Genomic DNA, 56,073 nt, shown 5'->3' on the forward strand with positions numbered 1-56,073 from the left:
GCCATCTCAGGACTGCCAGACCTTCTGCGCGGCGGTCTGCCAATCGGCGAGGATCGAGTCCAGTTCGTTCGGCTTCTGGATGAAGCGGATCAGTGCGGCGTCGGCGGTCGGCTGCAGCGCGTCGGAGGAGTCGCGGTTGAAGAACTGCGTCAGCTCCTTGGCGTCCGCGAGCATCTTCCGTCCTTTTTGGATCAACGGGGTACCGCTGTCCTTCGCCGCCGGGTTCGCGGGCAGCACGGTGCCCGACGAGTTCTTGATGTACAGCTCCTGCGACTCGGCCGTCGCGACGTACTTGAACCACTCCTTGACCTCGGCGACGTGCGGCGTGCGCGCGCTGGCGAAGAAGCCGTCGGTCGGCCCCTCCTCCGCGGTGGGCACGCTCGGGTCGAGGATCGGGAACTGGAAGAAGTCGAGGTCGTCGAGCGCGTCCTTCGGGGCGGCGTCGGCGAAGAAGGTGCCGGTGAGCACCATGCCGGTGCGGCCCTGCAGCAGCACCGTGGTGGCGTCCTGGAACGCGAGCGCGGTGCCGTTGGGGTCGAAGTACGGCAGGGCCTGGCGCCACGGGTCGAAGATCCGCTTGACCTTCGGGTCGTCGAAGCGCTGCTGCCCGGCGAGCAGCCGGCGGTGGAACGGCGCGCCGTTGATCCGGATGTTCAGGTAGTCGAACCAGGCCGAGGCAGTCCACGGCGTGGTGCCGCCCGCGCCGAGGCCGATGGGCGCGATTCCCTTGCTCTTCAACGTTTCGCACAGCGTGAGGAACTCGCTCCAGCTCTTCGGCGGCTGCACGCCCCACTTCGCGAAGTTCGACTTGCGGTAGAAGAAGCCCCACCAGTAATAGGTGGTCGGCACGAATACCTGGTGGCCGGCGCCGTCGCCGGACAGCGTGCGGAACGCGGGACTGTAGTTGCCCATGGTCTGCCAGACGTCGCCGACGTCGAGCAGCAGTCCCTTGCGCGCGTAGCCGGACAGCAGCGAGCCGGGGTACCAGGTGAAGGTGTCGGGCGGGTTCGCCGCGGTCAGGTAGCTGGGCAGCTGCGTGCGGAACGTCTCGGACGCGACGGTGTTGACCGTCGCCGTCGCCCCGCCCTTGTCGCTGAACGCCTTGGCCAGCGCCTCGATCGCGACCTTCGCCTGCGGCGAGGACAGGTTGGACTGGACGGTGACCGCGCCCGCGGCCTGCTTGACCGGCCCGGTGGAGACGGAGGTGGCACACGCGGCGAGGAAGCTGCTCGACCCGAGCACGCCCAGGCCGGCGAGGCCGGTGTTGCGCAGGAAATGACGGCGGGACAGGCCTGCTGCACTCGTCATCGCGGAGACCCCTTTGTCTGATGAACCCTGCCTGGTGGACCGTCACCACCCGTCCGAGGGGGTGACCGCTGGCACAGACTGGCAACCGGGGCGGGCCGGTGTCAAGATGTATTCATAATTTATGACGTAATGGCGATCGAGGTAGGATGTCCGGACGCCGACCCACCAGGGCTCATCGAGGGGACCAGCATTGAGCGAACACCGGCCCCGGGGCCTGCACGGGCAGACCGTGGAGACACTGGCCGCGCGGATCCTCTCCGACGAGTGGGGCGAGGGCACCGTGCTCGACCTGCCCGCGCTGCGCGAGGAGCTGGACATCAGCCTCACCGCGTTGCGTGAGGCGCTGAAAGTGCTGGCCGCCAAGGGAATGATCGACGCGCGGCAGAAGCGCGGCACCTTCGTGCAGCCGCGCGAGCAGTGGAACGTGCTCGACGCCGACGTGATGCGCTGGCAGACCGCCGCCGGCGAGGACCCGGACCTGCTGGACGAGCTGACCGAGGTCCGCACCGTCGTCGAGCCGGCCGCCGCGCGCATCGCCGCTTCGCGCGCCGACGAGGACGACGTGGCCGCGCTCCGGACAGCGCTCGACGGGATGGCCGCCGCGGGCGACGACATCGAGGCCAGCGTGCGGGCGGACCTCGCGTTCCACCGCGTGCTGATGTCGGCCACGCACAACAACTTCCTGCTCCAGGTGGAGCGGGTGATCGCCATCGGGCTGGCCGAGCGCGACAAGCTGGTGCACGGCGCGCGCCCGTCCGACAACCCCGTGCCCAGTCACCGCAAGGTCTTCGACGCCATCGTGGCGCGCGACCCGGCCGCCGCGGAGACCGCGATGTTCGCACTGGTCACCAAGTCCCGCGACGACCTGGACCGGGCCAAGCGCGTACGCCGCTAGCGCCCCAATGTGGCGTTCGGTGCGCGGAATCAGGGCTGGGCGCGGAGCGCCTCCGTTGAGGGTGGTGGCGGGGCAGGGCTGGAGCAACCAACGCCACATTGGGGCGCATCGAGCCGGGGGGCCAGCAGGCAGAGCGCCGGGCTCAGCCCTGGCCGGACTCGGCCAGCGCCGTCTGCAGCATGCGGGCCGCGGCGGCGCGGGGGGCCGGGTCGATGGCGATCAGCGCGTTGACCACGGCGCCGTCGACCAGCGCGACCAGTTTCTCCAGCTCCGCCTCGGTGACGGGGGTGCCGGAGCGGGCGAAGATCGCCATCAGCAGCTCGTTGAGCTGGGCGGAAAGCGTGCGCATCAACGGCCGCAGGTACGGCCGCCGCCCGGTGGCGACCAGCCGCTCGTACCGCAGCAGCACGGCTTCGGCGTCGGCCTCCGGATCGCCGCTCGACGGGCCGAGCAGCAGGTCCAGCACCAGTTCCACGGTCGCCTGGACCCCGCGGTTGCGGGTGGCCAGCTCCTCGAGCTGACGCTGCCCGTTCGCCAGCTCGACCGTCGAGTGGTGCTCGACCGCGGCCGTCACGAGGTCCTCGAGCGAGTCGAAGTAGTAGGTGGTCGACGCCAGTGGCAGGCCTGCGCGCTCGGCGACGGCGCGGTGGCGCACAGCGTCGAAGCCGCCTTCGGCGAGCAGCTCCGCCGCGGCCTCGACGAGCGTGGCCCGTCGCCGCTCGCCCTTGGGGGTGGTCGCTGCTGCCGTCATGGCGGTGAATTGTGCCAGCCCGCCGGTTACGGCCTGGTCAGAACCGGTCGGTCGAGTACCGCGAGAGGCCTTCGACGGCAGGTCAAGGGCGACTTCCAGTCAGAAGCGCGGAGCCAGGGCGGCGGCGAACCGGGCCAGGTCCGCGGCGTACGGCGCCGGCTGCCCAGTCGTACCGGGCACGCCGGCCAGCACAAGAGTCCCCCCGGAGCCGGTGGTCTGACGCACGGTGACCGCGGCCGCGGGCTGCGGGGGAACGTTCACCGGCGCGCCGCGCGCGAACACCGCCGCGGAGATCATGCCGTCCGGCAAGGGGAACCCGGCCGCGCGCGTCCCCGTCGTACAGACGCTGCCCGGGGAAGCCTGACCGGCGGTGAAGTGGCCTGGGAGCTCGCCAGCGAGGGCTGTGGCGAGCTCCCAGTCCACCTTTTCGCACCCGGAGGCGCCTTCGACCCGAGGGCCGGTCTTCACGGTCCCGCTGTCTCCCTGCTGAGACGGCCGGGCCGAGAAGTTCGGTGCTTCCCCATTACCTGTACCCAGAGGACGTGCGGCCGATGCGCCAGGTTGCGCGGGAGCCACGGCCGAGTTCATGACGGCGCCGCGGTCACCGGATCCGGACACCAGCCCGTACGCGCCGAAACCCACGGCGACCAGCACAAACGCACCTGCTCCGGCGGTGATGCGGTTGCGCTTGCGCAGGGTCTGGCGCTTCGACTCGCGGACCACGTCGTCCTTGGTGAAGGTCGGCGGCGGCGCGGTTTCGGGCGCGCCGGAGAACAACGACTCGATCTCGCGCTCATCCATTGGCCTCCACCTCCCGGTCCAGTACCTGCCGCAGATTCGCCAGCCCGCGGGCGGTCTGGCTCTTCACGTTTCCTTCGCTGCACCCCAGCGCCTTCGCCGCGGCCGTGACGTCGAGTCCTTCGAAAAACCGCAGCACCAGCACCGCGCGCTGCTTCGGTGGGACCTCTCGCAACGCCGCGTGCAGGTCTTCCTTGGTCGCGACGCGCTCGGCCAGCCCCGGCCCGTCCGGCGTGGGCTCGGGCAGCACCTCGGTCTGCCACTCCCGCCGCCACGGCCGCCGTGACTCGTCGATGACCGCGCGCACGAGCGTCTTGCGCACGTACGCGTCGGTCGCCGCGCGGTCCCTGATCTTCTTCCACCTCCGGTGCAGCGCGACGAAGGCCGTCTGGGCCAGGTCGTCCGCCTTGTGCCAGTCGCCACAGAGCATGTACGCGGTCCGGCGCACGGCGTCCCGCCTCGCGGCGAAGTACTCCGCGAACTCCTGTTCGTCGCGCTGGTCCACGCGGTTTCGCGCTCCGCTCTTCTCTGTCCGCCGCTTAAGACGGAACCGGGGGCGTCCAAGGTTGCACGAGTCCCCGGATTCCCTCCACCCCCCGCCGCATTGATCGCGCGGGCGGACGTGTGATGTGATCGGACCGTGACCTGGACTCCGCAGCCGCTCGACTTCCGTTCCGACACCGTCACCCGCCCGGACGAGGTCATGCGCCGGGCCATGGCCGAGGCCGAGGTCGATGACAACGTGATCGGCCACGACCCCACGATCGCGAAGCTGGAGGAGCGCGCCGCCCAGGCCCTCGGCATGCCGGCCGCGCTGTGGACGCCCAGCGGGACGATGGCCAACCTGATCGCGCTGAGCGTGCACCTCGAGCGCGGAGACCGTTTCCTCGCCACCCGCGGTGCCCACGTGCTCACCAACGAGCTGGGCTCGGCCGCCTGGCTGGCCGGCGGCATGCCGGACATCCTGGAGCACGACGCCGGCCCGGGCCGCTGCACGCCGGACGCGCTTTCGGCCGCGATCAGCCCCCAGGGCCCGTACTACACGCTCCGGACCAAGCTGCTGTGCCTGGAGAACACGCACAACGCGGCCGGCGGCGCGGTCACCCCGCCCGACGAGCACGCGCAGCTGATGTCCGTCGCGAAGCAGGCCGGGCTCACCGTCCACCTCGACGGCGCGCGGATCTGGCACGCGGCCGTCGCGCTGGAAGTGCCGCCCGCCGCGCTGACCGTGGGCGTCGACAGCGTTTCGGCCTGCTTCAGCAAGGGCCTCGGCGCGCCGGTCGGCTCGGTCGTCGCGGGCAGCGTCGAGTTCGTGGAGCGCGCACAGCGGATGCGGCAGATGCTCGGCGGCGGCGTCCGCCAGGGCGGGGTGCTCGCCGCGGCCTGCCTGGTCGCGCTGGGCCGCGTCGACGAGCTGGCCGAGAGCCACGAGCTGGCGCGGCGGCTGGCCTCGGGGCTGTCCGAGCACGGCTGGGGCGTCGAGACGCCGGACACCAACATCGTGCTCGCCGACGTCCCGGACCTGCGCACGGCTCTGGAATGGCTCGACTCGCTCGGCATCCGGACCGGGCCGATGGCGGGCAAGGTGCGGTTCGTGACGCACCGGGACCTGACCGCCGCCGACGTCGAAGAAGCCTTGCGCCGCATCAAAACCGGCGTCTGAAAACAGGGGGAACGGCATGACGAACTGGATCGTGTTCGACTACGGCGAGGTGCTCTCCACGCGCACCACGGCCGTGCCGAAGCTGGCGGCGACGATGGGTGTCGCCGTGGAGCCATTCGAGGCCGCGTACTGGGCCGAGCGCGAAGCGTACGACCGCGGCTTGGCCGACCTTGAGTACTGGACGGCCGTCGGCGCACGCGTCGGCGCGAAGGTGGACGAAGCGCTGTCGGACGAGCTGACCGGCATCGACGTGGCGGGCTGGTCGAACTTCGCGCCGTCTTCGCTGGAGCTGCTGGAATCACTCTCGGAAGCGGGCGCGAACCTGGCACTGCTCTCGAACGCGCCCGTGGCGTTCGGCCGCTGGGTGCGCGCGCAGGACTGGGCCCGGATGTTCCGCGAGACGCTGTTCTCCGGCGACGTCCACTGCGCGAAGCCGGACCCGGAGATTTTCCGCCTGCTGCTGGAAAAGCTCGGCGCCGAGCCGGCGGACTGCCTGTTCTTCGACGACCGTCAGTCCAATGTGGATGGCGCGCGGGCGGTCGGGATCCAGGCGCACCTGTGGGACGGCGCCGAAGCCGCCCGTGCTGCTTTGGACTGACCCCGTCAACGCAGTGAAGGCCTCCCTGCCCGCTTCGCACGCGGGTAAGGAGGCCTTCGTCGCAGATGTGCGGTCGGTTACCGACCGACCTGCTTGGGGCTCTTCTTGCCGCTGATGGCGCCGTACGCCGCCGTGCCCAGGAAAACCGCGCCGGCGATGATGGCGATCCACAGGACAGCCTTGAACAAGAAGCCGATCACCGCGCCGAGCACCATGAAGGCCACCCAGGCGACGATGAGCCCTCCAACGATCTTCCAGAACATGGCTCCTCCGATGCCGTTTCCGCGCCGCTCTCGGCCCGGTGAAGTCCAGCGTGCCACCTGCGCCGCGAAAACTCTCTCGTACTGGCCAACGTTCAGGGGGATATCGGGGTTCCCCCTGACCGGCATCACGGCAACCAGTCACCCAGGCGGCGCACGCACTCGTCGATGTCCTCAGCTGCCCCGGCGAAGGAAAACCGCACGTAGCGGCCACCGTCCACCGGGTCGAAGTCGATCCCGGGCGCGATCGCGACCCCGGTGTCGGCGAGCAGGCGCTGGCACCAGCTGAGGCTGTCGGAGGTGTACTCGGAGACGTCCGCGTACGCGTAGAAGGCGCCTTCGGCGGGCGCCAGCTTGTCGATGCCGATGCTCTTCAGCCCGGTGAAAAGCCGATCCCGGTTACGTCGGTAGTGCTCGACGTGCGCGTCGGCCTCCGCGTACGACTCCGGCGTGAACGCCGCGACGGCCGCGTGCTGCGCCAGCGCGGGCGGGCAGATGGTGAAGTTGCCGGTGAGCACGTCGACCGCGCGGTGCAACCGTCGAGGCACAAGCATCCAGCCGAGCCGCCAGCCGGTCATCGCGAAGTACTTCGAGAACGAGCCGAGCACCAGCGCCTCACGGCCGAATTGCCAGGCGCAGTCGAGGCCGCCGCCGAACGAGATGCCGTGGTAGATCTCGTCACTGATCAGCTGGACCCCGTGCGAGGAGCACCAGCCGCTGATGGCCGCCAGCTCGCCCGGCGCCAGCACGGTGCCGGTGGGGTTGCTGGGGCTGGCGACGATCAGCCCGTCCAGCGGCCCGAGCCGGTCCAGCAGCGCCACGGTGGGCTGGAAGTTCGTCTCCGGCCCGGTCTCGAACTCGACCACCTCGCAGCCGAGCACCTTCAGCAGGTTCCGGTACGCGGGGTAGCCGGGCCGGGCCATGGCGACCCGCGCGCCGGTGTCGAACGCGCTGAGGAACGAGAGCAGGAACCCGCCGGACGACCCGGTGGTCAGCACGACTTCCTGCGCGCTGACGTCCAGGTCGTAAGTTCGCCGGTAGTGCCCCGCGACGGCCTCCCGCAGCTCGGGGATGCCGAGCTGCTCGGTGTAGCCGAGGTGGTCGCGGCCCAGCGCTTCGGCCGCCGCCTGCCGGACCGCCGCCGGCGCCGGCGCGGACGGCTGCCCCGCGGCGAGCGAGACGAGATCACCGTGGGTGCGCTGCCGGGCCTGCGCCGCGGAAAGCACGTCCATCACGTGAAAGGGCGGCACACCGGACCGTAGTGCGGGCCCGGCCAAGCCAGCGATGTCGACCATGCGCACGAGGCTAACAAGACTCGTGAGTGGCTACGACGGTTCTAACCGTCACAGCCACTCACGAGCTGGTCAGGCGTTCTCGTCGAACGGGATGCCGCTCGGCTTGGCCTTGCCGAGGTTGCCGTTGAACTGGTCGTCCTTGATGCCGAAGGTGGCGCTGCCGAAGTCGGCCGCCACGAGCTTGTCGCGCAGCCCGGCCGGGTAGCCGTCCCAGCCGACCAGCGTCGGGTACTGCCAGGCGCCCTTGTGATTCTCCGGCGGGTCGTCGTGGGAATTGGCGGCACGGAAGCAATGCGTGGACGCACCGTCCTTGTGGTAGACGACCTTCGGGTGCGAGCCCTCGAAGAACATCTCCGACGCGGGGTGCACGGCGAACCCGCCGTGCTGCGACGTGGAGACGTACTGGACCTGATTGTCCTTGACCCACACCACAACGTGCTCCCAGTCGTTGCGGTGCCCGGCGCTGCCGGGGCCGAGCGCGGCCTGGTCCTTCTCGAAATAGAGCGTGTACATCGAGGCGCACCAGTCGTTGTTGCACTTGGTGCGCGAGTACGAGTTGGTGTTGTCCAGGTCCGACTCGTCGCGGCAGTTGCCGTTGACGTCACCGCCGAGCGCGAGCCCGGGCGCGATAGCGCCGTCCGGCCCGATGGCGGGCGTCGGATAGCAGCCGTCCTTGTCGTAGTCGAAGGCCGGTTGGAAATTCTTCTCGAGATCAGTGGCGTTGCCGGGCAGCGCCGGCGGCGGGTCGGCCAGCGCGGCCGCCGGAAACGCCACCGCCATCGCCAGCGCGGCCCCGATCACCAGGGCCGGCTTGCGGAATCGGGTCGTCTTCGCCACGCGTTCGTCCTCCTTGAGTCCGTCCAGGCACCGGTTTCCGATGGATGGAAAGTTTCCAACGGTGCCGGAGCGGGAAACAAGGGACAAAAGGGAACACCCCCAGCCCGTTCTGCCATCCCTGGCTTGGGGGTGTTCCTGCTGCTGCGTCAGTAACCGCGGTACGCGCCGCCGTGCGCCATCGCCTGGATGCCGGGCACGTTCCCGACCCCGCCATAGCGGTGGATCGAGTACTGCACCCCGGCGATGATGTTGTCGACCGGGTTGTAGATGTTGTCGTGCCCCGGCAGCTTGTTCGAGTTGAACGTCGAGTCGATGCACTGCATCAGACCCTTGGACGGGTGGCCGGCCGCCGCATTGGAATTGCCGGTGAGGAACACGTGGTCGGCTTCCCGAGCGGTCCAGGTGCCGAGCTCGGTCGTCACGCACCACACGTCCGCGCGGCCGGCGGGCTCCTTACGCAGGAAGGCGCCGGTGACCACCGGGTTGTTCGCCCGGACCGCGGCCTCCCGGCTCCACGTCTCGTGCTCGGCGGTGCGATCGGTGAACGACACCCGCGGCCGGGAGCCGGACAGGTAGACCGCGAGTGTGATCGCCTCGAGCACCTCGCCGGGCGCCTGGTAGACGACCGCCTTCGGCCGTGTGTACCCGGGCCGCGAGTACCAGGTGCCTTCCGCGTCGACGACGGCTTCGAGCCAGGCCGCACGCTGCTCCGTCGACATGGCCAGCACTTGGCGGACCGCGTCGGATTTCGGGTCGCCCGCACGACGGAGCAGATCCTGCGCGTAGTCGTGGTCGAGCCGGAACTGGTGCCGCGGCCCGCATCCACCGCGATCGTCGACGTAGACCGCGTGCGGAATGTCCTCGAGCAGCTCGCGGATCTTCGCCACCATGTCCGGTTTGGACTGTGCGATCGACATGGTCGGCCGGTGCTTGCGGGCCTCGACGTGACCGTCACCCGCGATCCAGCCGAGAATCGCGGCCTCGCGCACGGTGAGCTCGAGCGTCGACTCGGTGTCGGCAGGAGCCGAGAGCAGGACCCGGTCGCGGCTCCCGATTTCGTCGGTCGTCACGAACCTGGCTTCGGTGGCGTACGCACTCTGCTGCGCCGCGGGAACCACGTCGTGCTTCTTCCGACGGTGTAGGGCGACGCCGTTTGCAGGCTGGCTGCTCGCGCGCGGCTCCCAGCCGCACTCCGGGCAGACGACCGGACCGTCCTTCGCGACCGTCACCCGCGGCAGGTCGAGCCAGCGGTGGTTCGGCGTGGTGGTCGCCTGCCAGCGCGAATTGACCAGCCGCACCAACGGCGCGTTGTCGTGGTGCACGACGCGGGTGACCCGGGTCCACTCGCTTCGCCGGGTCTGCGCGTTGTAGCCGATCGTCTCGTCGCCGACCTCGACGTCGTGGTGCTTCAGCAACCCCCGCCGGGTGAGGATCATCGTGTCGAGCGGCACGCAGTCCCAGTTGTTGATCGCGTTCGGATTACCGCCGGACTCGTGCTGGATGATCGCCCAGATGTTGGGGATGTCGGCGTCGGTGACGTTCACCCCGGCGGCCTGCAGCTCCTTGATCGCTTCCTCGATCCACTGCTGCACGTTGCCCGGGGGCGGGGAGGACGGCGGGCCGCCGCTGGGGCCGAGGCCGCCTCCGCCGGCACCTCCGCCACCGCCTCCGGCGCCGCCGCCACCGCTGTGGTGGTGGGAGGCGCCGTTGCTGTGGATGCCGCCGGTGCTCTGCGGGACGGTGCCGTCGCCGGCCGGGAGGGGAACGTCCTTGTAGCCGCCGCTGATCTGGGTCTGCATCAGCGCCTGCGACTTCTTGACCAGACCGTCGGCCTGGTCGAGCAGCGGGCTGATCGTCGCCGCCGCGTCGGCCGCGGTCTTCGTGTTGGCCGTGTTCGCCTGGTCGATCAGCGACTGGGCGGTCGGACTCGGCGCGGGGCCCTTCTTGTCCGACTTCGCGTACGCGGCTTCGGCGTTCTGCGCGGCCTGGACCTTCGGGGTCGTGTCGTCGATGACCTTCTGGATCGCCTTCTGCGCGTCATCCCGCGCACCGGTCACCTTGGTCTTGAGCGTGCCGAGGTCCGTCGACAGGTTGCTGAGGTCGTCGCCGACCTCCTTCAGGTGCGACTGCACCTTGTCGCCGGCCGTGGTGATCTGCCGGACGTACGCGACGAAAGCGTCCGCGGCGTCGCCCTTCCACACCCCGCTGGCGAGCGAATCGGTCGACGACTTCAGCGCGGCGCTGTGATCGCCGGCCTGCCCCGCCGAATCCTTGAACTGCTGCGCCGCCTTTTCGATCGCGTCCGGTTTGATGCCGTCGACCTTGGCCGCTTCATCCGTTACCTTCGACCAGTTCGGCGGAAAGTCGATCAGCGCCACCCTGCTGCCCCCTCAACCACGATTTCCCCTGCCCTCACTGGTTTTCGGTCACGTGCAGCGTCAGGTCGGTCTTGCCCACCTGGTCGGTCTCCTCGACCAGGCCGGCCGCCTTGCGCAGCATGAAGCCGGTCGCCTCCATCAGCTTCCCGGCGGCGTCGAACTCCGTGTGCACGCCCTGCTTGAAGTTGCCGACCGCGCCGTGCACGTCCTTCGAGCCGCCCATGGTGCCGAACGGACTCTCGGGCTCGTCGTCGACGCCGGTGAGGTGACGCTTGGACTTTTCGAACTCGTCCTTCAGCTTTTCCACCTGCCGGGCCGCAATGGCCATCGATTCAGCGTCGTAGACAGGCACCGTCGGTCATCCCCTTCTGAAGTCCTCTTCCGGCTGATCAGACGTCGGCATGATCAGGCCGGTTCCCCCGATTACTTTAAGACCTCGGCCGCGCCCGGGGTACGGATCCCGCACAACTTCCACCCCCGAGCGCCTTCCCGCATGGCCGCCGGGGAAATGACGCCGGACGCGAAGCCGTCGGATTCGGGTCAAGTCCGACAAGTCGGGCGCCGGCGATTGATTACCGTCGCCGCCGCGACGACCCGGAAATCACCCACATGGGTTCGATCATCGGTTCGCTCGCGATTCCGATCCGCTTTCCCCGCCGAATGCGAATCGCGAGCCGTCACAGCTCTGCCTGCAACTCCCGTACCCGTTCCACCAGTAATGCGTTGTCCGCAGGTGCCACAGTCGCCCACGGGCGCCCGTCGGGATCGGACGCGAGTTGAAAGAGGTACCGCCCCGCATCGGTGTCGTAGAAAGCCGCCACCCCAGCCGAACGGCGGACGGTGCCGTCGCGGAGGGTGCGTTCCGCGCAGAACTGGCCGCGGGCCTCTTGGCCCATCAGCATGCCGGCCAGCTCCTGGGCCTCCCACAGCGCCAGACCACGATCCTCCAACGCCGTGACCAGCGACTTCGGATCGCCCTGGGCCTTCGCGTCGGCGGCGACCAGCAGGTCGTGCGGGATGGAGATGGACTGGCCGACGCCCGGGGCCAGGTCGCCCGCCACCGGGACGGCGGCCTCGGCCAGGGCGCCCTCGCGCGCGGGGATCAGCCAGACCTGGTCGGAGTCCACGACGGCCAGCACGGCCTGGCTGCCCAGGCTCACCGCGCGCCCGTGGATCTCCCGCTCGGCCCACACCCACGCGTCCACCGCGTACTGCGGGCGCGCCAGCAGGTGCAGCTGGTCGATCAGCTCGCCCGACGCGCGACGGCCGCGAGCCAGGCGCCGCGAGGCCAGCGAAGACCACGCCGAGTCGACCAGCTCGGCGCGCTCGGAGTGCGTCCGCCCCGGTGACGGCACGCCCAGCGCGGCCGGGCGCCGGGGCAGCTCCAGCGACTCCCACAACACATCGAACTCGAGCGCGGAAAGCACCAGGCTCACGGTCGGCGCCCATCCCCCGCGTCGTCGCCGATGACGTCTCGCGAGACCATCCGCCGGTCGTTGAACAGGTCCTTGTCGTCGACGCCGAAGCGGCGCACGTGTTCCTCGTCCTCTTCGCCTTCGCCCTGCGTCGCGGCCGGGGCGAGGAACTTCGTGTCGTCGCGCGGCGGCTCGGGAGAGATCTGCTCGGCCTTGCGCAGCGCGATCGCCTCCTCCTCCGGCAGGTCGTCGACGGGCAGCGGCCGCACGGGGCTCTTGCCCGAGCCCGCGCCGAACCCACGGCCCTGCCGCTCCTGCTCGCCGCTCAGCGCGCCACCCGCCGCGCCCGCGCCCAGCGCCGCGGCGCCCGCACCCAGCTCGCCGGCCGACATCCCGCCCCTGGGCGCGGCGGCCGGACTGCCGCTCGGCGACGGCGCCACCGTCGACTCCGGCGCGCTGCCGACGAACCGGCCCCGGCCCAGCGTTTGGTCGCCGCCGCCGATCCCGCCCGTCGTGCCACGGCCGAACACCCCGTCGGCCATCGTGCCGGACCCGGGCGCGGCCGAACCGCTCATCGGCGGACGGCCGGCCGAACCCGAACCCGAACCGGGACCGGCGCCGGAACCCGAGCCCAGCCCCGGACCGGAGCCCGGGCCGGGAATCCCGGACCCGCCCGAAACCGGCGGCACAAAACCACCGGAAGACCGTTGCCCACCGCTGGGCTCCTGCGCGGTCCCGCGCCCCGGCGCCTCGACCCAGCCGGACGGCGGCGGAACGGCCGCCTGCCCACCGGAAGGAGCCGAAGACGTCGTCGTGCCATTGCCCGAACCCGAACCCGCACCAGGCCGCGCGGGCGGCGCCTGCACCGCGATCCCGTACGCGGGCGTGGGCGGGTCGACGTGCGCGTTGCTGACCGGCTGCACCACCGGCGGCTGGACGTAGTGTGACTGCACGGACGCCGAAGCCGGCTTGACGCTGCCGTCCGGCGTCACGTCGATCACCGAACCAGCCAGGTCCGTCACGCTCTTCTGGCCGCCCGGAGGGGCCACGGTCAACGTCTGCGGAGCGTTCAGCGTCTCGGTCGAGAGCAGGTTCTCGCCGCTCTGCTGCGCGTAGTCGTTCAACGCCTCGAGCGCCTGGCTGCGCGCGTTCTGCGCCGCGTCCACCTGAGACGCGTGGTCGGTCTCGAAGCCGATCAGGCTGGCCAGCGAATCGCCGACGGTGTAGCCGCCCGCGCCCTTCAGCACGGTGTCGGCGTCCGGCAGCTTGTACTTGGTGCGGTTGAAGGCCTCGCCTTGCGCGAACAGCATTTCCGCGGTGTGCGACACCTTCGTCATGGCGTCCTGGGAGAAGCCGGCCTGCTGCGTGAACACCTGCCCGGCCTGGCCGCCCGCCTCGCTCTGCCATTCGACGCCGAGCTGCGTCAGCTGCGTGCGCAACGTGTTGTCGGTGTCGGCGAGCGCGGACGCGACGGCCTTCAGCGCGTCGACCGCGGTGCCGATGCTGCCGATCCCGTCGCCGGTGCCGAACCGCTCGATCTCGGTGGCGATGGCGGTGTCGGTCCAGCCGTCGAAACGGTGGTCGCGGATCCTGCCCGCGAGGTCGGAGATCTCCACGCGCCCTCCCTAGCTCCGTGACTTCAGGTTCTGCAGCGCCAGGCCGGCGGCGTGGGCCGACATGTCGCACAGCTGCTGCTGGTTGTACGCGCCGGCGGTGATGGCAAACGCTTGCGCGGCCACGGTCTGCCCCTTCGCGACGCCGACGAGCGTCTCGCAGTCCGAAGGCGTGCCCGCCGCGCGGTAGTCGGTGATCGCCGGGTAGCCGCCGACTGTCGCCGGCGCCGTGGTCATGCTGTTCTTCCGCCGCGCCCCGGTCAGCCACTCCTGCACGTCCGCGCCGACGATCCGCAGGTGATAGGCGGAGAACGGCGCGGCCTGGCCGACGTCGAACACGCAGGTCGGCCCGTCCTGCGGGTCGGCGGCCTTGCGCGGGGCGCCGGTGACCTTCAGCTCGTCGAGCTGGACCTGGGACAGCAGGTCGCACGGGTCGACCCCGTTCACGGACAGGTCGGCCGGCCGCTGCGGCAGGTCGGAGGCCTTGGCCGCCTGCGACATCGCGCTCTTGGCCGTCTCCACCGGGTACGCCGTGCCGGGGGCGCCCGAGGAGCAGCCGGCCGCGCCGAAGAGCAGGGCCACCGCGACCAGCCGCTTACTGGACGCCGTGGGCACCGCGGTCCCCGAACGCCGCGGCCTTGTCCGCGTCACTGGCCTGGTAGGTCTTGGCGGCGTCGCGCAGCTGGGCGACGAGCTGGTGCAGGTTGGCGACGTACTCGCGCACCTGCGCGACGTACGAGTGATCGCCCTCGGCGACGACGGTGTTCCACGCCGCGATGGCGTTCACGCTCACGGTGTCGGCCGAAGGCGTGTCGATCCGCAGCTCGCCGAGGCGCGTGAGCAGCTTGTCCTCCAACGCGCCGACCTGCTCTTCGACCACGCGCGCGACGTCCAGCAGCTTCCCGGGCGCGACGACGATGTCCGCGACCCCCGGCGCCGCCGGGACGGACGACGCGAGGTCGGACAGCGGATTGCTTCCTGGCATGCGCTACCCCTCACCTACGGACGGTGACCGGACGGACCCGTTACGAGGCTACCAACGACGAGGTACCGCCGAGGCGAAGTCCGCCGGAAAGTTCAGGCGCCGACGGTCGCGTCGAGCTCGCCGCTCGCGGCCTTCAGCGCGATGTCGTTGCGGTGGTGCGAGCCCGCGAGGCGCACCCGGTCCACCGTCTCGTACGCGTGCTTGCGCGCCGACTTCAACGACTTGCCGGTGCCGACCACGGACAGCACGCGCCCGCCGGAGGAGACCACCGCGCCGTCTTCACGACGCCGCGTTCCGGCGTGCAGCACGCCTTCGATCTCGCCGCCGCTGATCACGTCGCCGGTGCGGGGCTTGCCGGGGTAGCCGTCGGCCGCGATCACGACGGTGACCGCCGCGCCGCCCGACCACTCCAGCGGCGGGTGTTCGGCGAGCTTGCCGGTGGCCGTCGCGTGCAGCAGCCCCGCGAGCGGAGTGCGCAGCAGGGCCAGCACGACCTGCGTCTCGGGGTCGCCGAACCGGCAGTTGAACTCGATCACCTGCGGGCCCTGCGAGGTCAGCGCCAGACCCGCGTACAGCAGGCCGGAGAAGGTGGCGCCCCGCGCGTCGAGCTCGTCGACCACGGGCTGCACGACCTTCTCGACGACGTCGGCCACGAGGTCTTCCGGGGCCCACGGCAGCGGCGCGTACGCCCCCATGCCGCCGGTGTTCGGCCCCTTGTCGTCGTCGCCGAGGCGCTTGAAGTCCTGCGCCGGCAGCAGCGGCACGACCGTGCGGCCGTCGACGAAGCAGAACAGCGAGGCCTCCGGTCCGTCCAAAAAGGACTCCAGGAGCACCGGGTGGCCGCCGTCGAGCAGCATCAGCGCGTGCTTGCGCGCCACCTCGATGTCCTCGGTGACGACCACGCCCTTGCCCGCGGCCAGTCCGTCGTCCTTCACCACCCAGGTGGGGCCGAAGCGGTTGAGCGCGGCGTCGAGGCGCGCGGGGGTGTCGACGACTTCGCTGCGCGCGGTGGGCACGTCAGCGGCGGCCATCACGTCCTTGGCGAACGCCTTCGAGCCCTCGATCCGGGCAGCCGTCGCCGACGGGCCGAAGCAGGCGATGCCGGCCTTGCGCACCGCGTCCGCGACGCCCGCGACCAGCGGCACCTCGGGGCCCACGACGACGAGGTCGGCCTGCCATTCCTTGGCCAGGGCGGTGACTGCTTCGGGATCGGCCGCCTCGACACCCATCTGCTCGGCGACCGCGGCGGTACCGGCATTGCCGGGCGCGCAGGCGAGCGCGGTGACGGCGGGATCGCCGGACACCGCGAGGACGAGTGCATGCTCACGGGCGCCGGACCCGATTACCAGTACGCGCACGCCGAACAGGGTAACCGGGGCCCGCCGGGCGGAACATTTCGCCGTCCGTGTGGCCCTGCCCGGAAGCGGATTCCATGCGCCGTTTACCCGGTTGTCGGTCCTTTGCCCCCTCTTCCGCCTCGCGCCGGACGCTTGCGGCTGTGAGGGTGACGCGGTATGTCGTGGCACGCCCGTCGTCAAGGCGGGATGCCGGTGAAGAGAGGTTCTCCATGAAGCGCAAACGTGTCGGTGTGCTCGTACTGTCCGGACTGGCCCTGCTCGGCGTCGCGGGCCTGGCGATCGGCCCCGCCGCGGCGAGCGAGCCGGCCGCGGCGGGTGCGGCGGCGCAGGGCCGCGGGCACGATGACCCCGTGATCATCGGCCACCGGGGCGCGCCCGGCTACCGCCCCGAGCACACGCTCGCCTCGTACGAGCTCGCGTTCCGGATGGGCGTCAGTTATGTCGACGTCGACCTCGTGCCGACCAAGGACGGCCGGCTCGTCGCCCGGCACGAGCCGGAGATCGGCGGCACCACCGACGTCGCCGACCACCCCGAGTTCGCCTCGCGCAAGAAGACCGAGGTGATCGACGGCGTTTCGCTGACCGGGTGGTTCACCGAGGACTTCACGCTGGCGGAGCTGAAGACGCTGCGCGCGAAGGAGCGGATCCCGCAGAACCGGCCCAACAACCAGCTGTACGACGGACGGTTCGAGGTGCCGACCTACCAGGAGGTGCTGGACCTGACCCGGCGGCTCGGCCGGGAGCTGCACCGGACGCTGGGCACCTACCCCGAGGTCAAGCACTCGACGCACTTCCAGCAGATCGGCAACCCGGTCGAGCCGAAGCTGGTGTCGATCCTGAACCGCAACGGGCTGAACCGGCCGGACGCGCCGGTGGCCATCCAGTCGTTCGAGGTGGCGAACCTGATCGCGCTGCACAAGCAGGTGCGGGTGCCGCTGCTGCAGCTCACCTCGGCGACGGGCGCGCCGGCCGACTTCGTCGCCGCCGGTGACAAGCGCACGTACGCCGACCTCGTGACGCCCGCGGGGCTGCGTGAGGTGGCGAAGTACGCGACTTACCTGGGGCCGGACAAGTCGCAGGTGATCCCGCTCGACGCCGCCGGCAATCTGGGCAAGCCGAGTTCGCTGGTCGCCGACGCGCACCGGGCGGGCCTGAAGGTGCAGCCGTACACCTTCCGCAACGAAAACCCGTTCCTGCCGGCGAACCTGCGCTCTTCGAGCAGCCCCTCCGCCTTCGGCAATGTGTTCGCCGAGGAGGCCGCGTTCCTCAAGGCCGGGGTCGACGGGTTCTTCGCGGACCAGTCGGACACCGCGCTGGAATCGCTGCACGACTTCCTCGGCCGCTGACCGCTGAATTCCTTGGCAGGTAAAAGGATTCCGGTTTTGTCGGTGCCCGCCGTTAGAGTCGCGGCATGGACCTCGGGGAGGAGATCGACCGGCTGGCGAAGGAGACGCAGTTCTCCGGCGTAGTACTCGCCAGCCGCGGAGCAGAGACGGTGCTCTCGAGTGCGCACGGCATGGCGCATCGGGGGTACGAAGTACCGAACACGGTCGGCACCAGGTTCGCGATCGCCAGCGGCACCAAGGGTTTCACGGCGCTGGTGATCGTGAGCCTGATCGTCGAAGGGCTGCTTTCACTGGGCACCCGGGTGCGCACCCTGCTGGGCGCGGACCTGCCGCTGATCGACGACGGCGTCACGGTGGAGCACCTGCTGGCGCATCGATCCGGCATCGGCGACTACTACGACGAGGACGCGGAGCCACCGCCGCGGCCGCAGGAGTTGTCCGGGCCGGAGGGCTATCTGCGCGCGCTCGGCGGTTTCCCGCAACGGTTTCCGCCGGGCGAGCGGTTCGCCTACAACAACGGCGGTTACGCGGTGCTGGCGATCGTCGCCGCGAGGGCCGTGAACGAGCCCTTCGAGCGGCTGGTGCGCGAGCGGGTGTGCGTGCCGGCCGGAATGGCGGACACGGCGTTCCTGCGTTCGGACGAGCTGCCGGGCCGCACCGCGACCGGGTACCTGGAGAGCGGCCGGACGAACGTGTTCAGCACGCCGGTTGTCGGCTTCGGCGACGGCGGCATCTTCTCGACGGCGCCGGACTTCCACGCTTTCTGGCCGGCGCTGGCAGCGGGCCGGATCGTGCCGCGCGAGTGGGTGGCGCGGATGACCGCGGTGCACAGCGCGTCGACCGGAACCCGGCAGCAATACCGGTACGGGCTGGGTTTCTGGCTGCCCGCCCGCGGCGACACGGTGCTGCTGGAGGGCTACGACTACGGTGTCTCGTTCCGGAGCACGTACCAGCCGTCGAGCGGGCTGACCTGCACCGTGCTGTCGAACACGGCCGAGGGCGCTTGGCCGATGGCCGCTTTGCTGGAGCGGGAGCTGGCCGGGTCGGCGGGTCCGCCGTATGGGCCGACACCGGAGGTGCCGCCCACCGATTCTTGACGCGACCTTGACACCTGTCGAGCGGCCGGGCTAGCTTCTCCGGAACTTCAATGGTCTGTCCACATACCTTTCAGGTGGGTGCCCGATGGATGTCTCCAACCCGCAGACCGCCGAGCCCGACGAAACCGATGAAGACAGCGCACGCCTGCACGCGCTCGGCTACGCGCAGGAACTCAAGCGGACGATGTCGTCGTTCTCGAACTTCGCGGTGTCGTTCACGATCATCTCGATCCTGTCCGGCTGCCTGACGCTGTACGGCTTCGGCATGAAAACCGGCGGGCCGGCGGCGATGATCTGGGGCTGGCCGCTGGTCGGGCTGTTCGTGATCCTGGTGGGCCTCGGCATGGCGGAGGTGTGCTCGAGCTACCCGACGGCGGGCGGCCTGTACTACTGGGCCGCGCGGCTGGCCACGCGCAACGGCCCGGCGTGGTCGTGGTTCACCGGCTGGTTCAACCTGATCGGCCAGATCGCCGTCACGGCGGGCATCGACTTCGGCGCGGCGCTGTTCCTGAACGCGTTCCTGGACCTGCAATGGGGTTACAGCGCGACGCCGGGGCACACGATCCTGCTGCTGGCCATCATCCTGGTGGTGCACGGCGCGCTGAACACGTTCGGCGTGCGGGTGGTGGCGATCCTCAACAGCGTCAGCGTCTGGTGGCACCTGGTCGGGGTGCTGGTGATCGTGGGCGTGCTGATCTTCGTGCCGGCGAAGCACCAGGAAGCGTCGTTCGTGTTCGGCAGCTTCGTGAACCAGACGGGCTGGGGCTCGTCGGTGTACGTGTTCGCGCTCGGGCTGCTGCTGGCGCAGTACACGCTGACCGGGTACGACGCGTCGGCGCACATGACGGAGGAGACCAAGAACGCCGCGAAGGCCGGGCCGCGCGGGATCATCAACTCGATCCTGGTCTCGCTGGTCGCCGGGTGGATCCTGCTGATCGGGCTGACCTTCGCGATTCAGGACTACGCCGGCGAGGCCGGCTCGGCCACGGGGGTGCCGCCGGCGCAGATCTTCATCGACGCGACCGGCGCCGTCACGGGCAAGTTCCTGCTGCTGATCTGCATCGGCGCGCAGCTGTTCTGCGGCATGGCCTCGGTGACGGCGAACTCGCGGATGATCTACGCCTTCGCCCGCGACGGCGCCATCCCGGGCTCGAAACTCTGGCACCGGATCAACAAGCGCACGCAGACCCCGACCAACGCCGTGTGGCTCGCCGCGGGCGGCGCGCTGATCCTGGCGCTGCCTTACCTGTGGAGCGCCACGGCTTACGCGGCGGTGACGTCGATCGCGACCGTCGGGCTGTACGTGGCGTACGTGATCCCCGTTTTCCTCCGCGTGCGCCGCGGCGACAGCTTCGAGAAGGGCCCGTGGAACCTGGGCCGCTGGGGCAAGCCGATCGGCATCGTCGCGACCGCGTGGGTCGTGGTGATCTTCGTGCTCTTCATGCTGCCGCAAGCCTTCCCGGTCACGGTCGACTCGTTCAACTACACGCCGATCGCGTTCCTGGTCGTCCTCGGCGGCGCGGCCCTGTGGTGGGTCCTCTCGGCGCGGAAGTGGTTCACCGGCCCGAAGGTCCAGGGCACCGAGGCCGAACTCGAGGCCGTTGAACAGGAACTGAAGGAACTCGGCTGACGGGGAGGATTTCTTTCACGGCCTGCCCGCGCTCGGCTGTTGCTGGTGACTGTCACCGCTTCAGCCGAGCTGCTCGGCCAGCCCGACGATGATGCCCTCGGGACCGCGGACGTAGCAGAGCCGGAAGATGTTCTCGTACTGCTCCAGCTCGCCGACGAGTTCGGCGCCGTGGGCGCGCAGGCGGGTGATGACGTCCTCGATGTCGTCAACGGCGAACATGACCCGCCGGATGCCCAGTGTGTTGGCCGGCGCGTCCTTCGGCTCGGGGGTGATGGCCTTCGGCCGGTGGAACTTCGCCAGCTCGACTCGGCCGGGGCCGTCCGGGACCCGCAGCATGGCCACGTCCTGGCGGACGTCGTCGAGCCCGATGACCCGTTCCGCCCCGCGCCAGTCGAGTGGTCCCTTGTTCTCCAGTTCCATGCCCAGTTCGACGAAAAACGCGATAACCGCGTCAAGATCGTCGACGACGATGAGAACGTTGTCCATCCGCTGGATCGCCACGCCGGCCCTCCTTCACTTGGTGCAGCCACGGTAACCACTCCACCCGGGTCGGGCCCGGAGGTGGAGGCCCGGAGGTGGAGGCCCGGCCCGGCCGGCGTGGTGAAGATCGGGACGGTGACACTTCGCCGGATCATCACGCTCGCCGTGGTCGCCGTGGCTGTCGCGCCTACAGCCGCACTCGCCGCGACGCTCGTGGCCACACCGACCGCGACGCCCGTCGCCGTCGGCCACGGTGTCGACCTCACCAACCCGTGCACTGCCGCCGGGCTGACCGACTTCCTGCTGCACGACCGGCTCCCGGCGAGCGACGCCGCCTGCGGGGCCGGCTCGTAAGGCAGCCCGAGCGCGAGCCCGGCCCGTGGGTCAAGATGCGGGGCATGGAGACCTTGACGCTGGTGGGCGTCCTCGCGGGTTCGCTCGGGCTGACGGCGCTGGCCCGCCGCTACAACCTGTCCGCGCCGCTGCTGATCGTGGTCGTCGCGCTCGGCATCGCGCTGATCCCGGGAGTGCCGCGGATCGAGCTGGAACCCGAGCTGATCCTCACCGTCGTCCTGCCGCCGCTGCTGTACTCGACGTCGCTGGAAAGCTCGCTGACGCACTTCCGCGCGAGCCTGCGCCCGATCGTCTCGCTCGGCGTGCTGCTGGTGGCGCTGACGGCGGTGGTGGTCGCGTTTGTCGTGCACCTGCTGCTGCCGGACCTGCCGTGGGCGTCCGCGCTGGTGCTCGGCGCCGTCGTGTCCCCGCCGGACGCCGTGACGGCGGTGGCGATCGGGCGCAAGCTCGGCCTGCCGCGCGGGATCATGACCGTGCTGACCGGTGAGAGCCTGGTCAACGACGCCGCCGCGCTGACGCTGTACAAGGTGGCGCTGGCGGCCGTCGCCGGGACCGCCGGTTCGATCGGGCACGGGTTCGCCGTGTTCGTGGTGGCGACGGTGCTGGGCATCGCCGTCGGGCTGGTCGCCGGGTTCGTGGTGGTGTTCATCCGCGGGCGGCTCGACGACCCGCTGCTGGAGTCGGCGTTCGGCATCATCGTCCCGTTCGCGGCGTACGTGACGGCGGAGCACCTGCACCCGTTCGGCTCGGAGTTCAGCGGCTCCGGGGTGCTGGCCGTGGTCACCGCGGGGCTGTACCTCGGGCACCGGGCGCTGAACGCGTCGCCGGCCACGCGCATGCAGGACCGTTCGGTGTGGGCGTCGATCGACGTGCTGCTGGAGGCGCTGGTGTTCGCGCTGATGGGCCTGCAGCTGCCGTTCGTGCTGGACGGCGCGCAGCACGCCGCGCGCGACAACGGGACGCTCGCGCTGGTCGCCCTCGTGGTGCTGGCGGTGACGATGCTGGTGCGGATCCCGGCGGTGTTCCTGTCGAGTTACCTGCCCCGGACGTTACGGCTGTTCGGCCGGGCCAGAGAGGGGACGTCGTGGCGGGCGCTCGCGGTGGTGTCGTGGACCGGCATGCGCGGGGTGGTCACGCTCGCGGCGGCGGCCGGCGTGCCGACTGGGACGCCGGGGCGGGAGGAGATCCAGCTGTTCGCGTTCACCGTCGCGGTCGGCACGGTGCTGATCCAGGGCCTGACGCTGCCGCCGCTGATCCGCCTGCTGAAGGTGCAGGACCCGGACGAGGCGGCCCGCGACGAGGCCGAGGAACTGGCCGCGCGCGAGGTCGCGCAGAAGGCCGCCCACCAACGGCTGCGGGAGATCACCAAGGAACGACTGTCCACATTAGACATGCCGGAGGAGAAGGTGACGCGGCTGCGGCAACGACTGGAGCGGCTCGTGGACACCCGTTACCGCTTCGCGAAGGCGGCGATCACCATGTCCGGCGAGGAGCGCAGCGCGAGCCCGCAGGCCCAGTTCGCGAAGGCGCGCAAGGAATTGCTGCTCACCCAGCGCGCGGCGTTGATCGAGGAGAACCGAGCGGGCCGCCTCGACGACGCCGTGCTGAACAAGGTGCTGCGCGAACTGGACCTGGAAGAACTGTCGGTGTCGAACTCGCTCACAAACCGGATGAGTTGAGTGCCCCAGCCAACCGCCACGTGCGCTCCCGGTCCGCTGGGCCGTTGAGGCCGGTCTGCGCGAAGAGGACTTCGGTGGCGCCGGCCTCGTAGTACTGCCGGACGCCCGCGGCGACGGCCTCCTCGTCGCCGATCAGGGCAAGCTGCGCGGCGTGGTCGACGCCCTCGGTGGCCAGCACCTTCTGGTACGACGGGATCGTCGAGTAGAACCCGAGCTCGGCGGCGGCGATCTGGCGCACGGCGGCGACGTCGCTGGTCACCACAACCGGCACGGCCGCGATCACCCGCGGCGCCGGCCGCCCGGCGCGCTCGGCGGCCTGCGTGAGCGCCGGCACGATGTTCTCGGCCAGCGCCCGCGGGCCGGCGAGGAAGGGCAGGATGCCGTCGGCCAGCTCGCCGGTCACGCGCAACGCCTGCGGCCCCATCGCCGCGACGATGATCGGCACGTCCGCGGCCTCGGCGGCGTCGGCCGTGTGGACGTCGAGCGTTTCGCCGTCGAAGTCCACGGTTTCCCCGGCGAAAACCTGGCGCAGCACCGTGAGCTGCTCGCGCAGGTGCCGGATCGGCGGCGGGTACTCGACGCCGTAAATCGGCTGGTGGAAGCTCTGCGCTCCCAGCCCGAGCCCGAGCGTGAAGCGCCCGCCGGTCGCGGCATACGCAGTGCGCGCGGCGCTCGCCAGCACAAGCGGATGGCGCGGGTACACGGGCACGACCGACGTCCCGACCGCCAGCCCGGGTACCTCCCGCCCGGCCAGCCCGGCAACCGCGATCGCGTCATAGGACAACGGTTGCTGCGAAAACCACACCGACCCGACGCCGGCCTCCGCCGCCCACTTGGCCTGCCCGATCAACTCGTCCACTCCGGCGGGCAATCCCGCCGGCAGGGTGATCCCGATGGTCATGCACCCCACGGTATCCAGCTACGGCAACGCTTTCCGGCTTCCCAGCGCTTGGGACACGCCTTCCCCAGCAGCGCAAACCCCCGCCACTCCACCGGGGGGACGACCCCGCAGCCAGTCTACCGGCCCACGGCTCCGAAAACGGGCTGCCGCGGGATCTGTGGACAACCTCCTCCGGTCGCGGACGGCTGTGGACAAGTCGACCGAGCCCAGCCCGGGAACAAGTAAAAGGGGCCCGCCGCCGGACAAAACCGGTGGCGGGCCCCCAAGAACCAGAGCAGCTCAGACGAACTCGTGCCGCACGATCGTCTGCTCGCGGCCGGGGCCGACGCCGATCGCGGAGATGCGGGCGCCCGAGAGTTCCTCCAGGCGCTCCACATAGGACTTCGCGTTGGCCGGCAGCTCGTCGAAGGTGCGGCAGGCCGAGATGTCCTCGAACCAGCCCGGCAGCTCCTCGTAGATCGGGATGGCGTGGTGCACGTCGGTCTGGGTCATCGGCATGTCCGAGGTGCGGAAGCCGTCCACCTCGTAGCCCACGCAGACCGGCACCTTCTCCAGGCCGGACAGCACGTCGAGCTTGGTCAGGAAGTAGTCGGTGATTCCGTTGACGCGCACGGCGTAGCGGGCGATCACCGCGTCGAACCAGCCGGTGCGGCGGGAGCGGCCCGTGGTGACGCCGAATTCGCCGCCCTGCTTGCGCAGGTACTCGCCGGACTCGTCGTCCAGCTCGGTCGGGAACGGGCCGGAGCCGACGCGCGTGGTGTACGCCTTCAGGATGCCCAGCACGGTCGTGATGCGGCCCGGGCCGATGCCCGAGCCCGCGCTGGCGCCGCCGGACGTCGGGTTCGACGAGGTGACGAACGGGTACGTGCCGTGGTCGACGTCGAGCAGCGTGCCCTGCGAGCCCTCGAGCAGCACGGTCTCGCCGCGCTCCAGCGCCTGGTTCAGCTGCAGCCGCGTGTCCGCGATGCGGTGCGCGAACTTCTCACCCGCGGCGAGCACCTCGTCGGCGACCTGGTCGGCGTCGAGCGCCTTGCGGTTGTAGACCTTCACCAGCACCTGGTTCTTGAACTCCAGGGCGGCTTCGACCTTCTGCCGGAAGATCTTCTCGTCCAGCAGGTCCTGCGCGCGGACGCCGACGCGGGCGATCTTGTCCTGGTAGCAGGGCCCGATGCCGCGGCCGGTGGTGCCGATCTTGCGGCTCCCCAGGTAACGCTCGGTGACCTTATCGATCGCGACGTGGTACGGCATGATCAAGTGGGCGTCGGCCGAGATGAGCAGCTTGCCGGTGTCGACGCCGCGCTCCTCCAGGCCCGCCAGCTCGTCCAGCAGGACACCCGGGTCGACCACCACACCGTTGCCGATGACGTTGGTGACGCCGGGGGTCAGGATGCCCGACGGGATGAGGTGCAGGGCGAAGTTCTCGCCATTGGGCAGGACGACGGTGTGACCGGCGTTGTTGCCGCCCTGGTAGCGGACGACCCACTGGACTCGGTCACCCATCAGGTCGGTGGCCTTGCCCTTGCCTTCGTCCCCCCACTGGGCACCGATGAGCACGATGGCCGGCATGTGACACTCCAGGTGTTCGGCAACAGGGAAAAGTGTCCCCGGTGGGACACGGGTGGCGCTGGTAAATGCCGGTGCATGACTGTAACGGAGGTCGCCGGGGTGCGCGGAATCGTGGTGGCCTGCGGTGCGGATCAGCACACTGTCGCCGACGCCGGCGACGCGCCCATGATCCGCGTCCCGAGCCGCCCTGGCAAGACGGAAATCGATCCCTTGCTGGGCGAATACGACCGGCTGGTGATCTTGGGCACGGACGCGGACCTGGCCGCCGTGGTGGTGCGGCTGCTGCGGAAGGACCGCGTCTCCGGCGTGTCGGTCGGCTTCGTGCCCGCGGCCCCAGATTCGGCCGTCGCCGCGCTCTGGCGGCTGCCGTCGAACCCGTCCGAGGCCCTCGAACTCGCGTTGACGGGCACCGACGCGGCGGTCCCCCTCGTGCGCGAGGACAACGGCGGCGTGCTCGTCGGCCGGGCGACGCTGCGGGACGTCCACGGCCAGGGTTACTGCGACGAGACGGTCGCCTTCGACGGCACGGCGGCCACGATCGAGGTCTCGCCCGACGCCGCCGGCATCGCCGCGCGCGTCACCCGCGGCAAGCTCATCAAACGGTCCACGACCCTGCGCGGACGCGCGTTCCAGATCGGCTGCCACCCGACGTCGCTGGTCAGCGACGGTGTCCGCCATCCGCGTGAAGTGACGAAATGGACCTGGTACCGCCACGTCGAAGACCTGCGACTGGTGCGACCAGCCGGAACGTGAATACAGGCCGTTTCGTAAAGGTCTGTTACATGTCACCCACAGGTGTTGCCAAGGCCACTTCCGTGGTTGAAGGTGAATCCGTCCCCACACCTGACTCGGAGGCAGCAATATGCCCACAACGCGTGCTGTTCGCAACTCCTTGACCATCCTGGCCAGCGCCGCTGTCCTCTCCGCGACCGTGGTCGGCGTCGCGAGCGCGACCCCGCCCGGCATCCCCTCGGCGGCGACGGCCAAGAGCGACCTGGCCGGGCTGACCGTGAAGGCCGACGGCTCGCTGGACGGCTACAGCCGGGACAAGTTCCCGCACTGGATCGACCAGGGCAACAGCTGCAACACCCGCGAGGTCGTGCTCAAGCGCGACGGCACCAACGTGAAGACCGGCTCCGACTGCGCGCCGACCTCCGGCAGCTGGTTCTCGCCGTACGACGGCGCGACCTGGACCGCGGCGTCCGATGTGGACATCGACCACGTCGTCCCGCTGGCCGACGCCTGGCGCACCGGCGCCTCGGCGTGGACCACGGCGCAGCGGCAGGCCTACGCCAACGACCTGACCGACCCGCAGCTGATCGCCGTGACCGACAACGTCAACCAGCAGAAGGGCGACAAGTCGCCCGACCAGTGGAAGCCGCCGCTCACCAGCTACTGGTGCACCTACGCCGAGATGTGGGTGGCCGTGAAGGCGAAGTTCGACCTCACCGTGAACACCGCCGAGAAGGCCGCGCTGACCGACATGCTCGGACGCTGCTGACCTGCGTTTTCACCGCCGGCACGGGACCGGGCTCGACAACGGCTTGGGGTAACTGGGGTAGCCCGGTCCCGTCCCGGCGGGCGCGCGGGGCGCGGCGACCTACTGACGGTGGTACCGCGAACACCGTCGGCGAACTTATGGTCTGGACCATGAAGAAGATCGCTGCGGCCGGCCTGGCCGTGCTCCTGGTGCTTTTCGGTGCGGTGCCGGCTTCGGCCGCCACCGGGCGCAGAGTGATCGTTTACTACCAGACCATCTACGACGGCAGCACCTACGTCTCGCCGCTGGCGCTGACGCAGAACAACTCCGGCGTGACCGACGTGGTCGTCGGCGCGATCCACCTCAACGACGGCGGCGTCGTGCACCTCAACGACGATCCGCCGGACGCGGCCAAGTTCACGCAGATGTGGCAGGACCTGGGCACGCTCCGCAGCCAGGGCGTGCACACGCTCGCCTTCGTCGGCGGCGCGGCGCAGGGCAGCTTCCAGAAGCTCGAGAACGACTTCGACACCTACTACCCGGTGCTGCGCAAGCTGATCCAGGACTACTCGCTCTCGGGCATCGACCTCGACGTCGAGGAGCAGATGTCCAATGCGGCGATGAACCGCCTGATCGACGCCCTGCGCGCGGACTTCGGCGCGGACTTCCTGATCACCCTCGCGCCGGTGGCCACCGAGCTGAGCGGCGGCGGCGGGCTGTCCGGGATGGATTACGACCAGCTCTACCGCGACCGCGGCGCGCAGATCTCCTGGTTCAACACGCAGTTCTACTGCGGCTGGGGCTCGCTGCAGGACACCAGCGGCTACGACGGCATCATCAGCCGCGGGGTGGTCCCGGCGAGCAAGGTCGTCGCGGGGACCGTGACGAACCCGGCCAGCTGCAGTGGTTACGTCGACATGCCGACCCTGCAGTCGACCGTCGGCAGCCTGGTGCAGAAGTACCCGGACTTCGGCGGCATCGACGGCTGGGAGTACTTCAACTCGCTGCCCGGCGGCACGGGCGCGCCGTGGCAGTGGGCGCAGCAGATCGCCCCGACGGTGAAGGCTTAGGCGAAGACCGGCTCGTGAGTGGCTACGCCGGTTCTAACCGTCACAGCCACTCACGAGCCGTCTCCCGAAGCGAGCCGCAGGATCTCCCGCGCCAGCGCGTCGTTCTGGCGGAACGAAAGGGCGTTCGTCCGCGGGCGCGTGAACGCGGCGGCCGAGCGGATGCTGGTGTGCGGCCCCATCGCGAACCGGTGTGGGTGCGCCGAACCCGCAGCGTCGAGCAGGCGTGAATCCGCGATGCGCGTGGCGATGCGGCCGGACGGCAGGTGGTCGCCGGACGGGTCCGGCACGTTCTCCTCGGTCAGGATGCCCGCGGCGTGCATCTGCCGCAGCAGCTCGTCGGCGGCGCGGGGGATGCTCGGCTCCGGCAGGCGGGCCTCGATCAGCGTCCCGGCTGTCACGGTCTCCGGGAAGCTCGCGCTCGAAGCGGTGAACACCCCCGCCTCCTCGTCGGCCGTGACGAGCGTTTCCGCGCCCAGGAACGAAACCAGCCCGGCGTCGGCCAGCGCCAGCAGCTCCTCCAGGCGGCGCGGCGGCGGCCCGCTGGCGTAGTAGGAAAAGAAGCCGTGGAACCAGCCGTCCATTTCGGACACTTGTGAGGCCGCCGACAGCCGTCCGGTGAACAGCAGCGCGGGCAGCTGGCCGACCACCGAAAGCAGGGCCATGAACGCGCCGAGGTCCGCGCTGTGGCGGACGTCCGCGCGCCGCGCCAGGTCGGCTTCGACGTACTCGCGCACGACCTTGCCGAACTCCTCCGCCGAGTCGAAGCGCTGCCCGGCCAGCGGGCGGTCCAGCTTCTCCAGGTCGAGCCGGTCCTCGGCGTCCGGCACGGCGGCGAGCACCAGATCGTCCATTTCGGACGTTCCCCAGCCGAGGTCCGCGAAGGCGTCCGCGAACACCGCGAAGTCCATCCGCACCCGGTCGGGGTGGCCGGTGAACAGCTCGGTGTAGTACGCCCAGGCGAGTTCCTTCGCGATCAGCGGCCAGACGTCCGCGCGGAAGCCGATCGGGCCGGGGCGCTCGCAGAGCTTCCCGATCGCGTAGGAGTCGAAGAACCTGGGCAGCTGCAACGGTTTCCCGCGCAGCCGGTAGCCGGTCTTCGCGTGGTACGGCACGCCGCGCCGCGAGCCGACGTGCAGCACCGGCTCCGCGCCGCTCGGGTGGTAGCGCAGGCCGCCGCCCGGAAGCTCCTCGAACCGGCCGCCGCGGCCCTCGGTCAGCAGCAGCATGAGGTCGACGAACGCGAGCCCGAACCCGCGCACCAGCACGGGCTCACCCGGCGGCACGGCGGAGTAGTCGACGTCGGCGGTGTACCCGGCCGGGTAATAGGCCAGCTCGTGGCGCTCGGCGAAGTCCTGCAGCACCCGCTCGGCCGGGTCCGGCCGCGCGTCGAGGTGGCCGACGGTGAACACCACGGCGTCCGCGAGCATCGGCTCCTCGACGCCGGCGAGCCACACCTGCTGCGGCGGCCCGTCTTCCACGCGCACGGCCGCGGCCCGGTGCTCCACCACCTCGATCCCGGGCGGCAGCTCGGCGAGCACCTTCCGGTAGAACCAGGTGAGGTACAGGCTCTGCAGCCGCCGGGTGGGGAAGTCGGTGCCGGCCAGCGAATCAAGTTCCGCACGCAGGCCGTCGGGCACGTCCCAGTCGATCCGGCCCTCGCGCACCTGCCGCACCCATTCGATCAGCGACGGGCCGGGCGCCACCGGGCCCTCGATCACCACGCTGTCGTCGGTGAACACGGTGACGTCCTCGGGCATCGAGTTCATCCGCAGCAGCGGCGACTGCCCGTACCGCCAGACCCGGCCCGCGCCCGGCGGGAACGGGTCGATCAGGTGGACGACGAGGCTCCGCCCGCCGTTCAGCAGCTCGGGGGCGTTGGCGGACAGCCGCTCCAGGACGCCGGCCCCACGAGGTCCGGCGCCCACGATGGCGAGCGTGAACGTCGCGAGATCGGTCACTCGAACGAAGGTACGCCCGGCCAGCGCCGGACGGACCCGGTCCCAGAGTGCGGACGCGCTGGTCAGCCGGTGTGGCACAAACCACAAACCCGGCTTCCTCGTGATCGTGTCGGTGCGGAGCGCTATCGTCTGCACACCCGGGAAATTGTCTGTGACCCGTTGGATACCGGCGAAAGAACCTAGAGATTCACCAACAGTCACGAGACACTGAGCTTGGTAACTCACGTTTTGTGATCGGGCCGTGACCAGTGGGTCCTAGGGTCACCGACTGATCACCAGTGCGGCACGGTCTGCACACGATGTCGGGGAGAACACGCATGACGGCAGCACCGGGACGGGTCACGTTCCGCGAGGTGTTCGGAGTCGCCGAGTTCCGGGCCATGTGGTTCGGTGAACTGCTGTCGATAGCCGGGGACCAGCTGGCCCGCGTCGCGCTCTCCGTGCTCGTCTACGCCAACACCGGCTCCGCCACCCTGACCGGCCTGACCTACGCGCTCACGTTCTTCCCGTCGCTGCTGGGCGGCATCTTCCTCACCGGCATCGCGGACCGCTTCTCGCGGCGGTCGGTGATGGTGACGGTCGACCTGATGCGCGCCGTGCTGATCCTGCTCGTCGCGATCCCCGGGCTGCCGTTCTGGGCGCTGTGCATCCTGGTCGGCTGCGTCTCGCTGCTGAACCCGCCGTTCAAGGCGTCCCAGCTCGCGCTGCTGCCGCAGGTGCTGGAGGGCGACCGGTTCGTGGTCGGCATGGGCATCCGCAGCATGACGGTGCAGTCGGCCCAGCTGCTCGGCTTCGCCGGTGGCGGCGCGCTGCTGCTGGCGCTCGACCCGCGGCTGGCGCTGGTACTGGACGCCGTGACGTTCCTGCTGTCGGCCACCTTCGTGCGCTTCGGCGTGAAGGCGCGCCCAGCCGCCTCGAGCGGCGAGAAGCGCAAGCCCTTCTTCTCTTCACTCGGCGCCGGCAGCAAGGTCGCCTTCGCGACGTCGGCGCTGCGTTCGCTGATGCTGTTCACCTGGCTGGCCGGGCTGATGCCGGTCTACGAGGGCATCGCGGCGCCGTACGTCGCCTCGTCCGGCGGCGGCCCGTCCGTGATCGGCCTGCTGCTCGCCGCCGACCCGGTGGGCAGCGTGATCTTCACCTTCGCTTACACGCGCTGGGTTCCCGCGCACCTGCGGCCGAAGCTGATCGGGCCGATGACGGCGCTCGCCGCGATCCCGCTGCTGCTGTGCTTCCTGCAGCCGGGACCGGCCTGGTCGATCATCCTGTTCGTGGTCTCCGGCGGGTTCGGCACGATCGCGCTGCTGCAGGCGACCGCCTCGCTGACCGTCGCGGTGCCGGATGACACCCGGGCGCTGACGATGGGCCTGTCCAACACCGGCCTCACCACCACCATGGGCGTAGTTCCCCTGATTGGCGGAGTACTTGCCGATCACCTGACCGCACAGACGACGGTCGGCATCTTCGGTGTGGCGGGCCTGTTGATTACGATTCCGCTAACGATCATGTGGCAGCGGGCGCTCGCCGGGGGAACCGAAGAGGGCACAGGAAGGGAAGCCACACGCGCCGAACATGCATGACATGTTCCGCGCGTGGGCTTTGACCTGCGCGACCTTACGGTGCTGCTACGCGGTCACTGGTCCTTGCTGCGCATAGCTGGTCACCCTTCCTTCGGCGTGTTCGGGAAAAATGTACACACCTAAGGCTCTTGTGGACAGGCGGCAAACGGTCTGAAACTGTCCGTGAGGAACTTGTCACCGGACAGCCGCGCAAGAGCATGGGGGAAAAATGGTCACATCGGGGGAATGGTCTGGACAAGGTTTGATCACGGCAGCCCGGGGGTGGGCACTGTGGACACGCCCGCGGCGATGGATCGCCGTCACGCTCACGAGCATGGCCGCCGCCGCGGCGCTGACCGTCGTGAGCACGCTGCTGATCTCCGTCACCATGGCCGACATGAGGATGTTCGCGCTGATCACCGGTCTGGCCATCGCGCAGACCGAGGTCACGCGGCGAATCGAGCGTCAGCGCCGGATGTTGAGCCACGGCCCGCACATCAACGTGACTTCGGTGTGGCTGCTGCCGGCCGCGCTGCTGGTGCCGCCGCAGCTCGTGGCCGCGCTGGCCGTCGTGCTCTACGCCTACCTCGCGCTGCGGAGCTGGAACGGCATCGGCGCCGGTGAGGCCCACCGTGTCGCCGCCAACGCGACGACGATGGTCCTGTCCGGATTCGGCGCCGCGCTCGCCGGCGACCTCGCGGGTGAGCAGGGCGTCGCGACCGTCGCCGCGGCCGCGCTCGGCTACTTCCTGGTGAACACCGCGCTGACCGGCCTCGGCCTGTACCTCGCGGACCCGGCGAAGGCGACGCCCGCGTCCTGTCTCGGCACCATGGACGACAACCTCCTCGAGGCGTCCATCCTGTGTGTCGGCGGCCTGCTGACGATGGTGCTGACCAACGAGCCACTGCTGTCGCTCCTGGTCATCCTGCCGCTGTACATCCTGCAGCGGTCGGTGCTGATCAAGCGGCTCGAGGAGCTGGCCACCACCGACCAGAAGACCCAGCTGCTCAACGCCACCACCTGGCAGGACGGCGCGCAGCGCGAGATCTCCCGCGCCGAGCGCGAGCACAGCACGTTCGGCGCGCTGATGATCGACCTCGACCACTTCAAGCACATCAACGACACCTTCGGCCACCTCGCGGGCGACGACGTGCTCAAGGCCGTGGCCGCGGTGGTCAAACAGGAGACGCGCGCCCACGACCTGGTCGGCCGGTTCGGCGGCGAGGAGTTCGTGGCGCTGTTGCCCTCGACGTCCAAAGAGGACGCGATCGTGACGGCCGAGCGGATCCGGCAGCGCATCAGCGAGCTGGTGATCCCGACCCGGACCAACGAAGGGGAACAAGTCGCGATCGAACGGCGGACGGCGTCGATCGGCGTCGCGTCGTTCCCGCTGGACGGCTCCAGCATCGAGGAAGTGATGGCCTCGGCCGACGCCGCCGTGTACGTGGCGAAGGACAGCGGCCGCAACCGCGTGGTCGGCTCGGTGGGCAAACCGGCCCTGGCGGCAGTCGCCTGACAGCCGGCGGGCCCGGCCCTCCTCCCCCCAGCGGCCGGGCCCGCTTCCTCATGCTCTTGTGCCGTCAAGGCCTCCTTGCCCGCGTCCGACGCGGGTAAGGAGGCCTTGACGGTTTGATCGGTTACTTCAGGCCGGTGGCCTCGGCCGCGGCCGGGTCGGAGTCGGCGAGGAAGGTGCGGCAGCGCTCGTACTCCTCGGTCTCGCCGATGCGGCCCGCGGCGAGGCCGAGCACGGCCAGCGCCCGCAGGAAGCCCTGGTTCGGCGCGTGCGACCAGGGCACCGGGCCGAAGCCCTTCCAGCCCGCGCGGCGGAGCTGGTCGAGGCCGCGGTGGTAGCCGGTGCGGGCGTAGGCGTACGCGGCGATGGTCTCGCCGGACTCCAGCGCCTGCTCCGCGAGCGCGGCCCAGGCCCCGCTGAAGTCGGGGTGTTCGGCGGCGACGGCGGCGGGGTCGGTGCCCGCGTCGAGCGCGGCCTGCGCGGCGGTGTGCTCGGGCAGCAGGGTCGGCTCGGGGCCGAGCAGGTTGTGCGTCATGCCGCCATTCTGCCCACCGCCCGGTGGATCAGAGGAACAGGCCCGTGAGGACCCCGCCGCCGGCCAGCACCAATGCGGCGATCACAACAGCGGCAACCAAGCGTTTCGGCATCATGGCGCGACAGGATGCCGAAGCCGGCGCCGCGGAGGCAAATCCGCCACCCGTAGGGGTGAACCCTGAACTTCGAGCGGTTTGCCACTTTCCGGCCCGCTTCGGCGTCCCGGCCCGGAATGATGTCCGCCATGACCAACGCAGTCGCCGACGTCGTCGTCCCGCGCAGCCCGCTCGGGAAGACCCGGCTTTTCTTCGCGCGGCACTGGCACCGCGGTACCCCCGGCCGGCCGACGCCCGCGTGGGTCCTGCGGTTCTGCTTCGGCATGTGGCTGGCGGCGTTCGCGTTCAAGCTGGTCGGCTCGTCGTGGGACATGTCGTGGCACTTCAGGTGGCTGCGTGACGACCTCGCGCCGCCGCACCTGATCAACACCGTCGGCACCGTGATCATCGTGGTGCTGGTGGCCATCCACAGTTACACGGGCCTCGGCTGCGACAAGCCCTCGCTGCGGCTGATGCAGACCGGGCTCGTGGTGTTCCTGGTGGCCGCGCCGCTGGACGTGATCAACCACCGCGTGAACGCGGCTCGACCTCACCGCGTGGAGCCCGTCGCACATGATGCTGTACCTGGGCACCGGCATCATGCAGGCCGGCGTGCTGCTGGCGTGGTTCCGGCTGGCGCCGCCGGGGCGCTTCCGCACCGGGGTGCTGCTGGCGCTGTGGGCGTTTTTCCTGGAGAACACGTTCTTCCCGAACGGCCAGCAGGAGTACGGCATCCTCGGCCTGCGCGCGTGGGAGCGCGGGACCCCGGAGGCCGAGCCGACGCTGCTGTCCTTCGCCGCGAACCAGATCGGCCACCCGGTGGACCGCACCGCGATCCTGCACTTCACCATGCCGATCCCGTCATGGGTGTACCCGTTGTGGGGCATCGCGGTTTCCGGCCTGATCCTGGCACTGGCGCGGCACACCCTGGGCCGCCGCTGGTCGGCGCTCGCGGTGGCGGCGGCGTACGTGGCCTACCGCTCGGTGATGTGGCCTTTGCTGCTGGGCCTTGGCTTCCCGGTCTCGACGGTCCCGTTCTACCTGCTGGCCGTCGGCCTCGCCGTGGACCTGGCCTTCCGCGTCGGCGCCGGCCACCGCGTCGCCACGGCGGGCATCGGCGCACTGCTGGTGACGGCCTTCGGGTACGGCGCTTTGTGGCTCCAGTCCCAGCTCCGCCCCTGGCTCCTGGGCGACGCGCACACGGAGTCCGCGCCGCCGGTCGCTTACTGGACCTCGCTGGTCGCTCTGGTGGGCGTTTTTGCCTTGTGGGCAGCGGCTTCCCCGGCGACCCGGTGGTGGACCGCGCGGCGGCGAGCCAGCGCGTAGCCCCGGCTAGAACCGAAAACGGCCCTCCCCGGTTCGGGACCGGGAAGGGCCGTTTTCCTTGCTGCAGAACCAGATCAGCCGAGCTTCTTGCCCGCCGCACCAAGAGCCTCGACGGCCTCGACGACGCGCTGCGCCATGCCGGTCTCCGCGGCCTTGAGGTAGCTGCGCGGGTCGTAGACCTTCTTGTTGCCGACCTCGCCGTCGATCTTCAGGACGCCGTCGTAGTTCTTGAAGAAGTGGTCGGCGATCGGGCGGGTGAAGGCGTACTGCGTGTCGGTGTCGACGTTCATCTTCACCACGCCGTACGACACCGCCTCGCGGATCTCCTCCGGCAGCGAGCCCGAGCCGCCGTGGAAGACGAGCTCGAACGGCTTCGAACCGGCCGCCAGGCCGAGCTTCTTCGACGCCGCCTCCTGGCCGCCCTTGAGCACGTCCGGGCGCAGCTTGACGTTGCCCGGCTTGTACACGCCGTGCACGTTGCCGAACGTCGCGGCCAGCAGGTAGCGGCCGTGCTCGCCGGAGCCGAGCGCGTCGATCGTCTTCAGGAAGTCGCCCTCGGCGGTGTAGAGCTTCTCGTTGATGTCGTGCGCGACGCCATCCTCCTCGCCGCCCACGACGCCGATCTCGACCTCGAGGATGATCTTCGCGGCGGCGGTCTTGGCCAGCAGCTCCTGCGCGATCTCGAGGTTCTCGTCGAGGTCGATCGCGGAGCCGTCCCACATGTGCGACTGGAACAGCGGGTTCTGGCCGTTCTTGACCCGCTCGGCCGAGATCTCGATCAGCGGGCGGACGAACCCGTCCAGCTTGTCCTTCGGGCAGTGGTCGGTGTGCAGCGCGACGTGCACGTCGTACTTCGCGGCCACGACCTGGGCGAACTCCGCCAGCGCCGCGGCGCCGGTGACCATGTCCTTGACCTTCTGCCCGGACGCGAATTCGGCGCCGCCGGTGGAGAACTGGATGATCCCGTCGCTCTCCGCCTCGGCGAACCCGCGGATGGCGGCGTTCACGGTTTCCGACGAGGTCACGTTGATGGCCGGGAAGGCGTACTCGTTCGCCTTCGCCCGGTCGAGCATCTCCGCGTAGACCTCGGGGGTGGCGATGGGCATCGTTTCCTCCTCGAGACGGCTTGCCTGTACAGCCGCATCGTACGAGGTGGACCGGTCACGCGGACCGGTCCTACCTCACAAACGAAGCGGAAGGTGGACCGATTCAGATCAGCTCGGCCGCCAGGGCCCGGTAAGCGGGCCACGGATCGTCGCCCAGCACCTGGATGTTGACGTGGTCCGCGCCCGCGTCGAGGTGCGCCCGCACGCCCGCCGCGACGGTCGCCGCGTCGCCGTGCAGAGCCAGCGCGTCGACCAGGCGGTCGCTGCCCTCGCCCGCGAGGTCCTCGTCGGTGAAGCCGAGTTTCCGCAGGTTGGCGACGTAGTTGGAGAGCTTGAGGTAGAACTTCACCGTCTGCCGGCCGACCCCGCGGGCCCGTTCGGCATCGGTGTCGACGACGACCTTCTGCTCCGGCGCCAGCAGCGGCCCGGCGCCGAGGATCTCCCGCGCCGAGCGGGTGTGCTCCGGCGTGGTCAGGTACGGGTGGGCGCCCGCCGAGCGGTCGCCGGCCAGCTTGACGACCTTCGGGCCCAGCGCCGCCAGCGCGCGGGCCTCCTTCGGGACGCCGGCCGCGTCCAGCCCGTCGAGGTACTCCACCAGCGCGCCGTACGGCTTGGTGTACTGCTGCGTCGCCTCCGGGTGCCCGGCGCCGACGCCGAGCAGGAAGCGGTCCGGGTGCTTGTCGTTGATCCGGTGGAACGCCTTGGCGATGCTTTCGGCGCTGTCGGCCCAGATGTTGACGATGCCGGTCGCGACGGCGAGGTGCTCGGTCGCGTCGAGCAGCTCTTCGACGATCTTCAGGTCGCCGCCGGGTGAGCCGCCGAGCCACAGCGCGCCGTAGCCGAGCTTCTCCACCTCCGCGGCGAACTCGCCGTTGGTCTGCGTCGCGGCCCGCCAGATGCCGATCCTGCCCAGTTCGATAGCCATGCCTCAGTCAAACGCACCCGGGCGGGGATTTCCTCCCGATCCACACGCCGGGATCGGAGTTATTTTTGAAGCATGACCAAGATCGGCACCTCCGAACTCGACGTGTACGGCCTCAACCTCGGCTGCAACGTCTTCAACACCACCGCCGACGAGGCGGCCGCGCACGCGGTGCTCGACGCGTACACCGCGGCCGGCGGCAACTTCCTCGACACCGCCGACATGTACGGCCAGGAAGGCGGTTCCGAGCGGTTCATCGGCACCTGGCTGGCCAAGCGCGGCCGGCGCGACGACGTGGTGATCGCGACGAAGGTCGCCAAGTCCGCCGCGCGGCCCGGCCTGTCCGCGAAGAACATCGCCGCCGCGGTCGAGGATTCCCTGCACCGCCTGCAAACCGACCACATCGACCTCTACTACGCGCACGAGGACGATCAGGGCACCCCGCTCGAGGAAACGCTCACGGCGTTCGACGCCCTCGTGCGCGCCGGAAAGGTGCGCTACATCGGGGCCTCGAACTACGAGCCGGCCCGACTCGCCGAGGCACTGTCCATTTCGGACCGAGAGGGCCTGGCGCGGTACGTCGCGCTGCAGCCGCACTACAACCTCGTGGAGCGGGACTACGAGAAGGAGCTCGCGCCGCTCGTCCAGCGTGAGGGCCTCTCGACGCTGCCGTACTTCGCGCTCGCCCTCGGCTTCCTCACCGGCAAGTACCGCTCGAAGGACGAGCCCGGCGACTCGCCCCGCGCGCCGCGCGCTCTGAAGTACCTGGACGGCCGTGGCGAGCGTGTGCTGGCCGCCCTCGACGAGGTCGCCGCGGCGCACGGCACGTCGGTGGCCGCGGTGTCGCTGGCGTGGCTGCGCTCGCAGCCGACGATCGCCGCGCCGATCGCGAGCGCGCGGAACCCCGAGCAGCTGAAAGACCTGGTCGCGTCGGTCTCGCTGGAGCTGTCGGCCGGCGAGATCGCCGCGCTGAGCGAGGCCTCCGCCAGCTGATCCGGCGACTCAACAGAACCTACTTAGCAGTAGCTTACTCGGGGTAGGTTGAGCTACGGTGCCCTCCAGAGGCGGAAACGAGGCCAAGGAGGGCACCGTGGCACTGCTCAGGAACACCGGGGTCAACGGCAAGGTCGTGCTGATCACCGGGGCGGCTCGGGGCATCGGGGCCGGCCTCGCCGAGCGGCTGGCGGCACGTGGCGCCAAGGTCGCGCTGGTGGGCCTGGAGGCCGAGGAGCAGGCGAAGGTGGCCGCGAAGATCGGCCCGAGCGCGCACGCCTGGGAGGCCGACGTCACCAGCTGGGACGCGCTCGAAAAAGCCACCGCCGGCGTCGTCGGGCACTTCGGCCGGATCGACATCGTGATCGCCAACGCCGGGATCGCCACGGCCGGCTTCGTGCGGTCGGTGGACCCCGCCGCGTTCGAGAAGGTGATCGAGGTCGACCTGCTGGGCGTCTGGCGGACCTTCCGCGTCACGCTGCCGCACGTCATCGAGAGCAAGGGCTACCTGCTCGCCATCTCCTCGCTCGCCGCGATCACGCACGCGCCCGGCATGGCGAACTACTCGGCCGCGAAGGCCGGCGTCGAGGCGTTCTCCAACAGCCTCCGCGCGGAGGTCGCGCACCTGGGCGTGAAGGTCGGGGTCGCGCACCCCACGTGGATCCGCACCGACCTGGTCGAGAGCGCGGACGAGCACCCGGTGTTCGGCAAGCTGCGCTCGTCGATGCCCGGGCTGATCGGCAAGACCTACCCGCTGGACGTGGCGCTGGACGACCTCGAGGCCGGAATCCTCAAGCGCGCCAGGACGATCCACGTGCCGCGCTGGGTCGGCGGGCTCAAGCTGCTGCGCGCGTTCCTGCCGCCGATCATCGAACTCGGCTCGCGCTCGCGCGTGCCGGCCGCGGACAAGGCCGCGCTGGCCGACATCAAGGAGCGCGGCGCGTACGAATCGGCGGTCACCGGCCACGGCGGCCGGGCCGCGACCAAGCGCTAGCTCGACACGCTCCACCGTCCGGAGGATGGTTGACGCACTGACAACTACTGCCCGGGAGGCCGCCCGTGTCGCGTCGTGACCAGATCAGGATGACCGAGGACGAGGTCCGCGAGTACTTCGACCAGCAGAAGGTCATCAACGTCGCCTCGATCGGGCCGAACGGCCGGCCGCACCTGGCGCCGCTTTGGTACTACCCGTACGAGAACGGGGTCGCGACCTGGACGTACGGCACGTCGCAGAAGGCGAAGAACCTGCAACGGGTGCCCGAGGCGACCGTGCTGATCGAGGACGGCGAGTCCTACGAGAAGCTGCGCGGCATCTCGATGGAGGCCGACGTCCAGCTCGTCGAGGACACCGCCGAGGTCACGCGAATGGGGATCACGCTGATGCAGCGCTACGCCGGCGCCAAGCCCGGCGACCCGGTGCCCGACCAGCTGCGCTCGTTCATCGAAGGCCAGGCCCCGAAGCGGATCGGGCTGATCTTCCGGCCGACCAAGCTGGTCACCTGGGACCACGCGAAGCTCGGCGGTTCATACTAGCGAGTAGGTTGTACTTCCAAGTAACTGTTACTTGAGGTAACGTCATCTTCGGCAGACCCCCCAGCGCAGCGGAGGCCGAGGAGATGACCGAGCGGTTCAAGGTCGTGATCGTGGGCACCGGGTTCTCCGGGCTCGGCCAGGCGATCCAGCTCGAAAAGGCCGGCATCCGGGACTACGTGATCCTGGAGAAGGCCGACGAAGTGGGCGGCACCTGGCGGGACAACTCGTACCCCGGGTGCGCCTGCGACGTGCAGTCGCACATGTACTCGTTCTCCTACGAGCAGAACCCGGACTGGTCCCGGTCGTTCTCGCCGCAGCCGGAGATCTTCGAGTACCTCAAGGGCGTGGCGGACAAGCACCGGCTGCGCGAGAAGACCCGGTTCGGCGTCGAGATCACCGGCGCGCACTGGGACGACGGTGAGCGCCGCTGGACCGTGAACACCAAGGGCGGCCAGGAGTTCTCCGCCCAGTTCCTGGTCTCCGGCGTCGGCGGCCTGCACATCCCGCAGATCCCGAAGCTGCCCGGCATCGACGCGTTCAAGGGCCAGGCCTGGCACTCCGCGCAGTGGAACCATGAGTTCGACCTGACCGGCAAGAAGGTCGCCGTGGTCGGCACCGGCGCGAGCGCCATCCAGTTCGTGCCGCGGATCGCGCCGGCCGTCGGCGAGCTGACGCTGTTCCAGCGCACCCCGCCGTGGATCATGCCGAAGCCGGACCACGAGATGCCCGGCTGGTCGAAGACCCTGTTCAAGCGGGTGCCGGGCGCTCAGCGGCTGTACCGCGCCTTCGTCTACTGGGGCCGGGAGGCGCAGGGGATCGGCTTCAACGGCCACCCGGCGATCATGAAGGCCGGCCAGCAGATCGCGAAGCGGCACATGGCCAAGGCGGTCAAGGACCGGGCGCTGCGGCGCAAGCTGACGCCGGACTACACCATGGGCTGCAAGCGCGTGCTGCTGTCCAACGACTACTACCCCGCGCTGGCCCGCGACAACGTCGAGGTGAACACCGACGGCGTGCGGGAAGTCAAGGCGCACAGCGTGGTCGACGGCGCCGGCGTCGAGCACGAGGTCGACGCGATCATCTACGGCACCGGCTTCCACGTCACGGATGCCTTGGAGTACCTGGACATCACCGGCACCGAGGGCCGCAGCCTGGCGAAATCCTGGGCCACGGACGGAATCCAGACGCACAAGGGCATCACCGTCGCCGGCTTCCCGAACCTGTTCTTCCTGCTCGGCCCGAACACCGCGCTGGGCCACAACTCCGTGGTGTTCATGATCGAATCGCAGTCGCGGTACGTGGTCGACGCGATCAAGCTGGCCGACTCCCGCGGCGCCGCGGCGCTCGACGTGCGCCCGTCCGTGCAGGCGAAGTTCCAGGCCGGGATCCAGGACAAGCTGGTCAAGGGCGTCTGGACCCAGGGCGGCTGCAAGAGCTGGTACCTCGACGCGAAGGGCGTGAACCGGTCGATCTGGCCCGGCCTCACCTGGCGGTACTGGCTGGAGACCCGCCGCGTCGACCCGAGCGACTACGAGCTGAGCGGACGGTCGTCGTGAGCGCGGAGCCGATCCAGCACGAGCAGATCGTGCTGCACGCGCGCGACGTCGAGTTCGACTGGGCCGCACTGCCGATGCACTGGGTGCCCGGCGAACCGCAGGCCACGCACACCATCAACGTCCTGCACATCGCGCTGCCCGAGGGCGAGCGCTGGTTCGTCGAGGTGTTCAAGCAGGCCGTGCCGCTGATCCGCGACGCGCGGCTCAAGGAGGACGTGCTCGGCTTCATCGGCCAGGAGGCCATGCACGCCGAGGCCCACGACGGCGCCGCTGAGCACCTCGAAGCCGCGGGACTGCACGTCCGGCCGTACGTCGCGCAGATGGAGTGGCTGTTCCGCAAGCTGCTGGGGGATCGCGACCCGCGCGGGCGGACGCGACGGCCCGGGCAGTCCGAAGAGGAGTGGCTGATCGAGCGGCTCGGGCTGATCGCAGCGATCGAGCACTACACGGCGTTCCTCGGCCAATGGGTGCTGGACGCGAAGGCGCTCGACGAAGCGGGCGCCGACCCGACGATGCTCGACCTGCTGCGCTGGCACGGCGCGGAGGAGGTCGAGCACCGTTCCGTGGCGTACGACCTGTTCTGCCACCTCGACGGCCGCTACTCGCGACGGGTGCGGAGCATGGCCGTGGTGACGCCCGCGTTGTTCTGGGTTTTCGCGCGCGGCACGCGGTTCCTGATGGCGAACGACCCGTCCCGGCCCGGGAAGGCGTCCTTGCGCGGATACCTGAACGCGGCGAAGAAAGGACTCCTGCCGGGCCCGCGCGACCTGCTGCGGGAGATCCGGCCGTACTTCCGGAAGTCCTATCACCCCACGGAAACCGGCAACACCGACCAGGCCGTCGCGTACCTCGCCAGCTCGCCCGCGGCGCAGGCGGCCGACGCGCCGAAGTGAGCACGCCCGACTTCCCGCCGAGGCTCGACGGCAGCGGGCGGCGCGACCGGCTGATGTCCACGCTGATCGGGGTGACCGCGGCCTACCGCAGGCTCGCCGACCGGTCCGGGCGCAGCCGCCCGCCCGTGCGCGAGGTCGACCGGAACCTGGAACTGCTGGTGGAGGCCGTGCGCGAGGAGGCCGACGGCGTGGTCAGCCTTCGGCTGGCGCGCCCGTCCGGCGGGCCGCTGCCGGGCTGGCGGCCGGGCGCGCATCTGGACCTGAACCTGCCTTCGGGACGGCTGCGGCAGTACTCGCTGTGCGGCGACCCCGAGGACCCGTCGTACTACCGCGTGGCGGTGCGGCGGATCGGGACGGCTTCGTCGGAGGTGCACACGCTGCGGCCGGGCACGAAGGTGGTGGTGCGCGGGCCACGTAACGCTTTCCCGTTCGTCGCCGCGCCGGACTACCTCTTCGTGGCCGGCGGCATCGGGATCACGCCGATCCTGCCGATGGTGCACCGCGCGGCCGCGAGCGGCGCCGGCTGGCGGCTGGTCTACACCGGACGAGACCGCGCGTCGATGCCGTTCCTGGACGAGCTGGCGGACCTGCCGGAGGACCGCGTGTGGATCCGGCCGGACACGGAGTACGGGATCCCCGCGTCGGGCGCGGAGCTGCTGGAAGGCGTGCCGGACGGCGCTTCGGTGTACTGCTGCGGGCCGGTGCCGATGATCACCGGCGTACGCGTGGACCTGGCGCTCACCGGCGCGGCGGCGGTGTACTTCGAACGGTTCTCGACGCCGCCGATCGTCGGCGGGCAGCCGTACCAAGTGCGGCTGCGGCGCACCGGCGTGACGCTGGACGTGCCCGCGGACCGCTCGACCCTGGACGTGGTGCGCGAACGGCTGCCGGACGTGCCCTACTCCTGTCGCCAGGGCTTCTGCGGCACCTGCGCGGTGCCCACCCCGGACGGCGGATCGGTGCGGATCTGCGTGGACCGCGGACCCGCCGTCCTGGAGCTCTGACTGACTCGTGAGTGTTCAGGACGGTTCTAACCGTCCTGAACACTCACGAGCCCTGAGGCAGCCAGGCCCCGAGCACCGGGTTGAACTCGCGCACCGAGCGCTCGGCGATCACGCCCTCGAGGTAGTACGGGTCGGTGTTGATCAGCTCGGTGAGCGCGGCCTCGTCCTCGGCCTGCCAGAGCGTGAGGCCGCCGGTGCCGTCGCCGAGCGGGCCCGCGACCGCGACCCGGCCCTCGGCGGCGTGGCCGGACAGGTACTCGCGGTGACGGGGCCGGACCTCGGCCAGCTTCTCCTGTACGTAACGGATTTCGACGAGGTACCAGGCCATGTGGATCTCCCGGGCTAGTGCGGCGGTGACGGTCCCGACGCTACCTGTCACCACCGTGCCGATCTCACCATCCGATCGGTGGCGGGTGGGGGGCAACCCGATACGCTAGGCGTGCGTCAGTGGCTGTGTGAACGCTGTGAATGCCGTGACCAGGCCGCCGGCGCGGGACACCGTGCCTGATCCCGTCCGGGACGACCGGCACGGATTCGGCGGGGTCGAGGACAGGCAGGGGTTCATGCTGGAGGGCAACGCGGAACGCAGCGTCGAGGCGACCCTCGGCCACCTGCGGACCATCGACGGACCGGTCGCGGTGCAGCCGCCGGCCGCGCCGCTGAACCTGGAGGACCTGTACCGCCAGCACCGGATGCGGCTGGTCCGGCTGGCGATCCTGCTGGTCGACGAGCCGGCCACGGCCGAGGACGTGGTGCAGGAGGCCTTCACCGGGCTGCACCGGAACTGGGGCCGGCTTCGTGACGCGGCCGCGGCCGTCGGCTACCTGCGCACTGCCGTGGTCAACGGATCGCGCAGCGTGCTGCGCCGGCGCAAGACCGCGCGTGAGTACGTGCCGCCGCACGCGGTGAACGCCCGTTCGGCGGAAAGCCTCGCCATGCTGTCCAGCGAGCACCAGGCCGTGGTCAGCGCGCTTTCGAAGCTGCCGCCGCGCCAGCGCGAGGTGCTGGTGCTGCGGTACTACGGCGGGCTGAGCGAGGCGGAGATCTCCGAGGCCGCCGGCATCTCCAAGGGCACGGTCAAATCGACGGCCAGCCGGGCCCTGGAGGCGCTCCAGAAGGCCATGCAGACCCAGAAGTGACCCGGGTGGAGCAATCCCATCACTGAGTAGCGTAGCCACGCTTGGTCCAGACCAATATATGCTGGGCGACGTGAAGCACGCCGCAGACTTCGTCATCACGGGCGGCCGGGTCGCCGCCCCGGACCGCGTACTCGACGACGGCTGGCTGTCCGTCGCCGACGGGCGGATCGCCGCAGTGGGCACGGGCACGCCGCCGGGCGGCCCCGAACTCCCGCGCGTCGACGTGGGCGGGGCGCTGGTTGTCCCCGGGTTCATCGACACGCACTGCCACGGTGGTGGCGGCGGCTCGTTCTCCACGGTGGACCCGGACGAGATGCTCACCGCGGTGCGCGCGCACCGCCGGCACGGCACCACGACCACGCTGGCCAGCCTGGTGTCCGACCCCGTCGACCTGCTGACCGAGCAGATCGCGGCCCTGCGCGAGCTGGTGCAGGACGGCGAGCTGGCCGGCATCCACCTGGAGGGCCCGTTCATCTCGCGCGCCCGCTGCGGCGCGCACGACCCGGACACCCTGCTCGAACCGGACACCGGCACGGTGGAGAAGCTGCTGCGCGCGGGCCACGGCGCGATCCGCATGGTCACCCTCGCGCCGGAGCTGAACGGCGGCGTCAAGGCCGTCCGGCAGCTCGCCGAATCGGGCGTGACCGCGGCGATCGGGCACACGGACGGTGTCGCCGACCAGCTGGTCCCGGCCATCGACGCGGGCGCCACGGTGGCCACGCACCTGTTCAACGGCATGCGCCCGCTGCACCACCGCGAGCCGGGCCCGGTGGGCGTGCTGCTGGACGACGAGCGCGTGACGGTCGAGCTGATCTGCGACCTCGTCCACCTGCACCCGACCGTGGTGCGCTTGGCCGCGTCCCACGCCGGCCGCGGCCGCACGGTGCTGATCACCGACGCCATGTCGGCCACCGACGCCGCCGACGGCCGCTACAACCTGGGCCGCCTGGAGGTCGACGTCCACGACGGCGTCGCCACCCTCGCCGATAACGGCTCTCTGGCCGGCAGCACCTTGACGATGGACAACGCCTTCCGCAACCTGGTGAAGGGTGCGAAACTCGGTGTCCTCGACGCCGTCCGGGCGACCTCCGGGCGTCCCGCCGAGCTGCTCGGCGTCGCGGACCGCACCGGCTCGCTGCGCCCCGGCCTGGCCGCCGACGTGGTCGTGATGGACGACGACCTGCGCCCGGTGAAGGTGCTCCGCCGGGGCGAATGGGTCGCCGAGGTCGGCCGGGCTACCTTGAGCACGTAACGATCCAGCCACGACACGGGGGAAGACGAGCGGGATGACCGAGCCGAAGGACCCGGAGCGACTGCTGGCCGACGCATTGCGCGCCCAAGCCGTCTTCGCCCCGCACACCTCGCCCGGCCCACCTCGCGAACTCTCCGAGCCCTCCCCGGCCGACGACGCCGGGGCTTCCGGTGGCACTGGTGGTGCTGGCAGCGGCACTGGTAGCGGCGCTATCACCGGCAGCGGTGCTGGCGGTACAGGTGCTGGCGGTACCGGTGCTGGCGGTACCGGTGCTGGCAGTACCGGTGCTGGCGGTACCGGTGGCGATGGCGACTCCGGCCCAGGCGTCGGCACCGACGGCTCAACCGGCACCGGCAACTCGACTGGCACCGCCGGGTCAACCGGCTCGGGCGCAACGACCGGCGCCGACGGAGCGACTGGCTTCGGCAACAGCGGCTCAACCGGCACCGGCAGCTCGACCAGCTTCGGCAGTAGCGGCTCGACCGCCACAGGCCCGGTCGGCGGCTCGTCCGGCGCCGGCGGCTCGTCCGCCACAGGCACCGGCCCCACAGCCGAACTGCCACCCCGCTACGGCCTGCTCTCCGGCGCCGGCGCGGACTCCCTGGAACGCGAACGCGCCGCCCTCGACTGGGCCGACGGCACAACAACCTCCGGCACCACCGGCCAGGGCTCGGGCGGCTATGCGGGCGCAAGCGGCAGCTACCCAGCCGGCAGTGTCGGCCAGGCAAGCGGCAGCTACCCGGCCGGCGGCGGTCACGCGGGCGCCGGTTACACCCCCGGCAGCGGCGGCCAATCAGGCGCCGGTTACGCACCCAACGGCGGCCAGGCCGGCATCGGTTACGCACCCAGCGGTGGTCAGGGCGGCACTGGTTACGCGTCCGGCAGCAGTAACCAGTCGGGCTCCGGTTACGCATCCGGCAACGGTGGCCAGGCGGGCTACGCATCCGGCAACGCCGGCGGCCAGCCAGGCTCCGGCTACCCCGCCGGCCCCGCGAACGCCGCCCCACCCCTCTCACCCGACGCCGTGACAGTCCGCCAACCCCCAGCCCCGGCGAGCGCCCCGCTTCCGGTCCACTGGGTCCTCCTGCTCGCCCTGCTCCTCGGCCTGGCCGCGGGCTCGGTGATCGGGCTCCTCACGCTGGTCTGACCCCTCCAACGGTCACACCGCGCCCACCTTCCACACGCCCCACCCCGGCGACCTCCTCCGCGCAGCCCATCCCGCTGTGTCCTCCGCGCAGCCCACCCCGGCTTCTTCCCTCCGCGCAGCCCATCGCGGTCACTTCCCTGCTCGCGGCGGATACCGGCAACCTCACGCCCGCGGCCGTTCGCTCCGCGTGGCCAACCCTGGCCGCCTTTCTCCGCGCGGCTCGTCGCGGCGGATTCCCTCCTCGCAGCCCCGCCCCGGCCGCCTCCGTCCGCACGACGCGTGGCGACCGTCGCCTCCGCGCAGCGCGTCCCGGCTGCTCCCTGCGGGCGGCGTGCCCGGGCCAAAGCCGTGGCCCAGGGAAGTCCGGATCCTCAGGCGTCCGCTCGTGCGGGGCGTTCGCGGGTATCGCCGGAGGCTGTCCGGAACACCCGATTCACCTGGTGCGGGCCGTCCAGGTGGCAGCGATCGGGGCTGCGGTCCAGTGGCCACTTGACCTGCGGTTCCTTGCCCTGTGAAGGCACACAGCGTCACCCTGTACCGTTTTCGGTGTGATTCTCGCCCAGAGCACAGTGACAACCATGTCCCTCCTGCCGTCGTGGCTGGACCCGCAGCACCTGCTGACCGGGCTCACCGCGCCGGTCATCGCCGTGCTCTGCCTGATCATCTTCATCGAGAGCAGCATCTTCCCGGTCCTGCCGGGCGATTCGCTGCTGTTCACCGCCGGCCTGTTCATCGCGAACGACACGCTGAAGGCGCCGTTGTGGCTGGTCTGCGTGCTGGTGACGGCCGCGGCGCTGCTCGGCAACGTCGGCGGCTACTACCTCGGCTACTTCGTCGGGCCGAAGCTATTCAACCGGCCGGATTCGAAGTTCTTCAAGAAGGAGTACGTCGACAAGACGCACGCCTTCCTCGACCACCACGGGCCCAAGGCCGTGGTGCTGGCGCGGTTCGTGCCGTTCGTGCGGACGTTCATCACCTGGATCGCCGGGGTCGGCCGCATGGACCCGAAGCGCTACTTCACGTACACGGTGCTGGGCGGCATCCTGTGGGCGGCGGGCATCACGGTGCTGGGCTCGCTGCTGGGCAACATCGGCTTCATCCGCGACAACGTCGACGCCATCTTCGTGGTGATCGTGCTCGTGTCGGTCGTCCCGATCGGCCTCGAGTACCTGAAGGGGCGCCGCGCGAAGAAGGCGAAGGGGGACGCGGCGGCCGAGACCCCGGCCGAAGTCACTCAGCGGATCCCGCGCGTGCGCGACTGACCACAACCGAACCCGTGAAGCGGCGCCGGCTCCCCTCGGGGGACCGGCGCCGTTTCAGTCCGTCATCGAGAACATCGAGCCCGGGTTGAACAGGTTCCCCGGGTCCAGCGCCTGCTTGATCTGCCGGTGCACCCGCAGGCCGACCGGGCCGATCTCGCGCACCAGCCAGTCACGCTTGATCTTGCCGACGCCGTGCTCACCGGTGACGGTGCCGCCCAGCGCGAGGCCGATCTCCAGGATCTCGTCGAACGCCTGCTTGGCGCGCGCGAACTCGTCCTCGGAGTCGGGGGCGTAGACGATCGTGGGGTGCATGTTGCCGTCGCCCGCGTGCCCGACGACGGCGATCTTCAGGCCCACCTTCTCGCTGACCTGCTCGCAGCCGTGGATCAGCTCGGCGATGCGGGTGCGCGGCACGCAGACGTCGTCGGTCAGCCAGACGCCGTACATCTCCAACGCGGTGAGCACCACCCTTCGCGCCTGCAGCAGCATCTTGCCCTCTTCGAGGTCCTCGGTGGCGTACGCGAGGTCGGCGCCGCAGTCGGTGCAGATCTGCTCCAGCGCGGCCAGCTCGCGGCGGGCGGCCTCGCCACCGGCGTCGGACTGGGCGAGCAGCAGGGCGCGGCAGTCGGAGCCCGCGCCGAGGTCGGTCTTCAGGTAGGTCTCCGACGCCTTGATCGACGCCGCGTCCATGATCTCCAGCAGCGACGGCACCAAGCCTTCGCGAACCACCCGCGCGACGGCCTCGCCCGCCGCCTCGGTGGTGCTGAACCCGGCCACGAACGTCGCGGGGGCCTGCGGCAGCGGCTTGAGCGCGACGGTCGCCTGCGTGATCACCCCGAGCGTGCCCTCACTGCCGACGAACAGCTTCGCCAGGTCGTACCCCGCCACGCCCTTCACTGTGCGGCGCCCGGTCTTGAGCAGCGAACCGTCGGCCAGCACGACTTCCAGCCCGAGCACGGAATCGGTGGTGACGCCGTATTTCACGCAGCACAGCCCGCCGGCGTTGGTGGAGAGGTTGCCGCCGATGGTGCACCAGTCGTAGCTCGACGGGTCCGGCGGATAGAAAAGGCCGTGCTTCTCGACGGCGTTGCGGAAGTCCAGGTTGACCACGCCGGGCTGCACCACGGCGAGCCGGTTGCCGGCGTCGACCTCGACGATCTCGTTGAGCTTGGTCAGCACGAGCACCACGCAACCGTCGATCGCGTTGGCCGCGCCGGAAAGCCCGCTACCCGCCCCGCGCGGCACGATCGGCACCTCCGCCTCGGCGCACGCCCGGACCACGGCCTGCACCCCGGCGGTGTCGACGGGCAGCACCACCGCCAGCGGCTTCCCGACGGGCGCCAGCGGCATCATGTCGCGCGCGTAGCTGTCGGTGACGTCGGCGTCGGTGAGCACGGCGTCCTTGCCGAGCTCGTCACGGAGTCGCTGGACCAGGGCCTCGTTGCTCATGCCGCCATGGTAGGCGAAATATCTCCGCAGTGCGGAATTTTTCTTCCAGTTCAATAGGATGGCCGTGTCCTGGGGTGTAGCGGGGCAGCCCGTCCAGTTCGGCGGCGCCCGGGTGGGGCGCCGTGCTCCGCTTCAGGTCCGCACCGGAGGGCATCAGGTGCTCCCGCCAGAGCCGCAAGCGACGGTGCTGCGGGCTGCTGCCGATGTCGTGCGCCAGACCGGACCGCGATCTGTGTCCACAGTGGAACGTTACGCGCGATGGGATTCCGGGCCGGGGCTGGAAAACCCGCTGTGCGGATCAACTGGACACCCGGCGCGTGGTGATGGGGCCCTGCGACGACGGGCGCGCGCAGCCAACGGCGGCGCGCGCGGCGCAAGCACCGGCTGGGCAAGCGGCGGGCACGCGAGCAGCAGCGGCAGCCGGGGCCATGCAGGCGGCGCGGGCAACAGGCGCGCAGCCAACGGCAGCGCGCGGCACAAGCACCGGCTGGGCAAGCAGCAGCCACGCAAGCAGCAGCGGCAACGCAAGCCGCCGCGGTGTGAGCGGGAAGGCAACGGGCGCGCAGACAGCGGCAGCGCGCCCGGCGCAAGCGCCGGCTGGGCAAGCAGCAGCGGCGACGCAAGCCGCCGCGGCTGCGCGAGCATCTGCGGCGCAAGCCAGGACTGCGCGAGCGGCGCGGCCAGCCGGCGCGCAGGCACCGGTAGCGCGCGGCGCAGGCACCGGCAGGGCAAGCAGCGGCCACGCGAGCAGCAGGGGCAACGCAAGCGGCGCGGGCACTGGCGAGCGAACGGCGGGCGGGCAAGCGGCGGGCGGGCGGCTGGCGGGCGGCTGGCGGCGGGTGCGCGGGCGGAGGGCGGATCACACAGACAAGGGCGTCTCCTTCGTGGGGCTGGGGCGGCGGCCTCGGGCGAGTAGGAAGTAGGCCTGGACCGCGGTGTAGATCAGGATCGCGGCGCCGGCCCAGGCGGTGACGTGCATGCCTGAGACGAAGGCCTCGCGGGCGGACGTCACGAGGGCCTCCGCGGCTGGGGCGGGCAGGGACTTCGCTGCGCTTACGGCGCCACCCAGGGTGTCGTGGGCGGCGGCGATGGCGGTGTCCAGCGCGGGGTCGTGCGGGGCCGGGCTCAGGGAAGTGGTTACGCCGGACTGGTAGACGGCCGTGGCCAGGCTGCCGAGCAGGGCGGTGCCGAGGGCGCCGCCCAGTTCGTAGCCGGTTTCGGAGATGGCGGAGGCCGCGCCGGCGCGGTCGACGGGGGCAGCGGAGATCACCAGGTCGTTGGTGAGCGTCTCGGACAGCGCCACGCCGCCGCCGACCAGGACGAAGGCGACCACCACCGCCGCGAGGCCCGCTGTGGTGCCCAGGGCCGTGAGCACCAGGAACCCGGCCGCGCCGAGCAGCAGGCCGACGCAGACCAGCACCGGCACCCGGATGCGGCGGGCCAGCCAGGCCGCGAGCAGCGCCCCGGCGACGCCCGCGAGCGTGGCCGGCAGCATCCACAGCGCGGCCACCACCGGGGACAGCCCCAGCACCAGCTGCAGGTACTGCGGCACCAGGAACAGCAGCCCCACCAACGCGAACACGCCGAGCAGGTTCGTCACCACGGACGCGGTGAACATCCGGTTCGAGAACAGCGCCAGGTCCAGCATCGGCCGCTCCAGCCGGCGCTGACGGCGGACGAACAGCACCCCGAGGCCCAGCCCCACGACGATGGCCAGCGCCGCGGACCAGCTGAAGCCCGACGTGGCTGCGATCTTGACGCCGTACACCACCGGCAGCATCGCGCCCAGCGAGAGCAGCGCGGACAGCAGGTCGAACCGGCCCGGGTTCGGGTCACGGTGCTCCGGCAGCAGCAGCGGCCCGGCGATCAGCAGCAGCACCATCACCGGCACGTTGATCAGGAACACCGAGCCCCACCAGAAGTGCTCCAGCAGCCAGCCGCCGACCACCGGGCCCACGGCCATGCCGCCGGAGAACGCCGCGCTCCACACCGCCACCGCGGTACGGCGGCGCCGGTCGTCGGTGAAGATGCTGCGGATCAGCGAGAGTGTGGACGGCATCAGCGTCGCGCCACCGACGCCCAGCAGCGCGCGGGCCAGGATCAGCATCATCGGCGTGGTCGAGAACGCCGCCAGCACCGACGCCAGCCCGAAGGCCACCGCGCCGGCGAGCAGCAGCCGCCGCCGGCCGATGCGGTCGCCCAGCGTGCCCATGAACACCAGCAGCCCGGCCAGCACGAACGAGTAGACGTCGACGATCCACAGCTGCTCCGCCCCCGTGGGCCCGAGGTCCTCGCTCAGGTACGGCAGGGCGAACCCCCGCACGGTCGAGTCCACGCTGATCAGCAGGACTGGCAACACCAGTACCGCCAGCGCCCACCACTGTCCGCGCCTCTCCATGGCGCACTCTTCCCTTCTTGCACCGTCCGGACGGTACAGTTTCGCTCCTGGTGTAGAAGATAAACCGTCCGGACGGTACAGTCAAGAAGTGCCGAAACCTTCCGCTCGCGAGCGCATCCTCGACTCCTACGAGGTCATCCTCATCGAGCGCGGACCGCTGGAGATCACGCTCGACGCGGTCGCGGCGCACGCCGGGGTGTCCAAGGGCGGCCTGCTATACCACTTCGGCTCGAAGGACGCGCTGCGCGACGGCCTGCTGGAGCGGCTGGTCCGGCTCAACACCGAGGACCTCGAACTCGCGAAAGCCGCGCCGGAGGGCGTGTTCCGCTACTACCTGCGCACGGCGATCACCGACGTGACCCGCAACCTGCCGCTGCACCGCACGACGATGGCGACCATCCGGCTGGTGCTCAACGACCCCACCGCCGCCGAGGTCTCGCAGCGCTGCATGAACGACACCCGCGAGCTGCTGCTGGAGCACGCCGACGACCGGCTGGCCGCCGAGCTGGTGATGCTGGTCGCCGAGGGCCTCTACATGCGCGCGGCGCTCGGCGAGACGGACACCGTCCTGCTCAACCGGATCGATGACATCGCCGTGCGCCTGGAGCACCACTGAACCGGGTGCGGCGGAAGTCAAGCGCCCCAATGTGGCGTTCGGTGCGTCCAACGCAACCAACGCCACATTGGGGCGCATCGCGCCGAGCCGCAGGCGCAGGCGCAGGCGCAGGCGCAGGCGGCGCACGGTAACCGGGCAAGGCCAGGTCAGCGGGCGATGCCGTAAACCCGGTCGATGCGCACCGTGAGCACCAGCCGCTGGTCGGCGACCATCGCGGCGCGGTACTCGTCCCAGTCCGGGTGTTCGCCGCCGACCTCTCGGTACAGCGCGATCAGCGCCTCCACCGTCGCGTCGTCGGGGGCGGCGGCGACCGGCGACAGCTCCGCGGTGCCCTCCGCGACCGCGTACGACCAGCCGTTCTCGCTCGCCACGTGGTAGCTGACCCGCGGGTCGCGGCGCATGTTCTTGGTCTTCGCGCGCGTCTCGGTGATGGAGACGCGCAGGGTGCGCGTGCCGGCGTCGAAGTGGTGCGAAACGGTGGACAGCTGCGGGCGCCCGTCGCGCTTCAGGGTGGCCAGCACGCCGTTGCGCCGGGAGCCGATGAGGTCGTACAGCGCTGTGTCGTCGGTCATACCCTGTTCAACCGGTGCGTCACCAGGTTGTTCCCGCAGGTAACCGTCCACAGGACGAAACGGACCAACCACCACTCGGGAATCTGCTTGCATGCAACAACTAAGGTGTTGTGTGACACAACCAGGCTCTTCTCGCTTGCACAAACGTTGAATTGAGAACACCCTTGCCTTAGGCAACTAGTTGCAGCCGCCAAACAACGGTTCGTTTCACCCGCGAGGAAGACCGCACCCATGGCACCGAACAGCTCCGCCACCAGGCCCAAGGCCGAACTGGAACTGGCCGACCAGCTCAGCAACGAGCTGGTCCGGTTCATGCGCCTGATCACCAAGGCCAAGTCCCAGGTGGCCAAGCAGGGTCCGGACGGGATCGAGAGGGCCGCGTACGCGATCCTCTTCTGCCTCATCCACGAGGGTCCGCAGCGCACCAGCAAGCTCGCCGAATTCCTGCACTCGGAGATCTCGACGATCAGCCGGCAGTCGAGCTCGCTCGTGCAGCACGGGCTGGTCGAGCGCCAGGCCGACCCCGAGGACGGCCGGGCCTGCCTGCTCGCACCGACCGCCGAGGGCCTGCGGGTCTTCGACGAGAACCGCAAGCAACGGAACCAGTGGCTGGCCGACGTGCTCGGCGACTGGAGCCAGGAGGACCGCGAGCAGCTGAACAACCTGTTCGAGCGGCTGAACACCGGTATCGAGAACAACTTTCCATCACTGTCCGACACCGCCGCGGTGTCACAGGCCAAGGGGGCCTAAGCGTTATGACGTCCACAGTCGAGAAACAACCTCAGACCCAAGGGGGAGCGCCCGGAGCACCGGGGGCTCTGGGGCTGAGCCACCGCCAGATCATCACGATCCTGAGCGGCCTGATGTGCGGCATGTTCCTTGCCTCGCTCGACCAGACGATCGTGGGTACCTCGATCGTCAAGATCGCCAACGACCTGCACGGCTTCGAGCTGCAGGCGTGGGCGACCACCGCGTACCTGATCACCTCGACCATCGTCACGCCGATCTACGGCAAGCTGTCCGACATCTACGGGCGCAAGCCGTTCTACCTGGCCGCGATCACGATCTTCGTCGCCGGCTCGCTGGCTTCGTCGTTCTCGACGTCGATGTACGAGCTGGCCGCGTTCCGCGCGGTGCAGGGCCTCGGCGCCGGCGGCCTGATGTCGCTGGCCATGACGATCATCGGTGACGTGGTGCCGCCGCGGGAACGCGCGCGGTACCAGGGTTACATCCTCGCCGTCTTCGGTCTGTCCACTGTGCTCGGACCGGTGCTCGGCGGCTTCTTCGCCGGCTTCAACACCCTCGCCGGGATCGCCGGCTGGCGCTGGGTCTTCCTGATCAACGTGCCGATCGGCATCGTCGCGCTGTTCGTGGTCGCCAAGGTGCTGAACGTGCCGCACACGCCACAGAAGCACAAGATCGACTGGTGGGGCGCGCTCAGCCTGATCATCGCCGTGGTGCCGTTCCTGATCGTGGCCGAACAGGGCCAGAAGTGGGGCTGGGGCGACACGAAGGCGATCCTCTGCTACGCCATCGGCGCCGTCGGCATCATCGCGTTCATCCTGGTCGAACGGATGATGAAGGACGCCGCGCTGATCCCGCTGCGGCTGTTCAAGAACTCGACGTTCACCGTGGCGATCATCGGCGGCATCATCGTCGGTGTCGCGATGTTCGGCGCGATCACCATGATCCCGCAGTACATGCAGGTGGTTCAGGGCTACACGCCGACCCAGTCCGGTCTGCTGATGCTGCCGCTGATGGGCGGCCTGATGATCAGCTCGATCGTGTCCGGCCGGATCACCTCGAAGACCGGTCGGTACAAGATCTTCCCGATCGTCGGCACCCTGCTGATCGCGATCGGCGCGCTGTTCTTCGCGCAGGTCAAGTACGACTCGCCGGTGTGGCACCCGCTGGTCGCCGCGGCCATCATCGGCCTGGGCCTCGGCCAGTGCATGCAGACGCTGGTGATCGCGGTGCAGAACGCCGGGCCGCGCAGCGACATGGGCGCGTCCACCGCTTCGGCGACGTTCTTCCGCCAGATCGGTGGCACAGCGGGTGTCGCGGTGTTCCTGACGATCCTGTTCAACGTGCTGCCGGGCAACATCACCAAGGCGTTCGGCGGCAACCCGCCGGCCGGCGCCGGCGCGAAGCTGGCCGACATCCAGAGCAACACCAGCATCATCGAGACGCTGCCGCCGGCGCTCAAGACGCCGATCCTGATCGGCTTCACCGAGTCGATCACCACGGTGTTCTACGTCGCCGGCGGGGTGGCGCTGCTGGCCACGATCGTCCTGCTGTTCCTCAAGGAGATCCCGCTGGCCGGCATGTCCGCGGCCTCGACCATCGAGGGTGGCGAAGCGCTGCTGGATGCGGAAGAGGCGCCGACCGAGGTCATCGAGCCGGCCAGCAAGCCGGGTTCCCTGTTCGAAGAAGCCCCGCGTGAGCCGGTTCTGGTCGGCGCGGGCGGAAGGCACTCGTTGAACGGAAACGGCCACGGCGACCCGGAGGCGATCTCCGGCGCCATGCCGATGCCGATCACCAACTCGGCCGCGGGCGCGGGCCTCGACCGCCCGACCGGCAACGGCGGGGTGCCGGTGACCGGGCACGTGCGGCGGCAGGACGGCAGCCACGTCAGCGGCGCCGCGCTCACCCTGATCGACCAGCAGGGCCGTCAGGTGGCGCGGGCGACCGGCAACGGCGACGGCAGCTACTCCGTGCCGACGCAGGGCCCCGGCACGTACGTGCTGATCGTGGCGGCCCCCGGGCACCAGCCCCAGGCCTCCAGCGTGGTGGTCGGCGGCGGCCCGGCGAAGCTGGACGTGACGCTCACCGGCTCCGGCGAGCTGACCGGCGTGGTGCGCTCGGTCGGAATGGGCAACCCGCTGGTCAACGCCACGGTGACGCTCACCGACTCGCGCGGCGAGGTCAACGGCGCGTTCATCACCGCCGACGACGGCGTCTACACCTTCAACGGGGTCGGCGCCGGGCAGTACACGCTGGTCGCGAGCGGCGCGCACTACCGCCCGGTCGCGGTCACGCTGACTGTGCCGGACAGCGGCGTGCTGCGGCACGACGTCGAGCTGGCCGGTGCCGTGCTGCTGCAGGGCACCGCGCGCACCGAGGGCGAGCGGATCGTGCCGGACGCGCGGATCACAGTGCTGGACGAGAACGGCAACGTCGCGGCCGTGGCCCGCACGGACGGCGAGGGCCGCTACGTGGTGAGCGACCTGCCGACCGGCTCCTACACGGTGGTGGCGAGCGGATACCCGCCGGCCACCAGCACGGTGTCGCTGAGCGACGGCGAGGCCGAGCACGACGTCCGCCTGAGCTACGACCAGGCGTTCGACGAGCTGGTCGAGCGGTCATGAGCGGGGGCCTGCGCGCCCAGCTCCGCGCGAACGGGGGCTGGCCCGTCGAGAACGCCGTGCTGACGGTGACGGATCTCAACGGCCGCCAGGTGGCGCGGCAGGTCACGGACGCGAAGGGGGCGGT

Annotated in this window: 52 protein-coding genes and 3 pseudogenes (2 of these 55 cut by a window edge); 28 read left to right on the plus strand and 27 right to left on the minus strand. The window is 70.3% G+C overall.

Annotation, left to right across the window (positions count from 1 at the left end):
• Both OG371_RS13970 and OG371_RS13975 read right to left on the minus strand, forming a co-directional pair.
• On the minus strand, positions 1 to 5 hold the 5' end (the start) of the coding sequence (locus tag OG371_RS13970; protein ID WP_329069252.1) for a carbohydrate ABC transporter permease. 910 nt of this gene lie to the left of the window's left edge; the window shows 5 of its 915 coding nt (coding positions 1–5); it begins with the start codon at positions 3 to 5; the stop codon falls past the left edge of the window.
• 1 nt (position 6) lies between these two features.
• Positions 7 to 1,308, minus strand: coding sequence for an ABC transporter substrate-binding protein (locus OG371_RS13975; protein WP_329069254.1), 1,302 nt, complete (start codon positions 1,306 to 1,308; stop codon positions 7 to 9).
• 190 nt (positions 1,309 to 1,498) lie between these two features.
• Here OG371_RS13975 and OG371_RS13980 point away from each other — a divergent pair, with 190 nt between their 5' ends.
• Positions 1,499 to 2,203, plus strand: coding sequence for a FadR/GntR family transcriptional regulator (locus OG371_RS13980; protein WP_329069256.1), 705 nt, complete (start codon positions 1,499 to 1,501; stop codon positions 2,201 to 2,203).
• A gap of 142 nt (positions 2,204 to 2,345) precedes the next feature.
• Here OG371_RS13980 and OG371_RS13985 read toward each other — a convergent pair whose 3' ends face one another.
• The 3 genes from OG371_RS13985 to OG371_RS13995 form a co-directional block, all read right to left on the minus strand.
• Positions 2,346 to 2,954, minus strand: coding sequence for a TetR/AcrR family transcriptional regulator (locus tag OG371_RS13985; protein WP_329069258.1), 609 nt, complete (start codon positions 2,952 to 2,954; stop codon positions 2,346 to 2,348).
• A gap of 99 nt (positions 2,955 to 3,053) precedes the next feature.
• Entirely contained in the window at positions 3,054 to 3,755 is a 702-nt protein-coding gene (locus OG371_RS13990; RefSeq protein ID WP_329069260.1) for a hypothetical protein, read from the minus strand.
• Complete coding sequence (locus OG371_RS13995) at positions 3,748 to 4,257, minus strand: SigE family RNA polymerase sigma factor (protein WP_329069262.1); 510 nt, start codon at positions 4,255 to 4,257, stop codon at positions 3,748 to 3,750. The genes OG371_RS13990 and OG371_RS13995 overlap by 8 nt, the downstream gene beginning before the upstream one ends.
• A gap of 135 nt (positions 4,258 to 4,392) precedes the next feature.
• On the opposite strand from OG371_RS13995, the gene OG371_RS14000 reads away from it, so the two are divergent.
• Together OG371_RS14000 and OG371_RS14005 are read left to right on the plus strand one after the other, a co-directional pair.
• Complete coding sequence (locus tag OG371_RS14000) at positions 4,393 to 5,415, plus strand: threonine aldolase family protein (RefSeq protein ID WP_329069264.1); 1,023 nt, start codon at positions 4,393 to 4,395, stop codon at positions 5,413 to 5,415.
• Positions 5,416 to 5,431: 16 nt separating this feature from the next.
• Positions 5,432 to 6,013 carry an HAD family hydrolase gene (locus OG371_RS14005; protein ID WP_329069266.1) on the plus strand — a complete coding sequence of 194 codons (582 nt, stop codon included), beginning with the start codon at positions 5,432 to 5,434 and terminating at the stop codon, positions 6,011 to 6,013.
• A gap of 77 nt (positions 6,014 to 6,090) precedes the next feature.
• Here OG371_RS14005 and OG371_RS14010 read toward each other — a convergent pair whose 3' ends face one another.
• The 11 genes and pseudogenes from OG371_RS14010 to purD all read right to left on the minus strand — a co-directional run bounded on the left by OG371_RS14010 (position 6,091) and on the right by purD (position 16,154).
• Positions 6,091 to 6,276 (minus strand): hypothetical protein, encoded by a 186-nt coding sequence (locus OG371_RS14010; protein ID WP_329069268.1) that lies wholly within the window; start codon positions 6,274 to 6,276, stop codon positions 6,091 to 6,093.
• Positions 6,277 to 6,401: 125 nt separating this feature from the next.
• The gene (locus OG371_RS14015) at positions 6,402 to 7,568 is read right to left on the minus strand and encodes an aminotransferase class I/II-fold pyridoxal phosphate-dependent enzyme (RefSeq protein WP_329069270.1); all 1,167 of its coding nucleotides are present in this window, start codon (positions 7,566 to 7,568) and stop codon (positions 6,402 to 6,404) included.
• A gap of 69 nt (positions 7,569 to 7,637) precedes the next feature.
• Complete coding sequence (locus OG371_RS14020; RefSeq protein ID WP_329073048.1) at positions 7,638 to 8,348, minus strand: NPP1 family protein; 711 nt, start codon at positions 8,346 to 8,348, stop codon at positions 7,638 to 7,640.
• Positions 8,349 to 8,551: 203 nt separating this feature from the next.
• A pseudogene (locus tag OG371_RS14025) lies at positions 8,552 to 8,767 on the minus strand (transglycosylase SLT domain-containing protein); the annotation flags it as partial.
• Positions 8,768 to 10,498: 1,731 nt separating this feature from the next.
• Positions 10,499 to 10,783: pseudogene (locus OG371_RS14030) on the minus strand (WXG100 family type VII secretion target); the annotation flags it as partial.
• A 34-nt stretch (positions 10,784 to 10,817) separates the two neighbouring features.
• On the minus strand, positions 10,818 to 11,135 hold the full coding sequence (locus OG371_RS14035) for a hypothetical protein (RefSeq protein WP_329069272.1): 318 nt from the start codon (positions 11,133 to 11,135) through the stop codon (positions 10,818 to 10,820).
• Positions 11,136 to 11,460: 325 nt separating this feature from the next.
• Positions 11,461 to 12,219, minus strand: a complete 759-nt coding sequence (locus tag OG371_RS14040) for an ESX secretion-associated protein EspG (RefSeq protein ID WP_329069274.1) — start codon at positions 12,217 to 12,219, stop codon at positions 11,461 to 11,463.
• Positions 12,216 to 13,814 carry a hypothetical protein gene (locus OG371_RS14045; RefSeq protein WP_329069276.1) on the minus strand — a complete coding sequence of 533 codons (1,599 nt, stop codon included), beginning with the start codon at positions 13,812 to 13,814 and terminating at the stop codon, positions 12,216 to 12,218. Before OG371_RS14045 ends, OG371_RS14040 begins: the two co-directional genes overlap by 4 nt.
• 9 nt (positions 13,815 to 13,823) lie before the next feature.
• A complete protein-coding gene (locus OG371_RS14050; RefSeq protein ID WP_329069278.1) occupies positions 13,824 to 14,426 on the minus strand; it encodes a DUF3558 domain-containing protein in 603 nt (200 codons plus the stop codon).
• Positions 14,407 to 14,796: a PE domain-containing protein gene (locus tag OG371_RS14055; RefSeq protein ID WP_329069280.1), complete on the minus strand. Its 390-nt coding sequence runs from the start codon at positions 14,794 to 14,796 to the stop codon at positions 14,407 to 14,409. Before OG371_RS14055 ends, OG371_RS14050 begins: the two co-directional genes overlap by 20 nt.
• A 92-nt stretch (positions 14,797 to 14,888) precedes the next feature.
• The gene (gene purD / locus OG371_RS14060; protein WP_329069282.1) at positions 14,889 to 16,154 is read right to left on the minus strand and encodes a phosphoribosylamine--glycine ligase; all 1,266 of its coding nucleotides are present in this window, start codon (positions 16,152 to 16,154) and stop codon (positions 14,889 to 14,891) included.
• Positions 16,155 to 16,363: 209 nt separating this feature from the next.
• Between purD and OG371_RS14065 the strand changes: the two genes are divergently transcribed.
• From OG371_RS14065 to OG371_RS14075, 3 genes are all read left to right on the plus strand, one after another.
• Positions 16,364 to 17,500: a glycerophosphodiester phosphodiesterase gene (locus OG371_RS14065; protein WP_329069284.1), complete on the plus strand. Its 1,137-nt coding sequence runs from the start codon at positions 16,364 to 16,366 to the stop codon at positions 17,498 to 17,500.
• A gap of 65 nt (positions 17,501 to 17,565) precedes the next feature.
• Complete coding sequence (locus tag OG371_RS14070; RefSeq protein ID WP_329069286.1) at positions 17,566 to 18,597, plus strand: serine hydrolase domain-containing protein; 1,032 nt, start codon at positions 17,566 to 17,568, stop codon at positions 18,595 to 18,597.
• Positions 18,598 to 18,682: 85 nt separating this feature from the next.
• Positions 18,683 to 20,227: an amino acid permease gene (locus OG371_RS14075; protein ID WP_329069288.1), complete on the plus strand. Its 1,545-nt coding sequence runs from the start codon at positions 18,683 to 18,685 to the stop codon at positions 20,225 to 20,227.
• A gap of 60 nt (positions 20,228 to 20,287) precedes the next feature.
• On the opposite strand, the gene OG371_RS14080 is transcribed toward OG371_RS14075, so the two are convergent.
• A complete protein-coding gene (locus OG371_RS14080; protein WP_329069289.1) occupies positions 20,288 to 20,728 on the minus strand; it encodes a VOC family protein in 441 nt (146 codons plus the stop codon).
• Positions 20,729 to 20,842: 114 nt separating this feature from the next.
• Here OG371_RS14080 and OG371_RS14085 point away from each other — a divergent pair, with 114 nt between their 5' ends.
• On the plus strand, positions 20,843 to 21,061 hold the full coding sequence (locus OG371_RS14085) for a hypothetical protein (RefSeq protein WP_329069291.1): 219 nt from the start codon (positions 20,843 to 20,845) through the stop codon (positions 21,059 to 21,061).
• 44 nt (positions 21,062 to 21,105) lie between these two features.
• A complete protein-coding gene (locus OG371_RS14090) occupies positions 21,106 to 22,740 on the plus strand; it encodes a Na+/H+ antiporter (protein WP_329069293.1) in 1,635 nt (544 codons plus the stop codon).
• Here OG371_RS14090 and OG371_RS14095 read toward each other — a convergent pair.
• The gene (locus OG371_RS14095) at positions 22,721 to 23,641 is read right to left on the minus strand and encodes a TIGR03564 family F420-dependent LLM class oxidoreductase (RefSeq protein WP_329069295.1); all 921 of its coding nucleotides are present in this window, start codon (positions 23,639 to 23,641) and stop codon (positions 22,721 to 22,723) included. The two genes, OG371_RS14090 and OG371_RS14095, sit on opposite strands and share 20 nt — an antisense overlap.
• Before the next feature lie 279 nt (positions 23,642 to 23,920).
• Positions 23,921 to 25,207: an adenylosuccinate synthase gene (locus OG371_RS14100; protein WP_329069297.1), complete on the minus strand. Its 1,287-nt coding sequence runs from the start codon at positions 25,205 to 25,207 to the stop codon at positions 23,921 to 23,923.
• 75 nt (positions 25,208 to 25,282) lie between these two features.
• On the opposite strand from OG371_RS14100, the gene OG371_RS14105 reads away from it, so the two are divergent.
• The 3 genes from OG371_RS14105 to OG371_RS14115 all read left to right on the plus strand — a co-directional run bounded on the left by OG371_RS14105 (position 25,283) and on the right by OG371_RS14115 (position 27,757).
• A complete protein-coding gene (locus OG371_RS14105) occupies positions 25,283 to 25,960 on the plus strand; it encodes a hypothetical protein (RefSeq protein WP_442876111.1) in 678 nt (225 codons plus the stop codon).
• A 109-nt stretch (positions 25,961 to 26,069) separates the two neighbouring features.
• Entirely contained in the window at positions 26,070 to 26,708 is a 639-nt protein-coding gene (locus OG371_RS14110) for an HNH endonuclease family protein (RefSeq protein WP_329069299.1), read from the plus strand.
• A 149-nt stretch (positions 26,709 to 26,857) separates the two neighbouring features.
• Complete coding sequence (locus OG371_RS14115; RefSeq protein WP_329069301.1) at positions 26,858 to 27,757, plus strand: glycosyl hydrolase family 18 protein; 900 nt, start codon at positions 26,858 to 26,860, stop codon at positions 27,755 to 27,757.
• Between the two features lie 50 nt (positions 27,758 to 27,807).
• On the opposite strand, the gene OG371_RS14120 is transcribed toward OG371_RS14115, so the two are convergent.
• A complete protein-coding gene (locus tag OG371_RS14120) occupies positions 27,808 to 29,715 on the minus strand; it encodes an FAD/NAD(P)-binding protein (protein ID WP_329069303.1) in 1,908 nt (635 codons plus the stop codon).
• A 317-nt stretch (positions 29,716 to 30,032) separates the two neighbouring features.
• Between OG371_RS14120 and OG371_RS14125 the strand changes: the two genes are divergently transcribed.
• Entirely contained in the window at positions 30,033 to 31,292 is a 1,260-nt protein-coding gene (locus OG371_RS14125; protein WP_329069304.1) for an MFS transporter, read from the plus strand.
• 367 nt (positions 31,293 to 31,659) lie between these two features.
• On the plus strand, positions 31,660 to 32,787 hold the full coding sequence (locus OG371_RS14130; RefSeq protein ID WP_442876157.1) for a GGDEF domain-containing protein: 1,128 nt from the start codon (positions 31,660 to 31,662) through the stop codon (positions 32,785 to 32,787).
• A gap of 121 nt (positions 32,788 to 32,908) precedes the next feature.
• Here the strand turns inward: OG371_RS14130 and OG371_RS14135 are convergent, their stop codons facing one another.
• A complete protein-coding gene (locus OG371_RS14135; RefSeq protein WP_329069308.1) occupies positions 32,909 to 33,319 on the minus strand; it encodes a DUF3151 domain-containing protein in 411 nt (136 codons plus the stop codon).
• A gap of 231 nt (positions 33,320 to 33,550) precedes the next feature.
• Between OG371_RS14135 and OG371_RS14140 the strand changes: the two are divergent.
• Positions 33,551 to 34,739, plus strand: a pseudogene (locus OG371_RS14140) (hypothetical protein).
• Between the two features lie 74 nt (positions 34,740 to 34,813).
• Here OG371_RS14140 and fbaA read toward each other — a convergent pair.
• Entirely contained in the window at positions 34,814 to 35,845 is a 1,032-nt protein-coding gene (gene fbaA / locus OG371_RS14145) for a class II fructose-bisphosphate aldolase (protein WP_329069310.1), read from the minus strand.
• A 103-nt stretch (positions 35,846 to 35,948) separates the two neighbouring features.
• On the minus strand, positions 35,949 to 36,770 hold the full coding sequence (locus OG371_RS14150; RefSeq protein ID WP_329069312.1) for an LLM class F420-dependent oxidoreductase: 822 nt from the start codon (positions 36,768 to 36,770) through the stop codon (positions 35,949 to 35,951).
• A gap of 72 nt (positions 36,771 to 36,842) precedes the next feature.
• Between OG371_RS14150 and OG371_RS14155 the strand changes: the two genes are divergently transcribed.
• From OG371_RS14155 to OG371_RS14180, 6 genes are all read left to right on the plus strand, one after another.
• Positions 36,843 to 37,760 carry an aldo/keto reductase gene (locus tag OG371_RS14155; protein WP_329069314.1) on the plus strand — a complete coding sequence of 306 codons (918 nt, stop codon included), beginning with the start codon at positions 36,843 to 36,845 and terminating at the stop codon, positions 37,758 to 37,760.
• A 97-nt stretch (positions 37,761 to 37,857) separates the two neighbouring features.
• On the plus strand, positions 37,858 to 38,754 hold the full coding sequence (locus OG371_RS14160) for an SDR family oxidoreductase (RefSeq protein WP_329069316.1): 897 nt from the start codon (positions 37,858 to 37,860) through the stop codon (positions 38,752 to 38,754).
• 65 nt (positions 38,755 to 38,819) lie between these two features.
• Positions 38,820 to 39,293: a pyridoxamine 5'-phosphate oxidase family protein gene (locus OG371_RS14165; protein WP_329069318.1), complete on the plus strand. Its 474-nt coding sequence runs from the start codon at positions 38,820 to 38,822 to the stop codon at positions 39,291 to 39,293.
• Positions 39,294 to 39,376: 83 nt separating this feature from the next.
• Complete coding sequence (locus tag OG371_RS14170; protein WP_329069320.1) at positions 39,377 to 40,849, plus strand: flavin-containing monooxygenase; 1,473 nt, start codon at positions 39,377 to 39,379, stop codon at positions 40,847 to 40,849.
• Complete coding sequence (locus tag OG371_RS14175) at positions 40,846 to 41,742, plus strand: metal-dependent hydrolase (protein ID WP_329069322.1); 897 nt, start codon at positions 40,846 to 40,848, stop codon at positions 41,740 to 41,742. The genes OG371_RS14170 and OG371_RS14175 overlap by 4 nt, the downstream gene beginning before the upstream one ends.
• Positions 41,739 to 42,746, plus strand: coding sequence for a PDR/VanB family oxidoreductase (locus tag OG371_RS14180; RefSeq protein ID WP_329069324.1), 1,008 nt, complete (start codon positions 41,739 to 41,741; stop codon positions 42,744 to 42,746). Before OG371_RS14175 ends, OG371_RS14180 begins: the two co-directional genes overlap by 4 nt.
• Positions 42,747 to 42,789: 43 nt before the next feature.
• Here OG371_RS14180 and OG371_RS14185 read toward each other — a convergent pair whose 3' ends face one another.
• Positions 42,790 to 43,074, minus strand: coding sequence for a YciI family protein (locus OG371_RS14185; protein ID WP_329073053.1), 285 nt, complete (start codon positions 43,072 to 43,074; stop codon positions 42,790 to 42,792).
• 235 nt (positions 43,075 to 43,309) lie between these two features.
• On the opposite strand from OG371_RS14185, the gene OG371_RS14190 reads away from it, so the two are divergent.
• The 4 genes from OG371_RS14190 (at position 43,310) to OG371_RS14205 (ending at position 47,546) form a co-directional block, all read left to right on the plus strand.
• Complete coding sequence (locus OG371_RS14190; protein ID WP_091625408.1) at positions 43,310 to 43,885, plus strand: SigE family RNA polymerase sigma factor; 576 nt, start codon at positions 43,310 to 43,312, stop codon at positions 43,883 to 43,885.
• A gap of 58 nt (positions 43,886 to 43,943) precedes the next feature.
• Complete coding sequence (gene nagA, locus OG371_RS14195; protein ID WP_329069326.1) at positions 43,944 to 45,137, plus strand: N-acetylglucosamine-6-phosphate deacetylase; 1,194 nt, start codon at positions 43,944 to 43,946, stop codon at positions 45,135 to 45,137.
• 34 nt (positions 45,138 to 45,171) lie between these two features.
• Entirely contained in the window at positions 45,172 to 46,284 is a 1,113-nt protein-coding gene (locus OG371_RS14200) for a hypothetical protein (RefSeq protein ID WP_329069329.1), read from the plus strand.
• A gap of 548 nt (positions 46,285 to 46,832) precedes the next feature.
• Positions 46,833 to 47,546, plus strand: coding sequence for a DedA family protein (locus OG371_RS14205; RefSeq protein WP_329069331.1), 714 nt, complete (start codon positions 46,833 to 46,835; stop codon positions 47,544 to 47,546).
• Positions 47,547 to 47,600: 54 nt separating this feature from the next.
• Here OG371_RS14205 and OG371_RS14210 read toward each other — a convergent pair whose 3' ends face one another.
• Together OG371_RS14210 and OG371_RS14215 are read right to left on the minus strand one after the other, a co-directional pair.
• Positions 47,601 to 48,995, minus strand: a complete 1,395-nt coding sequence (locus OG371_RS14210) for an FAD-binding oxidoreductase (RefSeq protein ID WP_329069333.1) — start codon at positions 48,993 to 48,995, stop codon at positions 47,601 to 47,603.
• Positions 48,996 to 49,854: 859 nt separating this feature from the next.
• On the minus strand, positions 49,855 to 51,393 hold the full coding sequence (locus OG371_RS14215) for an MFS transporter (RefSeq protein ID WP_329069335.1): 1,539 nt from the start codon (positions 51,391 to 51,393) through the stop codon (positions 49,855 to 49,857).
• A gap of 88 nt (positions 51,394 to 51,481) precedes the next feature.
• Between OG371_RS14215 and OG371_RS14220 the strand changes: the two genes are divergently transcribed.
• Positions 51,482 to 52,009 (plus strand): TetR/AcrR family transcriptional regulator, encoded by a 528-nt coding sequence (locus tag OG371_RS14220; protein ID WP_329069337.1) that lies wholly within the window; start codon positions 51,482 to 51,484, stop codon positions 52,007 to 52,009.
• 146 nt (positions 52,010 to 52,155) lie between these two features.
• Here OG371_RS14220 and OG371_RS14225 read toward each other — a convergent pair whose 3' ends face one another.
• Positions 52,156 to 52,581, minus strand: a complete 426-nt coding sequence (locus OG371_RS14225; RefSeq protein ID WP_329069339.1) for a PPOX class F420-dependent oxidoreductase — start codon at positions 52,579 to 52,581, stop codon at positions 52,156 to 52,158.
• 231 nt (positions 52,582 to 52,812) lie between these two features.
• Between OG371_RS14225 and OG371_RS14230 the strand changes: the two genes are divergently transcribed.
• The 3 genes in view from OG371_RS14230 to OG371_RS14240 are tightly spaced (at most 5 nt apart) and all read left to right on the plus strand, a layout consistent with a single transcriptional unit that may run on beyond the window.
• A complete protein-coding gene (locus tag OG371_RS14230) occupies positions 52,813 to 53,331 on the plus strand; it encodes a MarR family winged helix-turn-helix transcriptional regulator (RefSeq protein WP_329069341.1) in 519 nt (172 codons plus the stop codon).
• Between the two features lie 5 nt (positions 53,332 to 53,336).
• Positions 53,337 to 55,949: an MFS transporter gene (locus OG371_RS14235; RefSeq protein ID WP_329069343.1), complete on the plus strand. Its 2,613-nt coding sequence runs from the start codon at positions 53,337 to 53,339 to the stop codon at positions 55,947 to 55,949.
• On the plus strand, positions 55,946 to 56,073 hold the 5' portion of the coding sequence (locus OG371_RS14240; RefSeq protein WP_329069345.1) for a YceI family protein. 697 nt of this gene lie beyond the right edge of the window; 128 of the gene's 825 nt are visible here — the first part of the coding sequence; it begins with the start codon at positions 55,946 to 55,948; its stop codon lies beyond the right edge, outside the window. Before OG371_RS14235 ends, OG371_RS14240 begins: the two co-directional genes overlap by 4 nt.

Source organism: Amycolatopsis sp. NBC_01480 (assembly GCF_036227205.1).
In the GTDB taxonomy this organism is placed as follows: domain Bacteria; phylum Actinomycetota; class Actinomycetes; order Mycobacteriales; family Pseudonocardiaceae; genus Amycolatopsis.

What these genes read in the sequence shown, in the direction of transcription:
- OG371_RS14125 (WP_329069304.1), top strand. Translation starts at nt 30,033, where the DNA reads ATGACGGCAGCACCGGGACGGGTCACGTTCCGCGAGGTGTTCGGAGTC.
- OG371_RS14130 (WP_442876157.1), top strand. Translation starts at nt 31,660, where the DNA reads ATGGCCGACATGAGGATGTTCGCGCTGATCACCGGTCTGGCCATCGCG.
- OG371_RS14215 (WP_329069335.1), bottom strand. Translation starts at nt 51,393, where the DNA reads ATGGAGAGGCGCGGACAGTGGTGGGCGCTGGCGGTACTGGTGTTGCCA.
- OG371_RS14100 (WP_329069297.1), bottom strand. Translation starts at nt 25,207, where the DNA reads ATGCCGGCCATCGTGCTCATCGGTGCCCAGTGGGGGGACGAAGGCAAG.
- OG371_RS14095 (WP_329069295.1), bottom strand. Translation starts at nt 23,641, where the DNA reads ATGACCATCGGGATCACCCTGCCGGCGGGATTGCCCGCCGGAGTGGAC.
- OG371_RS14070 (WP_329069286.1), top strand. Translation starts at nt 17,566, where the DNA reads ATGGACCTCGGGGAGGAGATCGACCGGCTGGCGAAGGAGACGCAGTTC.
- OG371_RS14090 (WP_329069293.1), top strand. Translation starts at nt 21,106, where the DNA reads ATGGAGACCTTGACGCTGGTGGGCGTCCTCGCGGGTTCGCTCGGGCTG.
- OG371_RS14150 (WP_329069312.1), bottom strand. Translation starts at nt 36,770, where the DNA reads ATGGCTATCGAACTGGGCAGGATCGGCATCTGGCGGGCCGCGACGCAG.
- OG371_RS14010 (WP_329069268.1), bottom strand. Translation starts at nt 6,276, where the DNA reads ATGTTCTGGAAGATCGTTGGAGGGCTCATCGTCGCCTGGGTGGCCTTC.
- nagA (WP_329069326.1), top strand. Translation starts at nt 43,944, where the DNA reads ATGCTGGGCGACGTGAAGCACGCCGCAGACTTCGTCATCACGGGCGGC.
- OG371_RS14200 (WP_329069329.1), top strand. Translation starts at nt 45,172, where the DNA reads ATGACCGAGCCGAAGGACCCGGAGCGACTGCTGGCCGACGCATTGCGC.
- OG371_RS14155 (WP_329069314.1), top strand. Translation starts at nt 36,843, where the DNA reads ATGACCAAGATCGGCACCTCCGAACTCGACGTGTACGGCCTCAACCTC.
- OG371_RS14190 (WP_091625408.1), top strand. Translation starts at nt 43,310, where the DNA reads ATGCTGGAGGGCAACGCGGAACGCAGCGTCGAGGCGACCCTCGGCCAC.
- OG371_RS14105 (WP_442876111.1), top strand. Translation starts at nt 25,283, where the DNA reads ATGACTGTAACGGAGGTCGCCGGGGTGCGCGGAATCGTGGTGGCCTGC.
- OG371_RS14065 (WP_329069284.1), top strand. Translation starts at nt 16,364, where the DNA reads ATGAAGCGCAAACGTGTCGGTGTGCTCGTACTGTCCGGACTGGCCCTG.
- OG371_RS14015 (WP_329069270.1), bottom strand. Translation starts at nt 7,568, where the DNA reads ATGGTCGACATCGCTGGCTTGGCCGGGCCCGCACTACGGTCCGGTGTG.
- OG371_RS13990 (WP_329069260.1), bottom strand. Translation starts at nt 3,755, where the DNA reads ATGGATGAGCGCGAGATCGAGTCGTTGTTCTCCGGCGCGCCCGAAACC.
- OG371_RS14235 (WP_329069343.1), top strand. Translation starts at nt 53,337, where the DNA reads ATGACGTCCACAGTCGAGAAACAACCTCAGACCCAAGGGGGAGCGCCC.
- OG371_RS14005 (WP_329069266.1), top strand. Translation starts at nt 5,432, where the DNA reads ATGACGAACTGGATCGTGTTCGACTACGGCGAGGTGCTCTCCACGCGC.
- OG371_RS14135 (WP_329069308.1), bottom strand. Translation starts at nt 33,319, where the DNA reads ATGACGCACAACCTGCTCGGCCCCGAGCCGACCCTGCTGCCCGAGCAC.
- OG371_RS14210 (WP_329069333.1), bottom strand. Translation starts at nt 48,995, where the DNA reads ATGAGCAACGAGGCCCTGGTCCAGCGACTCCGTGACGAGCTCGGCAAG.
- OG371_RS14115 (WP_329069301.1), top strand. Translation starts at nt 26,858, where the DNA reads ATGAAGAAGATCGCTGCGGCCGGCCTGGCCGTGCTCCTGGTGCTTTTC.
- OG371_RS14075 (WP_329069288.1), top strand. Translation starts at nt 18,683, where the DNA reads ATGGATGTCTCCAACCCGCAGACCGCCGAGCCCGACGAAACCGATGAA.
- OG371_RS14230 (WP_329069341.1), top strand. Translation starts at nt 52,813, where the DNA reads ATGGCACCGAACAGCTCCGCCACCAGGCCCAAGGCCGAACTGGAACTG.
- OG371_RS13985 (WP_329069258.1), bottom strand. Translation starts at nt 2,954, where the DNA reads ATGACGGCAGCAGCGACCACCCCCAAGGGCGAGCGGCGACGGGCCACG.
- OG371_RS14110 (WP_329069299.1), top strand. Translation starts at nt 26,070, where the DNA reads ATGCCCACAACGCGTGCTGTTCGCAACTCCTTGACCATCCTGGCCAGC.
- fbaA (WP_329069310.1), bottom strand. Translation starts at nt 35,845, where the DNA reads ATGCCCATCGCCACCCCCGAGGTCTACGCGGAGATGCTCGACCGGGCG.
- OG371_RS14225 (WP_329069339.1), bottom strand. Translation starts at nt 52,581, where the DNA reads ATGACCGACGACACAGCGCTGTACGACCTCATCGGCTCCCGGCGCAAC.
- OG371_RS14185 (WP_329073053.1), bottom strand. Translation starts at nt 43,074, where the DNA reads ATGGCCTGGTACCTCGTCGAAATCCGTTACGTACAGGAGAAGCTGGCC.
- OG371_RS14020 (WP_329073048.1), bottom strand. Translation starts at nt 8,348, where the DNA reads ATGGCGGTGGCGTTTCCGGCGGCCGCGCTGGCCGACCCGCCGCCGGCG.
- OG371_RS13975 (WP_329069254.1), bottom strand. Translation starts at nt 1,308, where the DNA reads ATGACGAGTGCAGCAGGCCTGTCCCGCCGTCATTTCCTGCGCAACACC.
- OG371_RS14170 (WP_329069320.1), top strand. Translation starts at nt 39,377, where the DNA reads ATGACCGAGCGGTTCAAGGTCGTGATCGTGGGCACCGGGTTCTCCGGG.
- OG371_RS14055 (WP_329069280.1), bottom strand. Translation starts at nt 14,796, where the DNA reads ATGCCAGGAAGCAATCCGCTGTCCGACCTCGCGTCGTCCGTCCCGGCG.